The 52,042-nt window shown below is 40.4% G+C and carries 52 protein-coding genes and 1 riboswitch; of the genes, 26 read left to right on the top strand and 26 right to left on the bottom strand.

What is annotated here, in order from left to right:
• Positions 1 to 368 precede the first annotated feature (368 nt).
• A complete protein-coding gene (locus tag WSC_RS24940; protein ID WP_016957512.1) occupies positions 369 to 515 on the bottom strand; it encodes a hypothetical protein in 147 nt (48 codons plus the stop codon).
• Between the two features lie 291 nt (positions 516 to 806).
• The gene (yrfG, locus tag WSC_RS0118835; RefSeq protein ID WP_016957510.1) at positions 807 to 1,475 is read right to left on the bottom strand and encodes a GMP/IMP nucleotidase; all 669 of its coding nucleotides are present in this window, start codon (positions 1,473 to 1,475) and stop codon (positions 807 to 809) included.
• 48 nt (positions 1,476 to 1,523) lie between these two features.
• Between yrfG and nudE the strand changes: the two genes are divergently transcribed.
• Genes nudE through glpG form a run of 5 tightly spaced genes read left to right on the top strand, consistent with a single transcriptional unit; the run spans position 1,524 to position 4,698 of the window.
• The gene (gene nudE, locus WSC_RS0118830) at positions 1,524 to 2,102 is read left to right on the top strand and encodes an ADP compounds hydrolase NudE (RefSeq protein ID WP_016957509.1); all 579 of its coding nucleotides are present in this window, start codon (positions 1,524 to 1,526) and stop codon (positions 2,100 to 2,102) included.
• Complete coding sequence (gene cysQ, locus WSC_RS0118825; protein ID WP_016957508.1) at positions 2,092 to 2,934, top strand: 3'(2'),5'-bisphosphate nucleotidase CysQ; 843 nt, start codon at positions 2,092 to 2,094, stop codon at positions 2,932 to 2,934. The genes nudE and cysQ overlap by 11 nt, the downstream gene beginning before the upstream one ends.
• A 1-nt stretch (position 2,935) precedes the next feature.
• Positions 2,936 to 3,520, top strand: coding sequence for a YceI family protein (locus WSC_RS0118820; protein WP_016957507.1), 585 nt, complete (start codon positions 2,936 to 2,938; stop codon positions 3,518 to 3,520).
• 5 nt (positions 3,521 to 3,525) lie between these two features.
• Positions 3,526 to 3,849 (top strand): thiosulfate sulfurtransferase GlpE, encoded by a 324-nt coding sequence (gene glpE / locus WSC_RS0118815; RefSeq protein ID WP_016957506.1) that lies wholly within the window; start codon positions 3,526 to 3,528, stop codon positions 3,847 to 3,849.
• A gap of 12 nt (positions 3,850 to 3,861) precedes the next feature.
• Positions 3,862 to 4,698 carry a rhomboid family intramembrane serine protease GlpG gene (glpG, locus tag WSC_RS0118810; protein ID WP_157447353.1) on the top strand — a complete coding sequence of 279 codons (837 nt, stop codon included), beginning with the start codon at positions 3,862 to 3,864 and terminating at the stop codon, positions 4,696 to 4,698.
• Here the strand turns inward: glpG and WSC_RS0118805 are convergent.
• Positions 4,695 to 5,045 carry a flagellar basal body-associated protein FliL gene (locus tag WSC_RS0118805; RefSeq protein WP_050996225.1) on the bottom strand — a complete coding sequence of 117 codons (351 nt, stop codon included), beginning with the start codon at positions 5,043 to 5,045 and terminating at the stop codon, positions 4,695 to 4,697. The genes glpG and WSC_RS0118805 overlap by 4 nt on opposite strands.
• 236 nt (positions 5,046 to 5,281) lie before the next feature.
• On the opposite strand from WSC_RS0118805, the gene WSC_RS0118800 reads away from it, so the two are divergent.
• Complete coding sequence (locus tag WSC_RS0118800) at positions 5,282 to 5,815, top strand: chorismate--pyruvate lyase family protein (protein WP_016957503.1); 534 nt, start codon at positions 5,282 to 5,284, stop codon at positions 5,813 to 5,815.
• Positions 5,812 to 6,660 (top strand): 4-hydroxybenzoate octaprenyltransferase, encoded by an 849-nt coding sequence (gene ubiA / locus WSC_RS0118795; protein WP_016957502.1) that lies wholly within the window; start codon positions 5,812 to 5,814, stop codon positions 6,658 to 6,660. The genes WSC_RS0118800 and ubiA overlap by 4 nt, the downstream gene beginning before the upstream one ends.
• A 256-nt stretch (positions 6,661 to 6,916) precedes the next feature.
• Here ubiA and yacG read toward each other — a convergent pair whose 3' ends face one another.
• The 7 genes from yacG to WSC_RS25525 all read right to left on the bottom strand — a co-directional run bounded on the left by yacG (position 6,917) and on the right by WSC_RS25525 (position 13,118).
• Complete coding sequence (gene yacG / locus WSC_RS0118790) at positions 6,917 to 7,141, bottom strand: DNA gyrase inhibitor YacG (RefSeq protein WP_016957501.1); 225 nt, start codon at positions 7,139 to 7,141, stop codon at positions 6,917 to 6,919.
• 35 nt (positions 7,142 to 7,176) lie between these two features.
• Positions 7,177 to 7,923 (bottom strand): cell division protein ZapD, encoded by a 747-nt coding sequence (gene zapD, locus WSC_RS0118785; protein WP_016957500.1) that lies wholly within the window; start codon positions 7,921 to 7,923, stop codon positions 7,177 to 7,179.
• Between the two features lie 88 nt (positions 7,924 to 8,011).
• Complete coding sequence (gene coaE, locus WSC_RS0118780; protein WP_016957499.1) at positions 8,012 to 8,626, bottom strand: dephospho-CoA kinase; 615 nt, start codon at positions 8,624 to 8,626, stop codon at positions 8,012 to 8,014.
• Positions 8,626 to 9,510 (bottom strand): prepilin peptidase, encoded by an 885-nt coding sequence (locus WSC_RS0118775; RefSeq protein ID WP_016957498.1) that lies wholly within the window; start codon positions 9,508 to 9,510, stop codon positions 8,626 to 8,628. Before WSC_RS0118775 ends, coaE begins: the two co-directional genes overlap by 1 nt.
• Positions 9,511 to 9,513: 3 nt before the next feature.
• Positions 9,514 to 10,764, bottom strand: a complete 1,251-nt coding sequence (locus WSC_RS0118770; protein WP_016957497.1) for a type II secretion system F family protein — start codon at positions 10,762 to 10,764, stop codon at positions 9,514 to 9,516.
• A gap of 90 nt (positions 10,765 to 10,854) precedes the next feature.
• Positions 10,855 to 12,546 carry a type IV-A pilus assembly ATPase PilB gene (gene pilB, locus WSC_RS0118765; RefSeq protein WP_016957496.1) on the bottom strand — a complete coding sequence of 564 codons (1,692 nt, stop codon included), beginning with the start codon at positions 12,544 to 12,546 and terminating at the stop codon, positions 10,855 to 10,857.
• Between the two features lie 107 nt (positions 12,547 to 12,653).
• Positions 12,654 to 13,118: a pilin gene (locus tag WSC_RS25525; protein ID WP_016957495.1), complete on the bottom strand. Its 465-nt coding sequence runs from the start codon at positions 13,116 to 13,118 to the stop codon at positions 12,654 to 12,656.
• Positions 13,119 to 13,510: 392 nt separating this feature from the next.
• Positions 13,511 to 13,666, top strand: a riboswitch (molybdenum cofactor riboswitch).
• On the opposite strand from WSC_RS25525, the gene moaA reads away from it, so the two are divergent.
• From moaA to WSC_RS0118710, 9 genes are all read left to right on the top strand, one after another.
• Positions 13,654 to 14,628, top strand: a complete 975-nt coding sequence (moaA, locus tag WSC_RS0118750) for a GTP 3',8-cyclase MoaA (protein ID WP_016957493.1) — start codon at positions 13,654 to 13,656, stop codon at positions 14,626 to 14,628. It overlaps the preceding riboswitch by 13 nt.
• 13 nt (positions 14,629 to 14,641) lie before the next feature.
• Positions 14,642 to 15,265, top strand: a complete 624-nt coding sequence (locus WSC_RS0118745; protein WP_016957492.1) for a molybdenum cofactor guanylyltransferase — start codon at positions 14,642 to 14,644, stop codon at positions 15,263 to 15,265.
• 2 nt (positions 15,266 to 15,267) lie between these two features.
• Positions 15,268 to 15,810 carry a molybdenum cofactor biosynthesis protein B gene (gene moaB, locus WSC_RS0118740; RefSeq protein WP_016957491.1) on the top strand — a complete coding sequence of 181 codons (543 nt, stop codon included), beginning with the start codon at positions 15,268 to 15,270 and terminating at the stop codon, positions 15,808 to 15,810.
• A 12-nt stretch (positions 15,811 to 15,822) separates the two neighbouring features.
• A complete protein-coding gene (gene moaC, locus WSC_RS0118735; protein WP_016957490.1) occupies positions 15,823 to 16,296 on the top strand; it encodes a cyclic pyranopterin monophosphate synthase MoaC in 474 nt (157 codons plus the stop codon).
• 16 nt (positions 16,297 to 16,312) lie between these two features.
• The gene (gene moaD / locus WSC_RS0118730; protein WP_016957489.1) at positions 16,313 to 16,558 is read left to right on the top strand and encodes a molybdopterin synthase sulfur carrier subunit; all 246 of its coding nucleotides are present in this window, start codon (positions 16,313 to 16,315) and stop codon (positions 16,556 to 16,558) included.
• 84 nt (positions 16,559 to 16,642) lie between these two features.
• Positions 16,643 to 17,470 carry a CheR family methyltransferase gene (locus WSC_RS0118725; RefSeq protein ID WP_016957488.1) on the top strand — a complete coding sequence of 276 codons (828 nt, stop codon included), beginning with the start codon at positions 16,643 to 16,645 and terminating at the stop codon, positions 17,468 to 17,470.
• A 2-nt stretch (positions 17,471 to 17,472) separates the two neighbouring features.
• Positions 17,473 to 18,099, top strand: a complete 627-nt coding sequence (cheD, locus tag WSC_RS0118720) for a chemoreceptor glutamine deamidase CheD (RefSeq protein WP_016957487.1) — start codon at positions 17,473 to 17,475, stop codon at positions 18,097 to 18,099.
• Between the two features lie 11 nt (positions 18,100 to 18,110).
• Positions 18,111 to 19,178: a protein-glutamate methylesterase/protein-glutamine glutaminase gene (locus WSC_RS0118715; RefSeq protein WP_016957486.1), complete on the top strand. Its 1,068-nt coding sequence runs from the start codon at positions 18,111 to 18,113 to the stop codon at positions 19,176 to 19,178.
• 58 nt (positions 19,179 to 19,236) lie between these two features.
• Entirely contained in the window at positions 19,237 to 20,130 is an 894-nt protein-coding gene (locus WSC_RS0118710) for a tetratricopeptide repeat protein (protein ID WP_157447352.1), read from the top strand.
• Between the two features lie 63 nt (positions 20,131 to 20,193).
• Here WSC_RS0118710 and WSC_RS0118705 read toward each other — a convergent pair whose 3' ends face one another.
• Together WSC_RS0118705 and WSC_RS0118700 are read right to left on the bottom strand one after the other, a co-directional pair.
• The gene (locus WSC_RS0118705; protein WP_016957484.1) at positions 20,194 to 20,622 is read right to left on the bottom strand and encodes a CopD family protein; all 429 of its coding nucleotides are present in this window, start codon (positions 20,620 to 20,622) and stop codon (positions 20,194 to 20,196) included.
• Positions 20,619 to 22,325: a chloride channel protein gene (locus WSC_RS0118700; RefSeq protein WP_016957483.1), complete on the bottom strand. Its 1,707-nt coding sequence runs from the start codon at positions 22,323 to 22,325 to the stop codon at positions 20,619 to 20,621. Before WSC_RS0118700 ends, WSC_RS0118705 begins: the two co-directional genes overlap by 4 nt.
• Before the next feature lie 91 nt (positions 22,326 to 22,416).
• On the opposite strand from WSC_RS0118700, the gene WSC_RS0118695 reads away from it, so the two are divergent.
• Both WSC_RS0118695 and erpA read left to right on the top strand, forming a co-directional pair.
• Complete coding sequence (locus WSC_RS0118695; protein ID WP_016957482.1) at positions 22,417 to 23,145, top strand: DUF6776 family protein; 729 nt, start codon at positions 22,417 to 22,419, stop codon at positions 23,143 to 23,145.
• 64 nt (positions 23,146 to 23,209) lie between these two features.
• Positions 23,210 to 23,545, top strand: coding sequence for an iron-sulfur cluster insertion protein ErpA (gene erpA, locus WSC_RS0118690; protein ID WP_016957481.1), 336 nt, complete (start codon positions 23,210 to 23,212; stop codon positions 23,543 to 23,545).
• Between the two features lie 33 nt (positions 23,546 to 23,578).
• Here the strand turns inward: erpA and WSC_RS0118685 are convergent, their stop codons facing one another.
• From WSC_RS0118685 to WSC_RS0118665, 4 genes are all read right to left on the bottom strand, one after another.
• The gene (locus WSC_RS0118685; RefSeq protein WP_016957480.1) at positions 23,579 to 24,094 is read right to left on the bottom strand and encodes a TlpA family protein disulfide reductase; all 516 of its coding nucleotides are present in this window, start codon (positions 24,092 to 24,094) and stop codon (positions 23,579 to 23,581) included.
• A 735-nt stretch (positions 24,095 to 24,829) separates the two neighbouring features.
• A complete protein-coding gene (epmA, locus tag WSC_RS0118675) occupies positions 24,830 to 25,819 on the bottom strand; it encodes an elongation factor P--(R)-beta-lysine ligase (RefSeq protein WP_016957478.1) in 990 nt (329 codons plus the stop codon).
• A 75-nt stretch (positions 25,820 to 25,894) separates the two neighbouring features.
• Entirely contained in the window at positions 25,895 to 26,461 is a 567-nt protein-coding gene (gene efp, locus WSC_RS0118670) for an elongation factor P (RefSeq protein WP_016957477.1), read from the bottom strand.
• A gap of 119 nt (positions 26,462 to 26,580) precedes the next feature.
• Positions 26,581 to 26,907: a hypothetical protein gene (locus WSC_RS0118665; protein WP_016957476.1), complete on the bottom strand. Its 327-nt coding sequence runs from the start codon at positions 26,905 to 26,907 to the stop codon at positions 26,581 to 26,583.
• A 226-nt stretch (positions 26,908 to 27,133) separates the two neighbouring features.
• Here WSC_RS0118665 and epmB point away from each other — a divergent pair, with 226 nt between their 5' ends.
• Positions 27,134 to 28,123 (top strand): EF-P beta-lysylation protein EpmB, encoded by a 990-nt coding sequence (epmB, locus tag WSC_RS0118660; protein WP_016957475.1) that lies wholly within the window; start codon positions 27,134 to 27,136, stop codon positions 28,121 to 28,123.
• Positions 28,124 to 28,204: 81 nt separating this feature from the next.
• Here the strand turns inward: epmB and WSC_RS0118655 are convergent, their stop codons facing one another.
• Positions 28,205 to 28,405 carry a hypothetical protein gene (locus tag WSC_RS0118655; protein ID WP_016957474.1) on the bottom strand — a complete coding sequence of 67 codons (201 nt, stop codon included), beginning with the start codon at positions 28,403 to 28,405 and terminating at the stop codon, positions 28,205 to 28,207.
• A gap of 1,138 nt (positions 28,406 to 29,543) precedes the next feature.
• On the opposite strand from WSC_RS0118655, the gene WSC_RS0118650 reads away from it, so the two are divergent.
• The 4 genes from WSC_RS0118650 (at position 29,544) to greB (ending at position 32,551) form a co-directional block, all read left to right on the top strand.
• Positions 29,544 to 30,236 (top strand): tetratricopeptide repeat protein, encoded by a 693-nt coding sequence (locus WSC_RS0118650; RefSeq protein ID WP_016957473.1) that lies wholly within the window; start codon positions 29,544 to 29,546, stop codon positions 30,234 to 30,236.
• Between the two features lie 84 nt (positions 30,237 to 30,320).
• Positions 30,321 to 31,424 carry a sensor histidine kinase gene (locus tag WSC_RS23390; RefSeq protein ID WP_016957472.1) on the top strand — a complete coding sequence of 368 codons (1,104 nt, stop codon included), beginning with the start codon at positions 30,321 to 30,323 and terminating at the stop codon, positions 31,422 to 31,424.
• Complete coding sequence (locus WSC_RS0118640; protein WP_016957471.1) at positions 31,421 to 32,023, top strand: response regulator transcription factor; 603 nt, start codon at positions 31,421 to 31,423, stop codon at positions 32,021 to 32,023. Before WSC_RS23390 ends, WSC_RS0118640 begins: the two co-directional genes overlap by 4 nt.
• Before the next feature lie 54 nt (positions 32,024 to 32,077).
• Positions 32,078 to 32,551, top strand: coding sequence for a transcription elongation factor GreB (greB, locus tag WSC_RS0118635; RefSeq protein WP_016957470.1), 474 nt, complete (start codon positions 32,078 to 32,080; stop codon positions 32,549 to 32,551).
• A gap of 40 nt (positions 32,552 to 32,591) precedes the next feature.
• Here greB and WSC_RS0118630 read toward each other — a convergent pair whose 3' ends face one another.
• The gene (locus WSC_RS0118630; RefSeq protein WP_016957469.1) at positions 32,592 to 33,458 is read right to left on the bottom strand and encodes an isochorismatase; all 867 of its coding nucleotides are present in this window, start codon (positions 33,456 to 33,458) and stop codon (positions 32,592 to 32,594) included.
• A 132-nt stretch (positions 33,459 to 33,590) separates the two neighbouring features.
• Between WSC_RS0118630 and WSC_RS23385 the strand changes: the two genes are divergently transcribed.
• On the top strand, positions 33,591 to 34,841 hold the full coding sequence (locus WSC_RS23385; protein WP_016957468.1) for an MFS transporter: 1,251 nt from the start codon (positions 33,591 to 33,593) through the stop codon (positions 34,839 to 34,841).
• A 930-nt stretch (positions 34,842 to 35,771) separates the two neighbouring features.
• Here the strand turns inward: WSC_RS23385 and dhbA are convergent.
• Genes dhbA through WSC_RS0118605 form a run of 3 tightly spaced genes read right to left on the bottom strand, consistent with a single transcriptional unit; the run spans position 35,772 to position 39,288 of the window.
• Positions 35,772 to 36,539 (bottom strand): 2,3-dihydro-2,3-dihydroxybenzoate dehydrogenase, encoded by a 768-nt coding sequence (dhbA, locus tag WSC_RS0118615; protein WP_016957466.1) that lies wholly within the window; start codon positions 36,537 to 36,539, stop codon positions 35,772 to 35,774.
• A gap of 11 nt (positions 36,540 to 36,550) precedes the next feature.
• Positions 36,551 to 38,146, bottom strand: coding sequence for a (2,3-dihydroxybenzoyl)adenylate synthase (locus tag WSC_RS0118610; RefSeq protein ID WP_016957465.1), 1,596 nt, complete (start codon positions 38,144 to 38,146; stop codon positions 36,551 to 36,553).
• Positions 38,147 to 38,169: 23 nt separating this feature from the next.
• The gene (locus tag WSC_RS0118605; protein WP_016957464.1) at positions 38,170 to 39,288 is read right to left on the bottom strand and encodes an isochorismate synthase; all 1,119 of its coding nucleotides are present in this window, start codon (positions 39,286 to 39,288) and stop codon (positions 38,170 to 38,172) included.
• A 183-nt stretch (positions 39,289 to 39,471) separates the two neighbouring features.
• On the opposite strand from WSC_RS0118605, the gene WSC_RS24430 reads away from it, so the two are divergent.
• Positions 39,472 to 40,287 carry a 4'-phosphopantetheinyl transferase family protein gene (locus WSC_RS24430; protein ID WP_016957463.1) on the top strand — a complete coding sequence of 272 codons (816 nt, stop codon included), beginning with the start codon at positions 39,472 to 39,474 and terminating at the stop codon, positions 40,285 to 40,287.
• A 312-nt stretch (positions 40,288 to 40,599) separates the two neighbouring features.
• Here the strand turns inward: WSC_RS24430 and WSC_RS0118595 are convergent, their stop codons facing one another.
• The 5 genes from WSC_RS0118595 to fes all read right to left on the bottom strand — a co-directional run bounded on the left by WSC_RS0118595 (position 40,600) and on the right by fes (position 51,322).
• Complete coding sequence (locus WSC_RS0118595) at positions 40,600 to 41,319, bottom strand: hypothetical protein (RefSeq protein WP_157447350.1); 720 nt, start codon at positions 41,317 to 41,319, stop codon at positions 40,600 to 40,602.
• A 33-nt stretch (positions 41,320 to 41,352) separates the two neighbouring features.
• On the bottom strand, positions 41,353 to 42,039 hold the full coding sequence (locus tag WSC_RS0118590; protein WP_016957461.1) for a hypothetical protein: 687 nt from the start codon (positions 42,037 to 42,039) through the stop codon (positions 41,353 to 41,355).
• Between the two features lie 501 nt (positions 42,040 to 42,540).
• A complete protein-coding gene (locus tag WSC_RS0118585; protein ID WP_016957460.1) occupies positions 42,541 to 49,842 on the bottom strand; it encodes a non-ribosomal peptide synthetase in 7,302 nt (2,433 codons plus the stop codon).
• On the bottom strand, positions 49,842 to 50,024 hold the full coding sequence (locus WSC_RS0118580) for an MbtH family protein (RefSeq protein ID WP_016957459.1): 183 nt from the start codon (positions 50,022 to 50,024) through the stop codon (positions 49,842 to 49,844). Before WSC_RS0118580 ends, WSC_RS0118585 begins: the two co-directional genes overlap by 1 nt.
• An 11-nt stretch (positions 50,025 to 50,035) precedes the next feature.
• The gene (gene fes, locus WSC_RS0118575) at positions 50,036 to 51,322 is read right to left on the bottom strand and encodes an enterochelin esterase (protein ID WP_016957458.1); all 1,287 of its coding nucleotides are present in this window, start codon (positions 51,320 to 51,322) and stop codon (positions 50,036 to 50,038) included.
• 237 nt (positions 51,323 to 51,559) lie between these two features.
• Between fes and WSC_RS24935 the strand changes: the two genes are divergently transcribed.
• Positions 51,560 to 52,042: TonB-dependent receptor plug domain-containing protein (locus WSC_RS24935; protein ID WP_169315490.1), on the top strand; the 483-nt coding region annotated here is incomplete at its 3' end.

Genomic DNA, 52,042 nt, shown 5'->3' with positions numbered 1-52,042 from the left:
CATCTTGGCTCATTTGAAGCCGTATTTAAAGAGGAGTGGGTCCATTCCATTATCCTTGGTCGCTCGCCGATTGCATCCATGCAATCGGAGGTTGGTTCATTGCCTCCAACTCCCAAACACCTCATCATACATTCGTGTCGCGGTTAGTTTTTTAATCCCTATACTCTTAATACAATGTTTAAAGGCGAAATAATTCTGGTTCTGATGCTTCGGTGGTTAGGGCGTTTGGAAGTTGCAGTCAATTCACCAAACGCTTCAAGCCGTCCGTGGTCGCTCGCCGATTGCATCCATGCAATCGGAGGTTGGTTCATTGCCTCCAACTCCCAAGCACCTCATCATACATTCGTGTCGCGGTAGTTTTTTAATCCCTATGCTCTTAATGCAATGTTTAAAGGCGAAATAATTCTGGTGCTTCGGTGGTTACGGCGTTTGGAAGTTGCAGTCAATTCACCAAACGCTTCAAGCCGTCCGTGGTCGCTCGCCGATTGCATCCATGCAATCGGAGGTTGGTTCATTGCCCCCAACTCCTAAACACCCCATCCTACATTTGTGTCGCGGTTCGTTTTTTAAGTTAGTGCAATATATAAAGGTGCAGCAATTCAGGTGTTTGATAGCACCTACTCGAATGCTGATTTTCTAAAACTTCAAAAGATAGGGATATCTTTTGAGAGCGGCCAGGGATTGGCGAACAGCGTTTTTAGAAAATCATGCTTCGAGTGGGGGCTATACCGCGGTAGGTGCCGCAATATTTCAATTAGTAAGCCAGGTGAGTGCATTGCAACTACAAGGCAATGATTGGACGCTGCTTACAATTCGTCAAGCCTCTTAGTCAATTGTTCAAAGTTCCGCACGCTATCAAAATCACTAAATGAATTTGCAGGCTTTTTACTATCTGGGTTTTCGACCGCTATATTAAAAGCGATACCAAATTTCTTTGCAGCGGTTAACACAGGCAAACTATCGTCAATAAATAAACAGCGGCGTTTATCAAACTTTAAATGACTTTCAGCCGCTTGCCAAAATTCTTGCTGCTCTTTGCAAAAACCATAATCATGGCTGCTCACAATCTCATCAAAATATTGATCGATGCCGGTTTTATCAAATTTAAGCTGCATACCTGCACGGTGCGAATTGGTTAACAAAACCACCCGGCAATGCGATTGCTGTAGACTTTGCAAAAAATCAGTCACACTTGGACGAACTTCAATTAAATGAGTGATCTCCTGTTTAAGCTCAACAATATCCACTTGCAACTGCTGTGCCCACCAATCAAAACAATACCATTGAAGTTTGCCCTGCATTTCTGCATACATTTGATGTAAACGGTTTTCAATGCTGAGTACATCCACATTAAAAATTTGCGCGTAACGTTTAGGTAGGTGTTGTAACCAAAAATAATTGTCAAAATGTAAATCGAGTAGGGTGCCGTCCATATCTAACAACACAGTATCGATATCTTGCCATTGCAGCGTCATAATTAATGTTATACTTTCAAACAAAATTTACATGAGTATATCAAAGCAATGAAAAAAGGACTCGAAGAAAAAATATTGCCGGAAATTTTAGACTCAGAAGTTGTCGCACAAAGTCGGCTGTTTCGCATAGAAACCCTGCAACTAAAATTCAGTAATGGCGAAGAGCGTGAATACGAAAGATTACGTGGAAATCGTAAAGGCAGTGGTGCGGTGATGATGGTACCTATGTTGGATGATGAAACCTTTATTTTAGTGCGTGAATACGCAGCAGGTACACACGACTACCAGCTAGGTTTCCCCAAAGGTTTAATTGACCAAGGTGAAACACCCGAGCAAGCGGCTGACCGCGAGTTACAAGAAGAGATAGGTATGGGCTGTAAAGAAACAGTTTCGCTGAAAAGTTTAACTATGGCACCAGGATATTTCCGTTCTAGCATGCATATTTTGTTAGCAAAATCACTTTATCCGCAAAAACTTGAGGGAGATGAGCCAGAACCCTTGGATATTGTGCCTTGGTCAGTCCATAATATAGATGAACTGCTGGCACGCGAAGACTTTACTGAAGCCCGAAGTGTTGCCGCTCTATTTTTAGCGAGAAAATATTTTAAGACAACCAATGAGACCTGATCCAGCCGAGTTATTGGACGACGTAAAAACAATCGCCTATCAAGCAGGCGAAGCCATTATGGCCATATACAACGAAGGTGATTTTGATCTTTATCAAAAAGACGATGAATCACCAGTCACTTCTGCTGACTACGCAGCCAATGAAGTATTGACTGAAGGTTTGCAAAAGCTCACACCAAGTATCCCTATTTTGTCAGAAGAGTCATGTGAATTTTCTTTTACAGAAAGGAAAACGTGGCAGGCTTATTGGTTATTAGATCCTATGGATGGTACCCAAGAGTTTGTATCGCGCAGTGGTGACTTCGCGGTGAATATTGCTCTGGTTGTTGAAGGTGAACCTGTGCTTGGGGTTATTTATTGGCCGACTCAAGGCACTTGGTATTATGCGATTAAACAACAAGGTGCATTTAAGCAGGTGGGGCAACACATAGAGTCAATCCAGGTAACTAAATATCCACGAAAAGATTTCACCACAGCTGATTTGAGATTAGCAGTATCTCGTGTACAAAAATCCAATACGGTTGGTCAATATTTAGTTGACGCTGAGCAACATCAAAAGGTCGCACTTGGTAGCTGTTCGCTAAAAAGCTGTATGATAGCTGAAGGCGGTGCTGATTTTTATTTGCGTGTTGGACCAACAGGTGAATGGGACACTGGCGCAAGCCACTGTATTTTGCGTGAAGCTGGTGGTAACATTTTAGACAGCGAATTTAATGCGTTAAGCTACAACCAACGTGAAACACTGGCAAACCCAGACTTTATCGTGATTGGTGATCGAAAAGTAGATTGGAAAAAAGTAATTATCCCTCACAAAACCCAAAGGACATTATAAAATGAAATTGCGCGCGCTTTTGGCAACTGCAACGCTTGGTTTAGCCTTTGCAAACTCTGCTTTTGCCGGCTGGAAATTAGATGAACAAGCTTCAAAACTAAATTTTTTATCGACTAAAAAAGCACAAATTGTTGAACAGCATTCTTTCAAAAATATATCTGGTACAGTTGCCGATAGTGGTCAAGTGGTGCTAACGATAGAGCTAGCTTCAGTTGAAACCAATATCCCAATCCGTAACGAGCGGATGCAAAAGTTTTTATTTGAAACAGATAAATTTGCACATGCAACTATTAATGCAAAAGTTGATAGCAGTGTGCTAACGGCTTTAGCTGTCGGTGAGTTAAAAACATTAGAGTTAGCTGCTGAATTAGACCTGCACGGCAATAAACAAAACTTAACCGTACCTGTTGTAGTTATAAAAGGTAATAAAGGACAGCTATTTGTTAATAGTGTTGGCTCTGTTGTGATTAATGCCGCTGATTTTGCATTAATCGAAGGTGTGAATAAGTTACAGGAGTTGGCAGGCTTACCTTCTATAACATATTCAGTACCAGTTAGTTTTAATTTAACTTTTGCAGTTGAGTAAATTTTATGTCTGAGTTTAAACATATCAATTGCCAACAAGTTGCTGAATTGCAGCAGACCGACGATATTAAAATTGTTGATATCCGAGATGAAGCATCGTTTAATGCTGCACATATAGAAGGCGCGTACCATTTAACCAATGGCACATTAAACACCTTTATGGCAGAAGCTGATTTTGACCAGCCGGTTATTGTAGTCTGTTATCATGGCGTTTCTAGCCAAGGGGCTGCTCAGTATATTGCACAACAAGGTTTCGAAGACGTATACAGTATGGACGGTGGTTTCGAGGCTTGGCGTAAAGAGTTGCCATTTGTTCAGTCTGCTGAATAATTGAGATTTTGCTTGATACACCTAGCCACTTTTGCCGATTTACGAACTGCCAAAGCGGTTTCTGATTATTTACAAATCCAACAGATAAAAAATGACATCAGCCCTGATGATAAGGGCTGGTCGTTATTTATTATCGAAGAATCCCAGCTTGAACAAGCACAACAAGAGTTAGAAGCCTTTTTAAATAATCCGTACGATCAAAAATATTTAGATGCTTCATGGATCCGTAACCAAAATGCACGGATATATCCAAAAGCTAATAAACAAAATAAGTTAACTCACCAGATATGGCGAGATACAGGGGTAACGACACGTATCGTTGCCGTTACAGTAGTCATTATTTTTGTCCTGCAGATATTTGGTTTTCATCCATGGATTTATCAATATCTTGGATTTCCAGTTACTTTAGCTAGTCTAGAGTTTCTTGAGCTGTATAGGTTAGTGACCCCAGCTTTGATGCACGGAAGTATTGTTCATTTATTGTTTAATGTCTTTTGGTGGATTTGGCTGGGTGGCAAACTTGAATTAGAGAAAGGTGGAACTTTTATTGTTAACCTGTTTATTGCCTCAGCTTTGGCTGCTCATTTATGTCAATACAGTATTGAAAATGCATCATTTTTAGGTTTGTCAGGTGTTGTGTACGGTTTATTGGGTTATGCGTGGATTGCCAGCAAACTCGGTAAACTTAAGTTATATATTCCAGACGGCGTATTTATCATGATGCTGTTGTGGTTGGTGATTGGTTTTGCTGGTGTGCTGCCGATCCCAATGGCTAATTGGGCACACTTAGGTGGCATGTTAGCTGGTGTTGCGTGGGCTTGGTTTGAAAAGCCCACAAACCCTGTTTAATGATATAGATAATTGGTAAATAGTACGTCTTTTATCAACTCTTGCCCGGTTTCTTTTTGCAATAAACTTTTTACTTTGATTGCACAGAGCTTGCGTACTTCTTCTCTACCGGTTAAAGATTTGATTTTTTCTTCGGGCTCTTGGCCTAAAATTTCAACAATAGCGTCTCTAAGTAGAGGGGAATGGTGCTCCACAACATCCAAGTAGGAGGCATCTATCAACATCAGCTCAACTGTTATCCTGACATAACCTGGTTTCTTTTTGGTCGTGATGTAATTTGTGATGATATCAGGCTCAAAACCAAAATAAGCATATTTGTCTTCTTGAGCAAAAGTTGGTTTGTGCATAAATAACAAAGCCAGTAGTGAAACCCAGCTAAGGTGTTTTAATCGCATGTATCAATTCGCCATTTTTACAAAAATTATCTGTTGACTAGTATAGCTGAAAGCTTGGTAAAAGTGTTTACTTTCCATGTTAGCTTGAAGCTATTCTATACTAGTTTATTTGTTTGACTCTAGTTAAACCTTTTATAACTGGTATCATATTGCCCGCGAATTTAAACTTTATAGGTAAGGGGAACTGAGTGCTTTATAGCTTTCCATTAGGGGACGGTGCTACTTGGCTGCAAAAAGTTAACTGTAATGACTCAGTGTGGTCGTGGTTAACCGATGAGTCGTCACTTACGGCCAAGCTAAAATCATATCAGTCAGACTTTTCTTTAACTGTATTAGGACAAGGATGGCAAAAAAGTCAGCACAATAACGATAACTATTTGGCCAGAGAAGTGTTGCTTAATTGTGCAGGCGCTGCTTGGGTATATGCACATACACGTATTCCAGAAAGCAGTTTGTCTGCGCAAAATCAATTCTTAACCCAACTAGAAAACAAACCTTTGGGTGAAGCCATCTTTCAGTTGCAAGCTTTAAAACGTGCAGCGATAGAATTTGCTGAATATACATCCCAGGATAAATTGTGGCTTTTTGCCAAGGCAAAGCGCAGTAACAAAAATGCGTCAATGCCTAAGGTGTTGTTTGGCCGCCGTTCAACCTTCTTGGTTAATCACTTGCCTATCTATGTTAGCGAAATATTTTTACCGGACAGCCCTTTGTATTTATGAATCAACTAAATGCTTATATACGATTGACCCGTTTAGATAAACCCGTGGGTACCTATTTACTTTTATGGCCAACTTTATGGGCTTTGATTGCTGCCGCACAAGGTATACCTGATTGGTCTCTATTAGTGATTTTTTCTTTGGGTGTGATAGTGATGCGCAGCGCAGGTTGTGTGATTAATGATTATGCAGATCGCAAAGTAGACGGACACGTTAAGCGGACAAACTCCCGGCCCTTAGTTGATGGCTCTTTGAATGAAAAACAGGCGCTTGCTGCTTTTTTTGTTTTATTGCTAGTTGCACTGGTATTGGTACTATTTTTGAATTACCAAACCATACTTTTGTCGTTTGTGGCGGTATTTCTCGCAACTCTGTATCCCTTTATGAAGCGCTACACTCATTTTCCTCAGGTATTTTTAGGTGCCGCTTTTAGTTGGGCAATTCCGATGGCCTTTATGGCCACGCTAGAGACCATTCCAGCCGTTGCATGGTGGTTATTTAGCGCAAATCTGTTGTGGACTGTTGCATATGACACCTTATATGCCATGGTTGATAGAGATGACGATTTAAAGATAGGGGTTAAATCAACCGCTATTTTATTTGGTCGTTTTGATAAATTAATTGTATTTATATTGCAGTTATTGATGCTGGCCTGCTGTTTTCAAGCAGGCATTATGTTGTCACTACAACCCGTTTACTTTATGACTTTAGGCTTAAGTTTAGGATTGTTTATTGCACATCAAGTTAGTATTAAGAGCCGTGAGCGTGATGCGTGTTTTGCCGCGTTTAAACAGAATCATTATGTGGGGTTATTGATTTTGTTTGGATTGGTTGTTTCGTATATTTAACGGCTCCAAGCTTTGTGAAGTTTTGCGGCTGAGATTCCATTTATCTTATCAACTTTATTTTTACTTGCAGATAGAGCTGAAAATTATTGATGCCTCAACTCTGAGGACTGAGCTGAGGTTGCTATAAGCAGACCGTACAAATCTTGGATGATTTGTTTCGAGCCCATAGGGATGTGTTTACGGCGTGTCTGCGTTAGAAATTTTAGCACAGACCGAATATGTAGCACTTAGCCCAAGTGTCTGATAAGTTAATCGATTATCGAAAAAAATCATTATTTTTATGCAGCTGGGCTTCTATTTCAAATTCATCCATTTGTGGATTTAATGCATCAACAGCTTCACCAGCAATTTTGTTGCTTTCGCTTGCCCATTCACCTAAATCAATTAACTTGCAGCGCTCACTGCAAAAAGGTCTAAATTGGTTATCAGAAACCCACTCTACTTGAGTTTGGCAGGTTGGACAGGCTACTTTGCTTGGCATAATTGGCTCTAACTTAATTGTTTATTTGTTAGATTTTAACAGGTCGCCAAAGTAAATTTAAGTGAATGCTGGCAAGCTGACTTATTTTGTTGTCGATCATTTTGCATGAATCGAATGGCAAAGCGATTTTTGTGGCCACTTACCGTTGGGTAATAAGGGCTATCAGTCGGCAATTTTATACGCAGAAGTTCGACATTTTCTACTGTATCTTGGTATAAACCTGCTTCTGCTTGGCAACTGGTGAAATTTGCTTTTTCGCGAACCATACGCAAATCTAATTCGATGACAGTTTGCAAAATATCAAGCTCATTTAACCATGCTTGTTGGTTTTGTTGGACAGTGTCGAGTGACTGATTTAGCCATTGATGCATGTGAGGTAAATCAAAACAGCAACTGCCACCTGGAATTGAAAACCTTTGTTTAATTGATGATAAAAACTTATCATCACGTAAACTTTGCCCCAGTTTGTTGCTTGACATCAAGCGGCTAGACATTTCAACCACAGAACTTAAAAGCTGTTGGAGCGCATCGTTATTTACGCTTGGATGCTGCGCCCAAGCTACCAGTTGTTTCTCATGTTTTTCTAAATCTTTTAATAGATCTGATTTTAGATCGCCACGCTCAATAATGTCTAAAATGGCAAAAAGTGCACTGAAAAAGTCTAGAATGGCCCACTGCTCGTTGTGACCACATTGATGGTCGAGCCGATTCAATAGATGTTCAATACGCAGATAAGTGCGTATTTTTTCATTGAGTGGAAATTCGTAGAGTATTTCAGTCATAGTGACAAATAAGAGCTATCCCTGTTTGCATCAGAAATTATTATATTAACATCAAGTTGAAGATACTTGATTATGTATATTTACTAGCTTAACTTAAAGCTTTCAATTTAGCCAATTCTAAATACTTCAGATGTAATGATAAGCAATCTTGTTGGATCTGTGCAATGGATAACTCTGTGTTTATTAGATCATCCGACAGAGCTAGGCGTTTCGCTCGCGATATTTGTTTATTCATAATGCTTAAAATAAGCTGCGGCGAATTATTATCTCGTTTTACTGCACGGCTCAATTGAGTCTGTGGGAAGCAATCGGTTATTAACACTCTATCCGTCATTTCTTGCAAGTTGTTTTCAAGCAATAACGGTACAATTAACAAACAATAGGGCGATTGTGCTTGTTGGCACTCTTGGTACATTTTTTGTCGAATAATTGGGTGGAGTAAATTATCCAACCATGCTTTGGCTGCGGGTTGCGTGAAAATAACTTGGCGCAGTTTTCCTCTGTTGAGCTTACCTTCGATATCAAGAATATCATCTCCAAACTGCAGACGAATTTGTTCGAGTGCCGGACTGTTAGGCGCAACAACTTCACGGGCGATTATGTCCGCATCAATCAGTGTCACACCTAAATCGGCAAACATATTCGAAACTGTTGTTTTACCAGAGCCAATGCCGCCGGTTAAACCAACAATAAATTGGCTCATTAGCGAACCCAAGTATTCATATAAAACTCGACAATTTGTTCTTGCCAATAAAAACTTATCCAGCCCGCAATTGCTAAATAAGGCCCAAAAGGAATTGCTTGCTGATGTTTTTCTTGCAGACGTAAAATAATAATGCCTGCAACTGCACCAACCACGGAAGACATTAATACAATTAGCAAAAGTGACTGCCAGCCCATCCACGCGCCAAGGGCTGCAAGCAATTTGAAATCACCAAAACCCATGCCTTCTTTGCCGGTTAGTAGTTTAAAGCTTTGAAATATGGTCCACAAAATCATATAACCAGCTACAGCTCCAATTACGGCGTCTTCGAGTGGTACAAAGGTTGCGGATAAGTTGGCAAGTAAACCTAACCACAGCATGCTGAGGGTAAGTTGATCTGGCAACAGCATAGTATCAAAATCAATAAAACACATGCTGATAAGCAAATAACTAAAAAGTAACGCCCACAGAGTTTGCTCGCTAAAACCAAACTGAACTGCTGCGATCATGCCTGCGATTGCCGTTAATATTTCAATAAATGGATAACGTATAGATATTGAGGTTTGGCAGTGACTACATTTACCTTTTTGCACTAGGTAAGATAACACTGGGATGTTTTGCCAAGGTTTGACTGGGCTTTTGCAACTCGGGCAATGTGAATGTGGAAAAACTAAGTTGAATTTATCTGTTGGAATATCAATCGGCAGTTTGACCCCTTCGTCTTCAAACAGCAGTTGGCATTCTCGTTTCCAATCTCTTTCGAGCATAATCGGCAAGCGATAAATTACAACGTTTAAAAAGCTGCCAACGAGTAAACTAAATAAGCCGACAAAAATAACCCAAGCAACAGGAGCGTGTTCAAAATAATTGAATATATCTAACATAAATTAACTAACAATTTTACCTAACTGGAAGATTGGTAAATACATAGCGACAATTAAGCCACCTATGACTACCCCTAAAAATGCCATTATCATAGGTTCAATGAGTGCTGACAACCCGTCTACTGCATCGTCTACTTCTTGTTCATAAACTGATGCGACCTTATTGAGCATATCGTCAATTGCACCTGATTCTTCACCTATTTGAACCATTTGAATAACCATGTCGGGGAATAACTTAGTATTACGCATCGCAATATTCATTTGCATGCCCGCGGATACTTCGCCTTTGATGTTCATAATGGCATTTCTATAAACAGCGTTGCCAGAAGCACCAGCAGCTGAATCTAGTGCTTCTATTAGAGGTACACCTGCCGCAAACGTGGTTGCAAGTGTTCTAGAAAATCGGGCTAATGACGCTTTATTTAAAATCATGCCAAATACCGGCATTTTTAACAGGTATGCGTCCACTCTATCTCTCAACTTTCGACTATTTTTGTAGCTACGCGCAAATAAAAACACACCTATGGCCAGAGCCACGGCCATTTTGGGACCGTGTGCTTGTAATGCCTCCGACATCCCAATGACCATTAGTGTAAAAGCCGGTAGCTCCGCACCAAAACTAGAAAATATCTCTTGGAATTGAGGTACTACAAAAATTAATAGAATTATTGTGACTATGGACGCTATGGTTAACACGGCGATTGGATAAGTCATAGCTTTTTTAATTTTTGACTTTAATGCTTCAGACTTTTCTTTATAGGTCGCTATTCGGTCATAAATACCTTCTAGTGCACCAGATTGCTCGCCAGCCATAACCAGGTCGCAATATAAATCATCAAAATATTTGGGGTGGTCACGTAACACCTCATTTAAGGGCGTGCCTGACTGAATACCTAAACCAACTTCGGATAATAATTGGCGCATGTTGGCATTTTCATTGCCTTTTGAGATTAAATCGACAGATTGGACGAGTGGCACCCCCGCACTCAACATAGTGGCTAATTGGCGGGTGACCACAGCAATATCTTTAGAGGTAATTTTTTTTGCGCCTCCACCAAACAGGGGTTTAGGTTTCTTTTTTAGTTTGGTTGGATTGACCCCTTGTTGTTTTAGCGTTTCTTTTGCTGCTTTGATATTTTCAGCAGGTAGCTCACCATTTACCTTTAAACCACGGCGGTTGACTCCTTGCCAAATAAAGATATCTTGCTCAACAATTTTAGGTTTTTTAGTTGATTTTGTTTTAGCTACAGCCATAAATAGTTCCTACTGCTATCCCTGTTGATGGCCAAAGTTCAGCATCATTCACTGACTTTGGCGAGTATTTATAATATTAGTACAAATAAATTAATAGCTGGTCACTCGGCTGACTTCACCTAAGCTCGTTAATCCGGCTATTGCTTTGCGAATACCTGACTGACGTAAATTAGGTACTTGCTCTTTTTGTGCTTGGGCAGCAATTTCAAGTGAATTACCTTCACGCATAATAATGGAAGCCATATCACCACTAATAGGCATTACTTCATAAATACCAACACGTCCCTTAAAACCTGCTGAACATAACTCACAGCCGACTGGCTCGTATAAAGTGAGCTCTGATAACTGCTCAGTGGTAAAACCAAATTCTACAAGTTCTTTGTCGGTTGGTAATGTTTCAAGCGGCGATTTACAATGTTTGCATAAACGCCGAGCTAAACGCTGCGCTATAATTAGACTGACAGAACTTGCAATATTAAAGCTAGGTACGCCCATATTCAGCAAACGTGTAAGGGTTTCGGCAGCTGAGTTAGTATGTAGGGTAGATAATACTAAATGACCAGTTTGTGCGGCCTTTATTGCTATTTCGGCTGTTTCTAAATCTCGTATTTCACCAACCATGACGATATCTGGATCTTGACGTAAAAAAGAGCGCAGTGCTTCAGCAAACGTCAAGCCTGCTTTGGTGCTAATTTGCACCTGATTAATACCGTCTAAGTTGATTTCAACAGGATCTTCCGCTGTGGATATGTTGCGTTCAGGTGTATTGAGAATATTTAAACCTGTATACAAAGAAACGGTTTTACCACTCCCGGTTGGGCCTGTTACTAGAATCATGCCTTGAGGTTTATTTAGCGCATCTAAATACAGTTGCTTTTGCTCTTTTTCGTAACCTAGTACATCAATCCCGAGCATAGCGCTGCTCGAGTCTAATATACGCATTACGATTTTTTCACCCCATAAAGTAGGAAGGGTTGAAACACGAAAATCAATGGATTTATTCGCAGAGATTTTTAATTTTATCCGCCCATCTTGTGGTTTGCGTTTTTCTGCTATATCCAAACGTGACATTACTTTGAGCCGCGCAGCTAAACGTGTTGATAAATTGGCGGGAGGCGCGGCTACTTCATGTAAAATTCCGTCAATACGAAAGCGAATTCGGTAGCTTTTTTCGTATGGTTCAAAATGTAAGTCGGATGCCCCGCGGCGAATGGCATCTAATAATATTTTGTTGATATAAACAATAATAGGTGCATCATCATTGCTGGCTGTTTCTGCAGTATCTTCGGTTTTATCTTCGCCGACTTCTATGCCTGATAACTCTTGTTCGTCAAAGTCATCTAAATCAAGCTGGCCTTCTTCCGAGGCATAAGCGGTTTCTATTGCTTGATGGAGCTTTGACGCTTCAACACATAAATATTCAACGTTGTAACCTGTACTAAATTGAAAATCTTCTTGAGCACTGACGTTAGAGGGGTTAACCGTAGCTAAAAACAGGGTACGGCCGCGTAAATAAAGCGGCAAAACCTGATGTTTTTCTGATAGTTTCTCTTTTAATAATTCTTCTTTTATGGACGAAACATCAAAATAATTTAAATCAAAATAGGGTGTATGGTAACGCTGCGAGACTTCACAGGCGAGTTCGTTTTCTGTGTACCAACCTTGTTCGCGGATAAACTGCGCTGCTTCAATATAAGTTTTAACGTTTTTTTGTTTAAGTTCTTCTTGTTGATGAAGGTCTAATATGCCTGTTGCGAAGAGTCGAAAGTCTAGTGCTGCCATGCTGAAACTCAATTGGATTTTAGCGCAAGGATAACACTTCACATAGAAGTATAAAAGGTGATAAAAAAGGCGAGCTCAAGCTCGCCTTCTGTAACTTCACGCGCTTATTAAGACGCTGGGGTACAGTTTGTATTAACTGTTAATCCAGAATCAGAATCCGTTGCTGCCCAAGTTGCTTGGCCATTAGCAATAGTTGGAGACAACTGAATTGTAAAGTCAGCTGTAGAACCGCCTGATGCGCCAGCGTCTCTGTCGGCTGATACTATGATTACACCATCTGTCACTCGAGCACACATAATAGTCGAGTTGTTTGATGCCGCTGTAATTGCTGCAGGAATTCGATTTGCGCCAGAGTCGCAAGCTGTTGCTGCACCACCAGTCGCGGTTTGTTGCACTAAACACGCGGTTACTGATTTTTTCAATGCTTCAGCTTGTTGTTTAGCTTCGCTTGAACGTGCTGAATCAAAATAATCATTGTAAGCCGGCACAGCTACTGCCGCCAAAATACCGATAATCGCTACAACGATCATTAATTCAATTAGGGTGAAACCTTTATTACTGCTTCGTTTCATTTCTTTGTCTCCAATAGATGTAGTCCTAGTTTACTGCCGAGTCCATTTGGCCACCTAATTGACCCCGGTCTGGCATTAACTTTACATTAGAATACAAATTCCAATTACACAAGTCCGACTTGAAAAATTCATAACTAAAATTTTACTTAACTATCACTTTGTGAACTCATTCGCTTATTTGCCTAATTAACAGCAGGTTTTTTCTGCAAATCTTGCTTTTCCACTCGTTATTTGTCGGTAAAGCGCGCCTGCTAGAGCATTTGTCTTGCCAACATAAATGAACAAAATAGCTTTTTGGGTAAATTTGAATAAGGATTGTTTGCTGCTTTGTTTGTTGCTTAGTGGCATAATAGCTAAAGCTAAATTATTTTGAGTAGTAATTTAGTTTTAGTTAATTTTTAAAACTCCGAAGCCTAACTAGCTAAGTCATTAGATATGCAAATTAGGCCGCAAATGAGGGTTTGATGTTCAAACTCAACAATTTGCCAGGGTTAGGGTAGAAATATCTTGGCCTCCCGCATTTGGAAAGGTGTTTATGTTACAAGATAAAATGGGGCGAAAATTTCACTATCTTCGCCTGTCGATCACAGATGTGTGCAATTTTAAATGCACCTATTGTTTGCCTGATGGTTATCAGTGCGACACGCCACGCGATTTCCTATCAACCGATGAAATTGCCAATGTCGTCAGTGCTTTTGCCCAACTCGGGACCAGTAAAATTCGCATTACTGGTGGTGAGCCGGCTCTGCGCAAAGATTTACCAAACATTATCAAATTATGCCGACAGCAAGTTGGTATAACGGATGTCGCTTTAACGACCAATGGGTTTAATTTAGAGCATAATATAGATAAATGGGTTGATGCTGGTTTAACGTCACTGAATGTTTCGGTCGATAGCTTAGACCCAAATATGTTTAACGCGATTACTGGCCATAATAAGCTTACAAGCATTTTAGCTGGGTTAGATAAAGCGCAACAACTCGGCTTAAGCAAAATTAAAATTAATGCAGTCTTGATGCGCCAATACAACGGCAATGATGTCCAGACGTATATTGATTGGTTAAAAGACAAACCTTATACCTTAAGGTTTATCGAGTTAATGCAAACCGGTGACAACCTTGAGTTTTTTAAACAAAACCATGTCAGCGGTGCAGACATTAAACAAACCTTATTACAGCAAGGTTGGTCACCCGTTATTCGTGATAAATCTGCAGGCCCTGCTGAGGAATTTTACCACCCAGACTATCAAGGACGAGTAGGCTTAATTATGCCTTATAGCAAAGATTTTTGTGCAACTTGTAATAGGCTGCGTATTAGTGCTTTAGGTAAACTACATCTATGTTTATTTTCTGAAGCCGGTATTGATATTCGCCAGCATTTGCAAAACTCAGAGCAACAAGCCGAATTAATGCAGCTATTACAAAATTACTTAGGTGATAAAGCCCCAAGCCATTATTTGCAGCAAGGCGTCACAGGTGGTACCCAACACCTAGCCATGTTGGGTGGCTAGAGGGTTTACAACAATGTCACTGTATATATTAGTTTTGGCCGGTGGTCGTTCTAGTCGAATGGGCCAAGACAAAGCAAAACTAACGATGAACAAGCAACATACGCTACTTCAGCATATGTTGGAGTTAGTGGCTGAATTAGCTGTAGAGCAGGTGTATATCTCACGCCCTTATCAGCAACAATCAGGTGATTTAGCCTTAACTCAAATGCTTACTGGTTTGAATGCGCAAACAAAAATCATTTACGATCCAATAGAATACCAAGGGCCGCTCGCTGGTATACAAGCATGCGTAAAACAACTTAGTGACTGTAGTCCAAATTCACAATTGCTGGTATTGCCGATAGATATGCCAGCACTCGCTTTGGTTGATTTACAGCAACTGGTCAAAAGCTCGCAACAGAAAAACACTAGTTGTTATTTTGCACATCATTTTTTACCGGTAAGCTTTTATGATCTGGCGCAATTACAACAATTGCTAAATCAGCTGATGTTAAGACCAGCAAAAGAAAAATCGTTTAGAAATTTATTAAATCAATTGCCGGCAATGAGTATTGAAGCAACTGACTCGCAATTAGGTCGTTTAATAAACCTTAACACCCCAGAACAATGGCAAAGCTATTTAGCTAACAGGAATTAATTATGGCAAAAGCATCACGTCCTTTTGAACCTTTAAATATTGCAGTACTAACGATTTCTGACACTCGAGATTTTTCAACCGATACTTCAGGTGAGTATTTACAACAGGCAGTCGAAGAAACAGGCCATAAAGTGATAGGCCGCAAAATTGTTAAAGATGATATTTACCAAATTCGCGCAGTTTTGTCTGAATGGATAGCATCAAATGATGTACAAGCTGTCGTCTGTACTGGTGGAACTGGCTTTACCGGTCGTGATTCTACCCCTGAAGCTGTCAAACCTTTATTTGATAAAGAGGTTGAAGGGTTTGGCGAGCTATTCAGGCAAATTTCTTATCAAGATATTGGTACGTCTACTATTCAATCGCGCGCAGTTGCGGGATTAGCCAATGGTGTTGCAATTTTTTGTTTGCCAGGCTCTACAGGCGCTTGCCGCACTGGTTGGGAGGGCATCATTCGCAGCCAGTTGGATGCCTCACATAAACCTTGCAACTTTGTCGGGCAACTAAAATCCGTTGATATCGCTTCTTGCCCGTCTCGACAATAATTAAGGTGTAACATGGTGTTAACTCATTTAAATGAACGTGGTGAAGCTAACATGGTTGATGTCAGTGAAAAAACACCAACTGTACGGCAAGCTCATGCTCAGGCTGTAATTAAAATGTCTACTGAAGCTTTCGCTTTACTCACACAAGGCAATCATAAGAAAGGGGATGTATTCGCAATTGCGCGAATTGCCGGTATTCAGGCTGCAAAAAAATGCTCTGATTTAATCCCTTTGTGTCACCCGTTAATGTTGTCTAAGGTTCAAGTGGATTTTGAAGTTGACCAAACAAGTAGCAGTGTAAAAGTGCTGACTATGTGCAAGTTAACAGGACAAACTGGTGTTGAAATGGAAGCGTTAACCGCAGCCTCGGTTGCCGCTTTAACCATTTACGACATGTGTAAAGCGGTTGATAAACACATGCAGATAGTCGACACCAAAGTTATTGCTAAGTCTGGTGGCAAATCTGGCGATTGGCAACTTAGCTAATTGGAGAGGCTGAAATATGATAAAAGTGCTGTTTTTTGCTCAGTTACGTGAAACTCTGGGTCAAGAGGAATATCTGCTTGATGCTGAATCGCTAAATGTCGCAGAGCTAAAAAAATTGTTAATCGAACAAAATCCTGCGTGGCAAACTGCTTTGCAGGAGAAACGCCTGTTAGTTGCAGTGAATCAAAATATGGCAAATGAACATAGTCCAATTAATTCAGGTGATGAGGTCGCTTTTTTTCCTCCCGTAACAGGGGGGTAAAATAAACTAGCTTTTGCATTTGTCGTGTTGGAAAAAGGCTTCTATGCTTAGGTTAAGCATTTAAAATTTCAAAGGAAAGAAGCCTTGCATCAACATGAATTTGATATGACAGCTGCAGATTTTAATTATATTAAACAGCAGCTTTATATTCATGCGGGCATAGTGCTTGGTGAGCACAAAAAAGAAATGGTGTACTCGCGATTATCCCGGCGTATTCGCCACCTACAGTTAACCAATTTTAAACAGTATTGTGATTATCTTAAAGCTCATTCAGAGCATGAACTGTCAGCCTTTGTAAACGCATTAACCACAAATTTAACCTCTTTTTTTCGTGAGAATCATCATTTTGAGTTTTTAAAACAGTTAGCACAAACTCAGTGGCAACAGGATAAAAATATGAAACGCAAAATTCGTATTTGGTCCGCCGGTTGCTCTACTGGGGAGGAACCATATTCAATTGCCATGACGTTAACTGAAAGTCTTAATTTAAAGCAATGGGACTGTAAAATACTGGCAACGGACTTAGATTCTAATGTTTTGGCTACCGCAAAAAATGCTCAATATGATCGAAGAAGACTAGAAAGCAGTCAACTACCACTTGGGCTGAAGTATTTTACAGCAGCCGAAGATGCTACTGTTGTTACATTAAAAAACACAGTTCGTCAGCTTGTTCATATTAAGCGCTTAAATTTATTACAGCCGCAGTGGCCAATGAAGGGGTTATTTGACGTTATATTTTGTCGAAATGTGGTGATTTATTTTGATTTAGCGACTAAAAACCAGTTGATTCGCCGTTATGCACAATACTTAAAACCTAATGGTTATCTGTTTATGGGGCACTCAGAAACCATGAGTCGAGATATCACAGAATTTAAATCTTTGGGTCAGACCATTTATCAAAAACAAGGATAGTTATGTTAGAAATAAAACCCGCGATAAATGGATTTAACTCGATCAAAAGATATGTTGATAAAAGCCGCCATATAGTCGTAGCGAAAATATTACCCGGCGAGCTATATGTTACCCGAGAAAATGAACTCATTTCTACCGTGTTAGGTTCGTGTATTTCTGCTTGTATATGGGATGAAAAACTCGGAATTGGTGGCATGAATCACTTTATGTTGCCGGTAAAAGGACAGCATACAATGCCGGATGATTGGAGCAATGAAATGAGCTATTCGTGTCGGTACGGACACTGGGCTATGGAGTTTTTAATCAATGAAATTATAAAGAATGGTGGTATTCGCAGTAATTTGTTAGCTAAAGTGTTTGGAGGTGGCAAAATTGTCGCTCGAATGTCTGATGTGGGGTTGGGTAACATAGATTTTATTCGGCATTATTTACGTAATGAAGAAATCCCTGTGGTATCACATGATGTCGGGGGGCCATGGCCAAGAAAAATTTTATTTCATCCTAATACAGGAGTGGCCAAAGTGAAAAAGCTTCAAGCATTACATAATGATACTATTGAACAGCGTGAAGTTGCGTATTTCAACAATATCACTGAACAAGATGACAGTACAGATATCGAATTGTTTTAAAGGATCGTAAAGTGCATAAATATCGAGTATTGATAGTTGATGATTCTGAGTTAATGCGGCATTTTTTGCAACAGGTACTATCATCACACCCTCAATTGGACGTAGTTGGAACCGCAGAAGATCCCTACCAAGCTCGCGAGCAAGTAAAATTATTAAACCCTGATGTTTTAACATTGGATATAGAAATGCCAAAAATGAACGGTATTTCTTTTTTACGTAATTTAATGCGCTTGCGGCCAATGCCTGTGGTGATGATTTCTACTCTAACTGAAAAAGGTGCGCCAGAAACTTTAACTGCGCTTGAGCTTGGCGCGTTAGATTATATTGCTAAACCAGCAACAACAGATGTTTCTAAATTGACTGATTACGCTGCTGAAGTATGTCAAAAAGTATTAAATGCGGCTAAAAGTAAAGAAGCTATGCTGCGTTTGATCGCAAATGACAAACAAGCAGCTGCGATACCAACAAAAAAAGTGGCTCACCCACACTTATTTAAACCTGGATACATTATCGCAATTGGTGCGTCTACCGGAGGCACTGAGGCGATAAAACGTGTTGTCTGTGACCTACCAGCAAATATGCCTCCCATAGTTATTACCCAACATATACCTGCGATGTTTGCTACATCTTTTGCCAAACGGTTAGATTCTATGTGTGAAATGACTGTGTACGAGGCTCAAGACCAGCAAAAAATTGAAAGTGGTTGTATTTATCTTGCGCCAGGAGATAAGCATATGTCTGTCGAAAAGAAAGCTGGTCATTATTATTGCCGCTTGCACAATACAGAACCCGTTAACCGGCACAAACCTTCGGTTGAAGTGTTATTTAACTCAATTGCCGAGTTGGAAACCACTAAGGCAATAGGTGTTATGTTAACTGGTATGGGTGCAGATGGTGCTCAGGCTTTACTAAACATGAAATTAGCTGGGCAAACAACCATGGCGCAAGATGAAAAAACCAGTGTAGTCTGGGGTATGCCAGGTGCTGCTTATAAAGTTGGAGCAACAGATGATTTATTGCCACTACAACAGATTGCACCTGCGCTAATAAGGTTATTGGCAATAGCAGTCACAAAATAGCCATTGATAATTGTGTGCAGCGCCCCCATGTTAGCTGTAATAAATTAAAAAACATTGAGTGAGTATAAAAGTGGATTCATTTGGTCAAGTAACGGCTAACAATATTGTAGAAATTAACGCAGAAAATTTTCAGCAAGTAATACTGCAAGGCTCTCAGCAAAAGCTAGTGGTTATTGATTTTTATGCCCAGCAAAGTCCAGAAAGTATTTCGTTATCGGAAAAACTAATTAAATTATTTTCACCATATCCTGACGCTATTACCTTAGCTAGAGTTAATTGTGAAGATCAGCAAATGCAAGCTTTGGCTATGCAGTTCGGTGTGCAGGCAATACCTACGGTTATTTTATTTAAAGATGGCCAAGGTATCAGCGGTTTTGCCGGAGACAAAGATGTTGCGGAGTTAGAGCAACTTTTTGCCGAACATTTACCTAAACCAGAAGATGATTTACTGAACCAAGTAAATGAATTGATTAACGCGCAGAATTTTAATGATGCTTTGCCGTTAGCCAAAGAAGCTTTGGCTTTGGATGAGACTAGAGCAGACATTAAAAAAGCGCTGATTCATGTATTGCTTGGTACAGGGCAGAATCAAGAAGCTGAAGATTTACTCAGTAGCATCACTATGATTGACCAGGATGATTATTATCAATCTTTAGTGTCTCAACTTGAACTAAATAAACAGGCTGCAGAAACTCCTGAAATTCAAGGTTTACGCGCCCAACTCGAAAATAATCAAGATGATCATGCTGTACGTATTAGTTTGGCTGTGCAATTACATCAAGCTCAGCAAAATGAACATGCACTTGAATTACTAATGGCTGTGTTGGTGAAAGATTTAAATGCGCATGATGGTGAAATGAAAAAAACGCTAATGGATATTTTAGCGACAATGCCAAAAGGGGATGCAGCAGCGACTAAAGTTAGACGTAAACTGTATAGCCTGTTGTACTAGTTAACCCTGACCAAAAGCTACCAAAACGCTATTTTGGTAGCTTGCTCCCCTAAGTAATATCTATTAGTAAGGTTTAACTACAGCCAAAATAACCGCGGCAAATAAAATTAACACTGGCATTTCGTTGATAAAACGATAAAAACGGCTACTGCGTCGATTCAAATCCTGCTGAAAGGTCTTGAGCAATTTAAAACAATAAATATGGTAGCCATACAACAAGATCACCAGTAGTAGTTTAGTATGTAACCAGCCACTTACTTTAAACCAGTCTAATCCGTAGAGATAAATAAGCCATACGCCGAATATTCCAGTCAAAATGGCAAAGGGGGTAACAAAAAATAATAGGCGTTTTTCCATTATTTTTAATTGGTGATGAACTGCGGGTTCATTTGATTCAGCATGGTAAACTAATAGCCGTGGAAAATAAAAAATGCCAGCAAACCAAGCAACCATAAAAATAATGTGGAAAGCTTTAACCCATAAAATTGTCATTCTGCTACCTGAAAAGAACCTTTAGTTAACCTTAACCTCAGCTGCTCCCATGTCACTACGCCAACTATATTTTCAAATTCTTCTTCAAAAATATACACAGAGCCGCTGCGTTTATGTTGCAAAATTTCATAGGGTTCAGCTAAGGTATAGCGAGATTCAACCCCTTGTAATTCATCAAAGTTAAAGGGCGAAGCTGGCTGATGATCGAGCGAGACGTTGTAACTAACTTGCTTAAATACAAAACCACCATCGACTTCTTCACGTAATATAACCGGTCGTTTACCCGCACGATCGAGTGCGCGGCGCAATACCATATCATCTTTGCGTTTTACTAATATAAAACTGCGTTCCATGGCCGCGAGTACACCGGTTTTTTGTAATATGTCGTAGGTAGGTGGGGTTTGATAGTCGAGTTTTTGCATCTCTAACTGCAAGATAAACAAAGAACGGTTTTTGAAAATCTGGCTAGAAATAACATGTGCAGAAACGATAACCAGCATAGCAGGTACAACAATATCTGGATTGTAGGTTAGTTCTAATGCAGTAACCAACGCCGCGAGAGGGGCATTTAAACAGGCGGCCATAAGTGCAGCTAGGCCTAATACACCATAAATATCGGAATAACCGCTAATGTTGCCGATAAAAATAGACGCCATTAACGCGAGCAAAGTACCTAACATCATGCCTAAACCTAAAATTGGTCCAATGACACCACCAGGTATCCCCAAACCAATAGCGAAGAAGGTAAGTAATGACTTACTGATGAAGACAGTCATTAACAACTGAGCATTACCGGTTTGCTCCTGTGCAATTGTGATTGCTCCTAGCCCAGTGCCAAGGGCTTGTGGCACTAAGTAACCAATAATGGCGGTGATAAAGCCCGCCAGCAACAAACGCGGCAACATGTTAACTGATTTAAACGAGCGAATAATTTCGATAAGTTGGCGGTTAAAGGCAAAAGCAAAACAACCAACTAAAATGCCCATAAACACAAGATATGGGTAGTGATTAATGTCCAGTAGCTCGATATTTAAACCACTTAAATCATGTTCATGGCCAAATACAAACCGGTTAGCGGTAGCGCCAACCATAGAAGCCAGCATAACAGGAACGAATATGTGCGTTTTATATTCACGCAGTACTACTTCCATTACAAAAATAACAGCAGCAAGTGGCGTGTTAAATGATGCGGCTATGGCCGCAGCCATACCGCAAGCAGATAAAGTTCTAACTGAGTTATACGGTAATTTTAACCAAGAACCAAGATAACTTGAGGCGCCAGCACCGAGATGTACCGCAGGCCCTTCTCGCCCAACCGAAAATCCACTCGACATAGCGATAATACCGCCAAAAAACTGATTGATGGTATTGCGGATGGGCATCATGCCGTAAAAAGCTTTTAGCCGATAAATAACAAAGGGAATGCCTAAACGAAAGTGTTTAAATTGGGTGAATACACCCACCAGAGCAATTAAACCAGCGCCGACCAGAGGTAATAAAAAACGTTCAGCGCCGTTGAGTGACTGAAAGTTATCAGGTTCATCTAGGTAAATGAGTTGAATAGTTTCTAAGCACCATTGAAAAGCAACGATACAAATAGATGCACTTAAACCCGCTAATAAACCCAACACACTCAACTGTATTGAAATTTTAGGGTATGCTAATTGTTCTCTAAGATGTTTTAAGTGTTTTTCGAACGCCATTTGTGTTAGAAAAGTGCGCTAATTAGTTGCGATTCCGTGCCGTGTTTTGAGTGTAACACAGACTTCATAATATGTAGACGAGTTTAACCTTTTGAAAAAACAAGTTGTAAAAAATTTCGAGATTATTTGGGCAATAAACAAAAAGTTTTTTGCCTCTTTATTTGGCTTATTTCTGTTAGCTGCTGCAGCAGCTATTGGTGTTGCGATAGCGTACAAAATTTTACAGTCAGATATTAAAGAGCTTGAAGCGCTTAATCAGACCATTGACGAGAAAAACCAAACCTTATTCCAGTTAGAGCAAAAGCTTAATTTTATTCGGGTTGAGTTGGAAGTGAACAATATGAGTTTGCAAAAGTTGCAGGCTGAATTAAAACGCGTACAACAAGATAATACACAGTTGAAAGAAAAACTAACTTTTTATCAGAGCGTTATGGCACCAGAATTGGCCGCTGATGGTGTAATTGTTGATGAGTTGTTGATTGAACCTACACTGATTGAAAATCAATATAGGTATAAAGTGATTTTGGTGCAAACCAGCAAACAAAAGCGTTTTGCCAAAGGTTATATCAGTTTAAGTTTACATGGCATTCAAAATGACAAGAATTTATCTATCGACTTTAAGCAATTAGCAGTGGACGATAATGATACTTCATTTAGTTTCCGCTATTTTCAAATTTTAGAAGGAAATTTTGTTCTGCCAGAACGTTTTACCCCAGAGCGAGTGAATTTAGCTGTGGTATTACCAAGGCGAAGTGGTCAAAGTTACAGCCGCACCGACTTAGATTATGATTGGTCACCACAGGTGGTTCATAGAGAATAATAGTTGAATGGTTTAGTCAGGTATTAGATAATAGCCATATTGCTATATTATGAGGTTGTATTAAATGGATCAGATTCCACTTAATTTCACAGAAACAGCTGCGAAACAAGTAAAGCTGTTGATTGAAGAAGAAGAAAATCCAAACTTAAAGTTTCGGGTTTATATTACTGGTGGCGGCTGTTCTGGTTTTCAATATGGTTTCACTTTCGACGAAAACGTCAATGAAGGTGACATGTTAATTGAAAAAGAAGGGGTTAACTTAGTGGTTGATCCTATGAGCTTGCAGTATTTAATGGGTGGCGAAGTAGACTATACCTCTGGTTTAGAAGGCTCACGCTTTTTTGTTAAAAACCCAAATGCAACCACCACTTGTGGTTGTGGTGCAAGCTTTTCAGTATAAAGTTTTTCAGTTAGGTTAGTGATTTACACTAACCTAACTATGTTCCCTCTTGTCCAATTCCATAGCTTCAATCAATTTTTGTTTAATGCTTTGTTTTTCTGATTGTTTAAAGCCAACAACTCTATAAATCACTTGTCTGTATTTGTTCAGCAGTAACAAAGTTGGCAATCCACTCACACCATAATGGCGTGATAACGCAGCTTGTTGATCAAACCACACTGGTAATTGTTGTAAATTGTGCTCGGTTAAAAAATTATCTGCATTTGTTTTATTTGCATCTTGATTAACTGCAACCCAAGTAAACTGCTGTTGCTCAAAGGTGTTAAATAGCTTTTGGTAATAAGGTAAAGATTCAATACAAGGGCCACACCAGCTCGCCCAAAAATCTAGCACTAAATAATTTTGCGTGATCTCGGCTAAACTATTTTGTGCTGTAGTACTAGTAAACTTTTGCTGATAGATAGCTTGAGTGGTAACTGAAGTCTGGCTTTTATTTATTTTGTTAAATAACAACCAAGCTGAAGTCACACCAGTTGCTAGTGCAACCATGAGTATACCGATTGAGAATATTTTATTATTTAGAATGCGCATAAACAGTTTGTTTTTAAGAGTATGCTTTTATGTTAGTTGTATATGATGGACGTGCCAAGTGTTCCTGAGGTTATATTGGGAGACTGTAGTTGAAGTCACATACACCAAGTTGAAGCCATGCCTTTCGTTGGAAAGTGCTAGGGCAATAACTTAGAGCAAAATCTCTTTTTCATGGATGAAAAAGCGAAGCGTACAAGGATGTATTCACAGCGTTTTTGCGAAAGTTATGGCCTAGTAATTTCCGCATGTAGCAGGGCACTAGCAGCGATTTTGCGGACTGCTCTCACTCTAATTGGTGAACCGCGTTTTTGCAAAATTATGCTTGCAGTGGGCGAACTTGCGCAGTTTATTTCGCGCCGTGAGTTTGTGGCAGAGAAGTTCAAGCTGGTTGGAATGTATTTTTCAAAAACGCTTCAAGGCTGTCCATAGCTCGCTCGCACAAGATATCCCTATCTTGTGAAGTTTTGAAAAACACACTCCCAACCATCTTTTTACATCTTCGGTGCTACATGGATTTTTCGCCGCAATAAATTAGCTGGATAAAGCCGACTGAAACGCTGATTTTGCAAAACTTCAAATGTCATGGATGACATTTGGGAGCGACCATGGAAGGTGAACCGCGTTGTTGCAAAATTATGCTTTCAGTGGGCGAACTTGCGCGGTTTATTTCGCGCCATGAGGTGTTTAAGTTATTTAACACCGAGTCAATGGAAAGGCGATAACTTCTTCGATACTCTTAGCACCTAATGCCAACATAATTAATCTATCCACCCCTAAAGCAACACCTGAACATTGAGGCAACCCTGCATTTAATGCAGCAATTAAACGCATATCAATAGATTTTGCGGCTTTGCCATTATGCACCCGCAAAACATTATCATGTTCAAAACGTTTAAGTTGCTCATCAGCATTAGTCAGCTCATCAAAACCATTGGCTAACTCTATGCCTTTAAAGTACAACTCAAAACGTTCAGCGACTCTAGGATCATCTTTGTTTAACCTTGCTAAGCTCGCTTGCTCTGCCGGAAAGTGATAAACAAAACAAGGCACATCTGCAGCAATATTGGGTTCAATCAACTCAGCGAACATCACTTGCAACAAGCCGGTTTTGTCATCGGCTAAGTCAATAATATCGGCACGTTCAATTTGTTGCAGTTTGTTGGTTAAATCTGCAAAACTACAAGTCAAGACATCAAGTTGTAGGTGAGTTAAAAACAATTGTTGGTAGGTGTAAGCATCACAGCGTGGCACTTTTAATACAGTTTTAACCAAGTCAGCGACTTCATTCATTAACAGGGCGCGATCAAAACCGACTCTATACCACTCAAGCATAGTAAATTCAGGGTTATGTTGGCGGCCAAATTCATCATCTCTAAACGCTTTGGCTAATTGGAATATACAGCCAGAACCTGCTGCTAATAAACGCTTCATTGCAAATTCTGGAGAGGTTTGCAAATACAAATCAACACCAGACGCAAAGCCAGGACCACGATAATGTGCGGTTAAATTTTCTAAGTGTAAATCCGTCACACCATGTTGCGATAAACTGGGGGTTTCAACTTCAAGTACCTTGCGGCTGACGAAAAACTGCCGAATTTGCTGAATGATTTGAGCGCGTTGCTTGAGGGTTTCAATGTTTGCAGTTGGTTGCCAAACGTTTGCTGAATGCGATTGAGTTGTCATTTGTTGTTGGGTTTGGAAGGGAACAGAGATAAATAGCTTGGCTCAAAAGACAATTTGAGCCAAGTAAATGGCCAATTATTTTACGCGAGATACATATTCGCCAGAGCGAGTATCTACTTTAATAATTTCACCAATTTGGATGAATAAAGGTACACGTACCACAGCACCCGTGCTTAAAGTAGCTGGTTTGCCGCCCGTACCTGCAGTATCACCTTTTAAACCAGGATCTGTTTCTGTTACTTCTAACTCAACAAAGTTAGGTGGCGTAACTGCAATTGGATTGCCATCCCACAAAGTGATAATACAAGTGTCTTGTTCAACTAACCATTTTTGATTGTCGCCAATTGCTTTTGTGTCTGCAGCAATTTGCTCAAAGGTTTCGTTGTTCATAAAGTGCCAGAATTCACCATCATTGTATAAATAAGCTAATTCTGAATCCATGATTTCTGCTTTTTCAACAGATTCACCTGATTTAAAAGTTTTTTCTAAAACTTTACCAGAGATCAATTTACGGATTTTTACTCGGTTAAAAGCTTGGCCTTTACCTGGTTTTACAAATTCGTTTTCGATGATAGCGCATGGTTCGCCATCTAACATGATTTTTAAGCCACCGCGAAATTCATTGGTGCTGACAGTTGCCATGATAACCCCTATTAATTTATATCCCCGTCACAAATGGAACTGACTCCGAATATCGGGGGCATATATAGTCTATTCGATAAAAAACCGCCGAATTTTACCCGATTTTTTACCGGGGCGCATTATACTTTTTGTCGAACTATCATGGCTGATAATTCATTTTTAATCACATAGCTGCAAAGGGGGTTGGTGACTTGTTGAATTATGGTACAAACAATCAGCGCCAAAGTTAAACCCTGATAACCCGTCAGTATTTGCATTTCACATTGACTCGCAGCGAGAAACAAAAATAAAGTGGAAGTTAAAACGAACATTACGCCAATTAAAGCGCGCAACAGTCTGGTGTTGTTTTTAGCTTGACGGATTAAGCTGATGCAAAAATTTTCTGAGTATTCAGACAGATGTGGGTAACGATATATTAGCCAGTTTAAAAAAATTTGATTGTCCATGTTTGCACTTATCTCCGTAAAATCAGGGTAGTTATTATTAATCTTGTTACTACAACTGCAGTGAACACATAATGTGCGCGCGTTCACATTTTAGTAACTTAGTCCTTGGTCGAAAATTAGTCAAGCAGATTGTAATCAAATGTAAAAGAAAGTGAGTTGAATCTGTTTAGAGTTTGCGGGCAATCCGTTAAAATGGCTGCCAATTTTATTTAATGAGTTGTGTTCATTGCAGTTTGAATCTTGTTGGCGAAAAGAGTTAGCCCAAACCATTACCGACCCCGAGCAGCTACTAGCTGAACTGGATATTGATAAAGACAGTTTTGTTGCTGGGTTTACTGCGCGAAAGTTATTCCCGTTGCGCGCACCAAGGCCTTTTATTGCCAAAATGAAAAAAGGTGACGTCAATGACCCGCTTTTTTTACAGGTGATGACTCAGCAACAAGAGTTTGAGCAAGTTGCTGGTTTTACCCAAGACCCATTGCAAGAGCAAGAAGTTGCGCTACCTGGTTTGTTGCACAAATACAAAAGCCGAGTATTGATTTTATTGCGTGGCGGCTGTGCAATAAACTGTCGTTATTGTTTTCGTCGTCATTTTCCCTATCAAGACAATGCTCTGAATCAAGATAAAATTACGCAGATTGTCAGTTATATTCAATCTCATCCTGAAATTAACGAAGTGGTATTGAGCGGTGGCGATCCATTAATGGCACAAGATCATCATATAGCTTCGCTGTTGACGCAACTTGAACAAATCGACCATCTAACTCGGCTACGTATTCATACGCGCTTGCCTGTGGTTATTCCACAAAGGTTAACGCCTGAACTAGCTGACATGCTAAAAAATAGCCGTTTAAAAGTTATTGTGGTTTTGCATATTAACCACGCCAATGAAATTGATGCATTGTTGGCTGAGCACTTAGCTAAGTTTAAACATCCCAATATTACCTTGTTGAATCAAGCTGTGTTACTTAAAGGGATAAACGACACTGTTGATACTTTGGTGCAGCTTAGTGAGCGTTTGTTTACTGTGGGTATATTGCCTTACTACATTCATTTATTTGATAAAGTAGCAGGGGCTGCACATTTTTATTTGAGTGACGAGCAAGTCAAACCTCTACAACAAGGTTTATTGGCAGAATTGCCTGGCTTTTTGGTGCCGAAATGGGTGAGAGAAGAGGCGGGGCTTATGAGTAAAAGCCCCGTAGTTCTTATTTAACCCCAAAATAGGGGATAAACGAGGGGTTGCCAGAGCCTTCAAAATAGAATTTCTATTTCTCCGGTCTGGCTCAGCACCAAGTTAAACCTTGATGTTGATGTTTTGACCAATCGCCGGATCTGCGGAGCGAGGAGGGGAAACTTCTGCAGATTGAAGCAAATCCATTGCTGCTTTGCCTTCCGCTTCTTGCTGCGACTTTGCTAATTTAGCGCCGCGCAATTCAGCGTCACCAGCCTGTTGGGCAACCGAAGATTGATTTACGCCCGTTGAACTTACGTCCATACGTACCTCCAAAAACATCGTTGGTTAAGGTTTAATTGAGAGCAGTATTACCCTCACGATCGCTATCGGCAGCAAATTCAATTTCTTTAGCAAAAATTTGAATATTTTTTCGGCATTAATTTTCTACGCAATAAAAAACTTTCAGTGCGCGAACTTGCACTCTTTATTTTAGCGCTGATAGTTATATGCAATATAGGGAAATTACTAGAACATAACTTTCACAAAAGCGCTGCAAGTACGTCCTTGTAAGCTTCGCTTTTTCATCCCTGAAAAAGAGATTTTGCTCTAAGTTATCGCTCTAGCACTTTCCTGAAGCTAGTCGCTGCATGATTTTTTCTCAGCGACAAACTGGCCCGATAGAGCCGATTGAAATGCTGATTTTGCAAAACTTCAAATGTCATGGATGACATTTGGGAGCGACCATGGAAGGTGTACAGCGTTTTTGGAAAATTATGCTTTCAGTGGGCGAACTTGCACCCTGATACCAGCCCCCCTAATTGAGAACCGAAAATTACACGTTTGCTGTTATGTGCTGCTAACTTGGCGGCATGGAAGAGCAAGCAGGTTGGGATATATTTTTCAACAGCGCTAGCTATGTGTAGCATACGGAAATTACTAGACCATAACTTTCACAAAAACGCTGCAAGTACGTCCTTGTAAGCTTCGCTTTTTCATCCCTGAAAAAGAGATTTTGCTCTAAGTTATCGTTCTAGCACTTTCCAGATCATGAGCCGCTATAACTATTCGCTTTCTGTGAAGTTTTGAAAAATACACACCCAACAATCTCCTGACATTGCAATTACTGCATGGATTTTTCGCCGCAATAAATTAGCTCGATTGAGTCCACTGAAATGCTGATTTTCCAAAACTTCAAATGTCATGGATGACGTTTGGGAGCGACCATGGAAGGTGTACAGCGTTTTTGGAAAATTATGCTTTCAGTGGGCGAACTTGCACTGAGTCGGTAGCGCTAGTTTTTTCATTCGATAACAATTCAGCAGCAACGTACAGTAAATGACATTTGTCATATTAACTGGTGACAAACATCTCTAAGAAAAAAATCTTCCATTGGCATACTTAACATGAACTCGAGACAACAAGTCTCAAATTTAACCAAACATTTGTTAAGGATATGAAGATGAAAAAAGTTATATTTGCAGTAGCACTTTCTATGAGCTTAAATGTTTTTGCAGAGCAAAATACCATAGACAGCATTACCCTAGCGGCCAACAATATGCAGATGGAAAATCTAGCCAATTTGGCAGCGCAAAGCAGTGGTTACGACCAAGCGTTTGCACAGTATAAATTAGCTGTTGCTTACATGGTTAAACAAAACTACGACAAGCTACAAGAGCACTTAAGTGTATCTGCAGCTATTTTAGAGCAACAATTAACCATTAATTCAGATGATATTGAAAGCATGGTTTTACTTGTGCAGGTATATAGTTTGCACATTGGATTTGCGCATGACAAAGCTCAAGAACTTGGGCCGAAAATGCAAGAGTTGCTGACTAAAGCTAATCAACTTGCGCCAAACAACCCAAGACTGCAACTGGTACATGGCATAATTAAATATCATACGCCTGTTGTATATGGTGGCAATAAACAAGTGGCAGTGGCTTTGTTTAATCAGGCGATAAACAACTATCCGGACGATGTAAACTCAGGTTATCACTGGGGTTATGACGAAGCCTACATTTGGCGAGGTTTAGCCAAAGTAGAGCAGGGTGACACTCAAGGAGCTTTGGTCGATTTTAATCGAGCAATTGAAATTAACCCAAATAGCAATTGGGCCAAAGGATTAATCGCACAAAACAGTACGTCGCTGTAAACAACAAAATGGCTGTTAGGGTGAAAATGGTGTGTTGGTTGCACCATTTTCATTGATAAACAACAAGAATTAATTGAGCATATTATGAATCAAAGCTATCAAGTTGCACCTTTGTTTACAGGCTATAACAACTTCTATTTATGGATACCACTGCTGTTTACTGGCTTCTATTTTTTTCCACTCAGTATGATCTGGCCACATTTATCCACTTTAGAAATTATTGTTAGTTTTATCGCCTATTTTGCTTTTATTACTGGTTATATTTGGGCGCAAAAATGTACCCAGCAGAGCATTCATTATTACATACTAGGGTTAACTGCTATCAGCGTAGCGGCAACCGCTATTAATCCAGGCACCTGTGCATTGTTCCCATATGTAGCGTTTTTGGTTGGTTATTATTATTCGTATAAACGCGGTATTCCTTGGTTGCTGTTAATACTTGTAGGTATTGGCTTTAGTGCTTGGGCATTTAATTTAATTGAGTTGTATTTTTTATTGCCAAGTTATATCGCAACCATACCTAATTACTTTTTTGGGGTGATGACACGCGCTAAATTACAACAAGAGCACGAAAAAGAGCAAAGCCAATTGCACAATGAACAACTGGCGACAATTGCCGAGCGCGAAAGAATTGCGCGTGATTTACACGATTTATTAGGCCACACTTTGTCGTCAATTGTATTAAAAGCTGAGCTTGCGAGTAAATTGGGTAAAGCTGGCAAAGTCGATTCAGCTTTAGATGAAATTGAACAAGTTGCGCAAATTAGCCGCACTACTTTGTCTGAAGTGCGCGCAGCGGTTTCTGGCTACAAAACTAAAAACATCAATGCTGAGCTAATCAAAATTAAAAGCTTATTAACGGATAAAGGTTTTCGCGTTGATGGCAACATAAGTTTGTCGGGTTTAACTGCCAAGGCCGAATCTGCGCTACTACTCATTATTAAAGAAGCCACCACAAATATTATCAAACATAGCCAAGGCAAAAACGTTTATTTTTCTTGTATACAGCAAGACAATAAATTGAATATTGAAATTATTAACGACGGCCAAACCAATCAAACAAGCTTTGGCAACGGCTTAACCGGTATTCAAGAGCGGGTGGCTGAATTAGGTGGGCAGGTTAATATCAAGCAAGATAAGGGTTTTGCGATTCAATTAGAATTTGACCAAGGAATATTTCAATCATGATCCGAGTATTGTTAGCGGAAGACCAAGCTTTAGTGCGCGGTGCATTAGTCGCATTGCTTAATCTAGAATTTGATATTGAAGTGGTTGCCCAAACGGCAAATGGTCAAGAAGCGGTTGAACTGCTGCAGCAACATCAAGTGGATGTGCTGCTAACAGATATCGAAATGCCACTTATGACAGGATTGGAATTAATCGAACAGGCTAAAAAAATTCAGCCAGATATCAAAACAGTTGTGATCACCACCTTTGCCCGTGCGGGTTATATCAAACGTGCATTAGTGGCAGGTGTGCGCGGTTTTTTGTTAAAAGACTGTCCATCGGAACAATTGGCCGATGCACTTAGACAAATCATGCAAGGCAAAAAGGTGATAGATCCAGAGCTGGCTATTCAAGCCTTAGACGATGTTGATCCACTTTCTGACAAAGAGCGAAAATCCCTACGCTTAGCAGGAGAGGGCAAAAAAACCGCAGAAATAGCTGCAACTTTATTTTTGTCGGAAGGCACAGTGCGCAATTATTTATCCGAAGCTATCGCTAAATTAAACGCAACTAACCGAATAGATGCGGCACGAATTGCTAGACAAAAAGGTTGGTTATAGTAACCTGCGCGTTTGGTTATTTATCCCCTGTGCTAGTTATTATTGGAGGTCAATTTGCGTACTCAACTGATTACCCGTCAAGGTTATGAAAAATTACAAGCTGAGTTAGACCATCTTTGGCGAGTTGAACGACCCGAAACCACTAAAAAAGTAACATGGGCAGCAAGCCTAGGAGACCGTAGCGAGAACGCTGATTATCAATACAATAAGAAGAAGTTACGCGAAATTGACCGCAGAGTTCGCTATTTACGCAAATGTTTAGACAACTTAAAAATAGTCGATTATAGCCCGCAGCAAGAAGGAAAAGTATTTTTTGGCGCTTGGGTTGAAGTTGAAAACGACGACGGCCAAACCCTCAAATTTCGCATTGTAGGTTATGATGAAATATTTGGCCGGAAAGATTACATTTCGATTGATGCACCTATGGCACGTGCGTTATTAAAAAAACAAGTAGACGATGAAGCTGTGGTAAAAACTGAGGCTGGCGTGGTTACTTGGTATATTAATGCTATTGAATATGTAAAGTGAGTGAAGCTAATCTGGCTCGATAGCTTCACTGCATTACACACTATTTATTGAGTAAAGCAAACCAAGCTTGAATGGTTGGATTTAACCCAAGCTGTTGAAAAGTTAAGTTAACACCTAAGGCTTGCCACTTTTCAATAAGTTGCATGACTTGAATTGAATCTAAGCCATAATCCAACAGGTTATCGTCTATTGGTAACTCTTCTGCTGGCATTTCTAGCATATCCGCAATATTTTGCTGTAAACCCGCTAATGTTAGTAGTGGATCAGTCGCATCACTTGCAACATTATTCAAAATACTCTGACTATCACAGACAAAACCACAGCGGCCTGAGACAAATTCAAGCGCTTTAATATGCTCTTGTTGGTTAAAATCAGCCACACAGTCTGCGAGCATAAATGGTTTAATGTCGCGCATAAAAGCATCGTTCGCGCTGATCATACAGCCAATATTTGCGTATATGCCCACTATGGCTAATTGGTCTATACCTTGGCTTTTTAAAATATCTTCAAGCTCAGAGCGGACAAACGCACTGTAGCGCCATTTAGTTAAAACAATATCATCATCTGCTGGTGCAAGCGCGGCCACAATTGCTTGTTGTTCTGGTGATTTATTTATACCAGGCCCCCACATATCATTGAGCAAACCGCGCTCATCTAACGATTGATGCTCGGGTTGGGCTGTGTAAATAATCTTAACCCCTTGTGCTTTTAGCTGTGCACGCAACTGCGCAATTTTGCTGATCACTTGTTCGATTAGTGGATTGTTATCGCCATAAAAACGCACAAAGTATTCTTGCATATCGTGTATCAACAAGGCTGCTTGTTGTGGTTGGAAAGTCCATGAAACTTTATTAGTAAATTCATTTGCTTGTGGTGGTGTGTAACTGGCTATTTTTGGAATGCTCAACTGCGTACTCCTAATTGGGTTTGTGTATGTATTAATATGCTAAACGTATAGCTAGTTAAATACAATAAAAATGACAATGGTTATCATTTGCAATAAAATGCGGTTAATTTTAAAAGTTGAAGTGATATTTATATGCAAATTGACAATCAAGCTACAGCACCATCTGCGCCGACATCGGCTCCGCAATGGGTAGAGCATGCAAACGAGCGAACTATTTTATTGATAATTCTGGCACTGAATAGCGTATTTTTAACTACAGCTATGATGGTTATGCCACTTGGCCCTGATATTAGCGATGCATTACAAATGAACCCTGCTTATGTCGGGTATTTAAATGCTGCGGTTACCTTGGCTGCGGCAGTGTCTGGCATTGTATTCGCGCCGTTTTTAGACAAATTTGATCGCCGTCCTTTATTGGTGATCAGCACTATTGTTAAATCTGTATTTATTGTCGCAGCCGGTCTTAGTCAGTCTTGGTTAGAACTGATTGTTTGGTTGGTGTTGTCTGCAATATTTGCTGGGCCAGCGACCTCTGCATTAATGGCGAGTGTAATTGATATAGTGCCACCTCAAAGGCGAGGGCGCGCTATGGCTTTGGTTGGTTCGGCGTTTTCTATCTCGGCAATTGTTGGTATTCCGGTTATTCTACAGCTGGCGCATATGTTTAGTTGGCAGCAGGTATTTATCATTATTGGTGTATTGCCTATTGTGATGTCTTTGTTGGTGTGGCGAGTGTTGCCAAGTTTAACTGCACATAAAAATCAGTCGAAACCGCCTTTTTCTGCGCTGTTTAAGCGTCCTGAAATTATCGCCGCTTTTGTATTAGTTGCTTGCCATATGCTTGGCCACTTTATGTTGGTGCCAAACATTGCTACGCATCTAGTATTCAATTTAGATTACCCGCGAGATTGGTTGGGGGTTTTATATTTTGCCGGTGGTATTACGAGTTTATTAGCGCTTAAATTTAGTGGCAAATGGATGGATCAGCGTTCGCCTGTAGCCTTAATTGTTGCGCTGTCTGTGGTGATTATTGTGGCCATTGTCTTGCTGTTTGTTGAAACCTCAGTTGTACCTGTTATTTTTGCCTTTATGCTGTTTATGGCCGCAACCTCTGCACGGACAAGTTCGACTATGGCGTATGTTTCGCGCTTTCCTAAACCTTTTGAGCGCGCTGGTTTTATGTCGTTACAGAATACAGTTACGCAATTAGCCGCGGGTGTTGCTAGTGTATTTGCCGCGCAGTGGTTATCTGCAGGTGGTGAGCTTGCTGATACCGCTGTAGTGGTTGATTTATCCGGCATGAGTTCGTTGGCATTATTTGCAATTGTATTTATGTGTTTACATCCTGTGGTGTTTATTTGGTTGGTGCGGAAAGCGGGCTGATTTAAATGTATTTCACGTAGGTGCTAATCGTTTCGTGCAATATAAGGAAATTACTAGACCATAACTTTCACAAAAACGCTGTTCTGGATTAAAGCAAATCTTGAGTAGACTATTCATCCTTGAAGGACAGGCCCTGTCGCCGTCCTTGGCTCCACCTCATCAGACTGCGAAGCGGTGCTTCGGTTCTGATTCGCCCCTGAAAAAGAGATTTTGCTCTAAGTTATTGCTCTAGCACTTTCCTGAAGTGAGTTGCTGCTAAAGTCGAGTGAACTTTGTAAAGTTTTGGAAAACACACTCCCAACCATCTTTTTAAATCATCGGTGCTGCAAGATTTTTTAAGCAATAAAATAGCTCGATTGAGTCTACTGAAATGCTAATTTTCCAAAACTTCAAATGTCATGGATGACATTTGGGAGCGGCCATGGACGGTGTAAAGCGTTTTTGGAAAATTATGCTTTCAGTGGGCGAACTTGCACCTTAAAACCAGCGCTATTCTCCAATTGAGAACTGCAAATTACACGTCTGTTGTATTGTGTTGCTAGTTTGGTGGCATGGAAGGCAAGCTGGTTGGGATGTATTTTTCAAAAGCGCTTCAAGGCTATCCATAGCCCGCTCGCACAAGATGTCCCTATCTTGTGAAGTTTTGAAAAACACACTCCCAACCATCTTTTGGTATTGATAGTGCTGCTCGTTTTGAGCGCAGCAATAAAATAGCTCGATTGAGTCTACTGAAATGCTAATTTTGCAAAACTTCAAATGTCATGGATGACATTTGGGAGCGACCAAGGAAGGTGTACAGCGTTTTTGGAAAATTATGCTTTCAGTGGGCGAGCTTGCACCTTAATACCAGCACGCTTTTCCAATTGAGAGCAATAAATTGCACTTTGAATGAGAGCTAGCTTGCACAAGAATACAAGCACATCTTCACCCTTAGCCATTTAACACAGCGCCACCATCAACCACTATATCCTGCATAGTGATATGCCCAGCTAAATCCGATGCTAAAAACAGCACAGTGTTAGCTATGTCCGACGGTATGGCTATTTTGCCAAGGGGAATACCTAATTTAAATTGGCTCGCACTGCCTTCAATAGCAGCATTGATAAAAGAATCATCTTGATATAAAGCTCTGAGCATAGGCGTGTCAGTACTACCGGGTGAAACCACATTCGCCCTTAATCCAAAGTTGGCTAACTCTAATGCATAAGTAAAAACAAAATGGGTTAGCGCTGCTTTACTTGCACCGTATGCCGCCATATTTAATCTAGGAACATGAGCCGCGTTTGAGCCAATAACCACCACATTGGCAGGCTTGCTTTTAAAGTTAGCCGCTAAACTTTGTAAAAATACAAAAGCGCTGTGGCAGTTAACATTGAAGCTAGTCAGCCAGTCGGGCATTGAAATAGTGTCAGTGCAGCCAATTTTTAACACACCCGCGGCATGAACAAAAATATCCGGTGCGGCAATTTCAGGTTGGCTTTTTTTTATATATTCAATGGTTTCTGCTATGTCTGCAGCATTGGCTAAATCTAGCTCGACGGGGTAAAAGTTGTGCTCTAAGGTTTGTGGTTGAATATCAAATCCAACCACAGTTGCGCCATTTTCAATAAAAGACTGACGAATTTCATAGCCAATCCCTTGTGCAGAGCCGGTTAACCAGACAACTTTATTGGCAAAACTAAAGTTTAATAATGACATATCAACCTCAGTTATAAACAGCGTAAACGCAAAGTGCGTTTATCAATTTTGCCAACTGCGGTTAATGGTAGTTCATCAACAAACTTAATTTGGTCTGGAATTTTATAATCCGCCACACCTTGTACACGCAAATATTTGCGAATGGCGACTGGTGTTAATAAATCACTGCGGCTGACAATAATCGCACAGCTTTTTTCACCGAGTAGGGCATCGTCAATGCTAATTAGCGCGACGTTTTGTACATCCGGATGCGACAATAATTCATTCTCAATTTCTTGTGCATCAATTTTTTCACCGCCGCGATTGATTTGCTCTTTTTCGCGACCAACCACAATTAAATGGCCGGATGCAGTTTGTTTAACTAAATCGCCACTGCAATAAAAACCATCTTGATCAAAAGCTTGTTGGTTTGCAGAGGGTGCATTGTAGTAACCTCTAAAGGTATAAGGGCCGCGGGTGGTTAATAAACCAACTTCACCTGTGCCAACTTCTGCACCATTCACATCCACTATTTTTACTTCATCTAAATCACTCATAGGTTTGCCTTGAGTGTTTAGTCGGGTCCATTCGTCGTCATCTAAGCGGGTGTAATTAACCAAGCCCTCCGCCATACCAAATACTTGTTGCAAAGTTATGCCCAATTCAGGCTCTACTCGTTCTGCAACATTGGGGTTGAGTTTAGCGCCGCCTACTTGAATGTACTGCAAGTTTGCAAGTTTATTTCGTTGACGCTTAGCTGCATCTAACCACAGCAATAATGCTGGTGGTACAAGTGCGGTCCAATTCACTTGGTATTTTTCAATTAATGGAAAACAACTGGTGGGGGACGGATCGCTGGCAATCACTAAAGTGCCGCCCGCCATAAATACCCCTAAAGCACCGGGCGAACTTAAACTAAAATTATGCGCCGCGGGCAAAGTTAATAAATAACGTGTTGCCGATGACCACTGGCATACTTCAATGCTTTGGCGGACACTGTAAAAATAGTCGTTATGGGTACGAGGGATCAGTTTGGGTGTGCCTGTGCTGCCACCTGACAACTGATAAAAGGCTACGGCATCTGGGTTTAAAACAGCCTTTTTTGCTAATGAAAACTCGCTGTCTTGTGTTAAGTATTGCTGCAACTCTTGATCGTTGAAACAAATGGTATCTTGGTAATTCTGTTTAACTTGATCAAGATATTCAGTCGTTTGAAATAGCTTATGAGCATTTGAGTAAATAACCAACTTGGGTTTTAGTTGCTCAAGGTAATTATCTAACTCTTTTTTATTGTGGTTAAACAGCGCATTTACCGGTAGAACACCAATTTTGAGTAGGGCGAAATAAATTGTATAAAACAGCTGGCCATTAGGTAGTTGCACTATTGCTGTGTCTTGCGCTTGTAAACCTTGCTGACTGAAAAAGGCTGCAAGTTTATCTACTTGCTCTGCTAGTTGTAGATAACTAAATTGTTGCGCTGGCACTTGGCTGGCATCAATAATGGCAATCTGCTCAGGGTTAGCAGCGGCTTGATCAAATAAAATGTCGGTGAGTGGCTTGTCTTGCCAATAACCCGCTGCTTTATATTTAGCTGCAAATTCTGCAGGGAAAGCTGTATGTGTAGACACGGTTGACCTCATTAACAAAAACTTTAAGGGTTTAACGCATTTAAAAATGTTTGTAATTTTGCGCCAGTTTCTTGGTACTCGGCGAGTGGTGTCGACGCCGGCACTATGCCTGCACCAGCGTACAAACACAGCTTGTTACCAGACAACTCTGCACAGCGAATAGTGACAGCCCACTGGCCATTTCCTTGTAGATCACACCAACCGACAGAGCCTGTAAACAATCCACGATCAAAGGGTTCCAATTCATTGATAGTTTGATGGGCTAAGGCGGTTGGTGTGCCACAAATCGCAGGCGTGGGATGGACTGCATTGAGCAAGTCGATAATATGAATTTGCTCACTTTCTAGCTGACCTTCAATTCGGCTGGCTAAATGCCACAAATTGGCTGTGGCAACTATGCTTGGTACTTCAGGTACTGCTAACGTATTACAATAGGGGCCAAGTGCTTTGCCTATTTGGTTAGCAACATAACTATGTTCGTGTAAATCTTTTTCTGAGTTTTGTAAATAGCGATAATTTTGTTCGCATTCAATCGGATCTTGGCTGCGTTTAATCGTGCCCGCGAGTGGGTGGCTAATCACGCTATCAGCTTGTTTTTCTAACAATAACTCTGGGCTTGCCCCCAATAAATAACCATGGTTTTCCGTTGGTATTAAAAAGTGATAAACCTTGGGGTTTTGTTCAATCAGTTGGCTGACAATTTGTTGCGGTTCAATATGTGTGTCTAACTCTACTTGTAGGGTGCGAGACAGCACCACTTTTTCTAATGAACCACGAGCGAATTTAGCCAATGCTTGTTCTACTGCATGACAAAACTCTGTTTGGCTGGGTACTTCTTGTTGACTAACAACCTGATAATCTTTTTTATTTTTATTAAAAAGCTCAAGTACTTGTTGCTGGTTTAGCTTTTGGTATTGCAAAGGAATAATTAGATTACATTGCTGCTCAGAATGAAATGGAATTGCACCTATAACTATTGGATTGTCTAAACCGTCATTCGCTGCATTTGCCAAAGCTTGATTTATTTTTGTGACTAAATCGCCTTGCGACAGTGAACCCTTGACCCGCTGGTAAATCCCTTTACACAGCAAAAAGTCATCACCTGCGGAAAACAGGCTTATGTGTGTGTGTTGTGTGTCCATGTGTGTGTCCTCTTGAACTAGCTGCATTGCCAATGAGCTGATACTTGCTGATACTTAATGTATTTGCCCATTGGTAATATGTGTAGTTGTAAAACTGGTAATAAGTATAAATAAAGATCTAAATAAAAACAATTATCATTTAATTATTTGTCAGAGAATATAAGATTTGACTGAACGCGCTCTATGCAGATTTACTGCCTTGTTCAGTGTTATTATGCGCAGCTAGTTGAGCACAGTAGTAAACCACACTTTTATTTTATGTTTAATCAGCAACCTAACTTTATAAAAAATATAGCTAAATTAGACTTATTGTGCAGTCGAAAACCGTCTGAGAAATTGGTCGCTTTGCAAGCTGAGTTTGATGTTGCAGAGTGCAATTTGTTGGTTTGGCAACAGCAAATGGCTGAACATGGCCTTGATATTAGCAAAATGCGCCAAAAGCGTGCTGCTGAGTTTGTTGCTGGGCGTTATTTAGCTTGGCTTGCTTTACAGCAACTCACTGGTCACACTCAGGCAGTTTTACCAATTGGTGAAGATAGGGCGCCTATCTGGCCTAAAGGTGTGGTTGGCAGTATTTCACATTCTAATGGTCATGTGGTGGTTGTGGTTAAGCTTGCCGCTGAGCTGAGTTTGCTTGGTATAGATATAGAGCAAATATTATCAAACGACAAAGCACAGACTTTATACAAAGAGTTTATCAACCCAGATGAATTAACTGTGCTGAACAGCAGTGATGACTTTTCTGCCAACGACTTTGCCCTGTTAGTTAGTGTGGTTTTTTCGGCCAAAGAAGCGATTTATAAAGCTTATCACCCGTTAGTTCAGGAATTTTTCTCGTTTGACGCGGTTGAATTAACTTCAATAGACAAAGGGCGTCTGGAATTTAAATTAACTGAAATGTTTCCGCTATCTGGTCGAAAGGTTTTGGCTGACAAGCCAATTACAGTCAGTTGGATGCAACAACAAGATATGGTTTTTAGTTGGATAATGGAAGAGTAAACAATTATGAAGGTGTTCGGCTGAAAAAGTTATATTGTGGCCTGAGGTTGACGATTGCCAAATGATAACAAGGTTTCGAAATAGGGTTTTGAGCGAAAAGCGAACGGTCGGGTAAACTCGTTTTTGGACAAAAACAATTTAGAGCCGAGGGACGGCTCTGTGCCAGAAGCGAAAGTTGAACTCTAGGATATTTATCGTCGGCTAAAGCAGTTAGCCGACTTAATAAAAATACAGAGAAGGAAGTTTAACGCCGCCTATAAGCGGCTAAAATTAGTGAGGTACGAACTAAGGTAAATAACTGCGGCTACCCGATTAGCCCAGTATTTCATTACTAAACCCTACCTCTCGAAGTAATAGCCTTCCAAGCGAGGTAATTTTGTAGCCCTTGGTTTTTAGCTTCACCCCTCGACTCGACGTATCCATATCAATGTCTTTTTCTAGCAAACCGAGGGATGCAAGGTGCTCCTTATAGCTATTCTGTAGTGTAGATTTATCGAGTTCTGGCTGAGCAGACCCAAGGTGTGCCGCAACTGGATTGAGTATGTGAGCATGCTTCTCTCGAAACTCTGTATCACCGCTCATGACGGGGTTTAAATAAAATCTCAACCAAATAATTTCAATATCATTCAGTTCGCCTAGAATACGAAGTAAATGCTTAGACTCATAGTGCTCTATATCATCTGAAGAGATACTATTGGAAACAAGCGATGATATGTAACCTCGTCGTTCATCAGTTAGCGACCTCGCAGCTTGCCTTAAGCTTTCCTCAACCAAATCTGTAAAGTTCTCATCAGACATATTTTGTTTAACAACATCCCGCTCTATTTTCGACAATCTGCTTTCGAGAGCTTCTGCATATTTTACGATTCTATCTATTCGCTGATTTGGTATTACATTTCCCGCAATTTCTGCAAGTAACGACCCAGCAAAAGGGACCATACCAAGTGCAGACTTTGCAGCAGAAGCGACATAATCAGCACGAGAGTTCTGTAAAACGATTCCTTCTTTATTAGGGTTCTCAGCTTGATCCATATCATTTCTCTCCATCATAATTGCCTTGTATGCCTATATTACACTTAACTCTAGACGCATTTGTTGTTCTAACTCTTTTGATTTAGTAAGAATATGAGCGCCTTGTTCGTCTAACTCTAATTGTCTTAATTTTAGATTTTCTTGATCATTGGCCAGAATTAATAGCGGTAAATCACCTACAAATTTTTTAGCTTGTTCTATTGATTGTTCCACAAGCAATTCTAGTTCATTAAAAATTACTAATAGTGAATCACTTGCTGTTAGTTTGAGAGCTTTAGATTCGGCTTTAATTATTTGGTATTGCTCCATGCTTTGCCCCATAATAACCATGGTTTCAGTACTAAATTCGCCTATTGCAGAACGCCTCTGCGCCTCATCTTCCGCATTGATCATTTTTGCCATATAGGATTGAAATATAGGCTGCATTTTTTCAAATAGTTCAACCTGGTATTTGCGCCCAAATGAATCTAAGCGAATTACATATTGCTCGTATTGTGAGGTTTTCAATTCAAATATTTTTTTACGACGCTCAAGATCTAAATTCAAATCGTGCTGCACAGATTTTAATTTTTTTTCATGTTCTAATTGAATCGCCTTTAATGCTTTATCGTGAGTTTGTTTATTAAAATACGTGAAACCTAACCATAGGATATTTATTAAGCTGAATATCCAAGCAAAGTAATCTGGATTTTTTTGAATTAAATCGAAAATTAATTCCATTTTAACCTACAGGCATAACGAGACTGTAGAAAAACCTATTTTAACAGTTCAGGTTTAGTCACAATCTGCTTAATAATTAATTTGATATTTACTTTTACCTATTTCCAAATATTTATCAACTATTTGATAAATATCAGATATGGCCATTGTATGAATTGAACACCTATTTTCCACGTTATTTGACGCGATTTCGGATCTTATCCTAACTTTAATGCCTTAACAGACCATAATTCGCCAGTTTCTCTATATTGGCAAACACTTGCTCAACTGTCGACATTCTGTTGCTATATATCAGGTGTCCTGAAGTCGCTAATATTCTGAAAGCAAACTTGGTGTCTGCTTTTCGTCTGGGAGTAGATGTTCAACTGAAAGCTAACTAAGGTCGGCTTTTCGCTCAAAGCAGTCCTTTAGAGCAATTACGTTAACTCATTTTGGGGCAAAAGTGAGTTAGAGCCAAACGTCCGCTTGTGACACTAGCAGGCCAGTTGGCCTGCTCACATATTATTTCAACAACTCATTCAGCCTTGGGCCTAGTTCCAATAAAGCTTGTGCAGATAAAATATCATCGTGTGAATAAGCATATTTATACTGCTGCAAGTTTTGGATAAAGGGTTGCCAGTGCTGTTCTATCACATAGTCGGCCGGTACGGTTTTTTCGGCAACAAATAAGTGTGCTGTGCCTTGATAACTCAGTGACTGAGCTTTAGACAACAAACGCACTGCATCCGCGTAGTTTGCCACTATATCGCTAAACATTTGTTGTTGAATGGCTCTTGCTTCTTCATTGGCAAATGCTTGTTCTGTGGCTGCAAAAAACTGACGTTTTTCGCGTTCAACCTCTTGTTGTGCTTCAGCGTCGGTTGGCTTTTTCCATTTTTGTCCTTCTGGTGGATAGGTGTCAAATAACGCCAACAACGCCACTTCTTCTCCTTGTTGTTGCAACATAGCTGCAAGCGACTGCGCCACTGTGCCACCAAAGGAGTAACCACATAAATAATATGGCCCTTGCGGCTGCACCTGTTTCAACAAATCTAGATACTGAGTTAACGCATTTTGCATCTCGTCACTGCTGGCCATAGCACCCATAGGTCGCGGTGACTGCAAACCCACTATGCGCCATTGTTTGTCTAAATGTTGCGATAGCTGAGTGTATTGCCAAGCAAAACCAGAACCTGGGTTGATACAAATTAAGCTTTTTTGCCCTCGTGGGCGAATAGGCAATATTTGTCCAAAGCCCGCTTTGGTTGGATCGTTACGCAGGGCGTCATCCTGCAGTACAGCGGCGAGTTCGTTAATGGCAGGCGAAACCAATATTTGCCCGACTGACACTTGAAAGGTTAGTTTTTCTGACAACTTAGCCGCTAGTTGCATGGCTAATAACGAATGGCCACCCAAGCTGAAAAAGTCGTCGTCTGCGGTTAACTCTGTAGCGTTTATTTGCAGTACATCTGCGTAGCTTTCAGCTATGTCTGTTTCTATACCAGGTGAAGGTTTTCGGCCAGCACTGTTACCGGCAAGTTGAGGATCAGGTAGCGCTTTTCTGTCTAACTTGCCGTTGGCGCTCATAGGTAAACTGCTGACTGCAACTAAGGCAATTGGCAACATATGCGCCGGTAAAAACTCCGCTAAGCTAGTTAACATTTGTTCACTGTTTAAACTATTGGCTATTGTGTCAGTTGCGACATAATAACCGACAAGTTGGCGCGCATCGGCTGTACTATTATTGGCCGCTTTGTTTAACACCCTAGCATGTACAGCTGCTTGTTTTATGCCTGGTAGCTGGCAAATAGCTTGTTCAATTTCACCGTATTCAATGCGTTGACCACGTATTTTTAATTGATCGTCACAGCGGCCAAGATATTCAATCTGACCATCGGCTAAATATCTAACCATGTCGCCAGTTCTATACATAAGTTCAGCTGAGTTATTCGAATCGCTGACAAATGGATTAGCGACAAAACGATCAGCAGTTAACGCGGGTCTGTTTAAATAACCATTCGCCAATTGCACACCAGCTAAATAAAGCTCTCCAATACAATTTATCCCAACTGGGCGCAGCCAATGGTCCAATACGTGTAATTGGGTATTCCAAGTTGGTTTGCCAATAGGCACACTTTGCAAACTGCTTAAGTATGCATTGTGGCTTGCGTTCGCTTGAAAATAACTCACGTCGACTGCCGCTTCAGTCGGGCCATACAGGTTGTGCAAGGGAGCAGTTATTACTTGTTCGTATTGGTTAACTGTTTGCGACTTTAACGCTTCGCCACTACAAAATACTTGTTTGATACTCGGGCAATGCGCGTTGGTTGAATCTTGAGTTTCGCTAAATAAATGTTGGACAAATACATCCAACATTGATGGGACAAAATGCAGTGTAGTGATTTGGTAGTCATCAATTAATTGGCGCAGTTGTTGTGGATCCTTATGGGCAGCTGGTGGTGCCATTACTAAAGTTGAACCTTGCATTAGCGGCCAGAAAAACTCCCAAACCGATACATCAAAGCTAGCTGGAGTTTTTTGCAGTACATTATCACTCAACCCAATTGGATACATGTGTTGCATCCACAAAAGTCGATTGGCAATCGCCCCATGTGAAACCACAACACCTTTTGGTTTGCCGGTTGAACCTGAAGTGTAAATAACATAAGCAGGATCTGCCGAACTCACTTCAGCTTGCTCTATCTCTACTGCTGTATTTTCCGTGCCAAGCGTATCTAAATTTAATTGGCTAATATTTAAATGGCTAAACTGCTCACAGGTTTGATTATTGGTAATTAACAATGCTGCATTAGCATCTTCTAACATTAAGTTCAGTCGGTCTTGTGGATATTCACTGTCGAGTGGCAAATAGGCTGCACCAGAATAAATAACAGCTTGTAATGCCAAACTCAGCTCAACACTACGCGGCAAACACACCGCAATAATTTGCCCAGGTTTAACCGATATCTTGCTGGAGATTGCCTGTTGTAGTTGAGCTACTTTCTGCTGCATTTGCTGATAGCTTAGTTGCTGCTGAATATCAATTAACGCAGTTTGTGCCGCATGCTCGTGTGCGGCGGCAGATAATAAAGTGAGTAAATTATCAGCTTTAGTTGCGTAAGCCGTTTGGTTAACCGCATGAATTAGATGTTTTTCATCGGTTGCACGCAAATCTAGTTGAGCCAATTCGGTGGCTGTTTGTTTTGGTAAATTATTTAACAGTTGAACAAAACGCTCGGCGATAGCAGGGGCGTTGCTGACATTGTTTTGGTATTCAAACAAGATGCGAATTTGTTCGCCCGGCAAGACCAATATGGTTAGTGGGAAATGGGTGAAACCTTTGTTTTCAACATGCTTAATCTTTAAAGCATGGTTGTTTTGTTCGGCCTTTTTATCAAACGGATAGTTTTCAACTACAAATAAAGTGTCGAACTGACAGTTTTTATTCAGAGGTTGAATATCCGTTAAACCTACATAATCAAACTCAAGTAATTCAGCTTGTTCCAACTGCATTTGCTGCGCATTGGCCAATAAGCTTTGATTTGGGTTTAACTTAACTTTGACCGGTAAGGTACTACTGAACAAACCAACCTGATTGTTGATATCAAATTGGCTGGTATAACCTTGGCTGCGACCAGACACAGGGCGGGCAAATAACACTTGTTCACTACTGGTTAACTGGCTTAATAAAGTTGCCCATGCGGTTTGCAATAAGTTACCTAGGGTAACACCTGCCTGTGAGGCCAATTGGTTGAGTTGTACTGTGGTTTGCTCATCTATTTGAAAATCTAATTCATTGATTTGAGCAACTTCGTTATGGCCTGGGTACAACAAACAGGGTTGGCAATCGGCCAAATATGCTTGCCAGTGGTCAAGTGCCAGTGCTTTGTCACTGTGGTGAATGTGCCCCACTAATGCTTGGTAGCTGCTGGCAAAACATTCTGCCTGCACAGGCTGGGCTTGCAGTAAACTTTGGTAGTTTTGTTGCAGCGCTTTTAAACACACAGGCAAAGACCAACCATCAATCACTAAATGATGGGCGCTAACAATCAATACGCTCTGATCGCCATTTAAGATTAAATGCGCATTTAACATAGCTTGTTGTTGGGCTAAATATTTTGCCGGATCAAATTTAGCCGTCGCCATTTGATAAATCAGTTGTTGCTGGCGCGCTTGCGCTTGTTCAGTGGTTAATAAGACAAAATCAGATACCTGCATTGGCCAGTTGGCGCTGTGCTCGTCGGCTAAATTTGGAATAATTTGGCAAGCTTGGCCCTGTTGGTCTAGTGCAAAATAAGCGGCTAATTGCGGGTATTGCTGCAAGGTTAAATTAAGCGCTTGCTGCAATATGTCTGCATCTGGCGCTTGGTTAAAATAAAGCTGAGTTGAAAAAGTATAACCATGTACAGAGTTTAATTGTGACTGGAAATACAAACCTGTTTGTAGTGGTAAACAAGGCAGAACTGCAGCAATGGCATCAGCGGCTAACTTGTGTTTACCCGCTTGATATTGAATGTTCGCTTGGTTTTGCTCTTCGCTTAGTTGTGCACTTTGTTCTGTGCTTAGTTGTGCTGGGGTTGTTACTTGAGGGTCAGCTTCTGCTATTGCCAACATGCATTGCGCCATTTTATTCAGTTGGCGACTGGCAAAAATATCTTTAACTTTTAGTTGCCAGTTTTGTTGTTTTAAACCTTGGCTGAGTTGCATGGCACTAATGCTGTCGCCACCTAAATCAAAAAAGTCGTCTAACATACCAATGCGCTCGCGCGCCAACACGTTTTCTAAGCTTGTTAACAAAGCTTTTTCAGCGGCTGTTTCCGCAGCTATATATTGGTTCTGTTGTAATATTTCAGGTTTAGGCAGGGCTTGTTTATTCAGTTTGCCACTAACGGTTAGCGGAAATTCAGTTAACAAGGTTAGGCTAGCTGGCAACATATAGCTCGGCAAACTTTGTGCTAATTCAGCTTGTAAAGTTTTGACTAACTGGGCTTTGGCCTCCAGCGCTTGAGGCAGTGTTTGATGTAAAGTTGCATAGGCAGCCAATTGGTTTCCAGAAGGGCTGCTAATACAGGTTACCGCGGTTTCTTTAATTTGTTTAAGTGAAGATAATGCAGCTTCCACTTCGCCTAATTCGATGCGGTGACCACGTACTTTTACTTGATTGTCACAGCGGCCGATAAATTCAATTTCACCGTTAAGATTCCAATAAACTAAATCGCCGGTTGCATACATAACTTGGCCTGTTGCAAATGGATTAGCAACAAAACGGCTGCTGGTAACTTCAGGGCGGTTTAAATAGCCTAGTGTCATATTATCGCCTGCCAGATACAGTTCACCTGCGACACCTATTGCGGCCGTTTGTAACTGCTCATCTAATATATAACTTTGGGTATTGAGCATAGGGTAACCTATGCTTGGCACTGGCCTTTGTTGGCAAACCTTGGCATAAGTTGCATATACGGTAAATTCTGTTGGGCCATAAATATTGTAAGCGTTTAAGCCTATTGCAGGATCGGCCGCTAGCTTTTGTAGTTTGTGCCACAATTGCGGCAAAATGGCTTCGCCACAGATGTTCCATAATTTCGGAAAATATTCAGCTTGGGTAAATAAACCAGCGTCAATTAACTGAGTAGCAAGTGATGGTGCTAACGCCATGACATCAATTTGTTCAAGGCTCAAATACTCAATGAGCTGCTGCATATCTTGTTTGGTTTGATCTAACACTATGTCGAGTCTATGCCCAAGTAGCATTAATAAAACAGGATCCCATGAAGTATCAAAACTAAAAGAGCCGGTTAAAGTAACATTGAGGCGGCTTTTGTCAGTGCTTAGGCGACTGTTGGCGTCTGGATATATCTCATCATCCATAGCTGCTGCTAAGTTTAATAAACTAGCATGCGGCACCATAACGCCTTTTGGTTTACCAGTAGAGCCAGAGGTATAAAAAATATACGCACGTTGTTTATGTACAATGGCAGCGGCTGCTTGTTTAAAGTAGCCTGTTACTTGAGCAATTTGTGTCTGATCTGGCTCTGCTAAGTCACAGATAACATTATCTTCAATGAAAAAGTGTGAATAATCATTAGAAAGTGATTGGCTAAATTGCTGCTGACACAGAATAAATGTTGGTTGCGCATCATCACAAATAACTTGTAAGCGCTCGGCAGGGTAGTTTAGATCGAGTGGAACATAGGTTGCGCCCAAACTAAATATCGCCAATATACTCACTAAACTTCTTAAGCCGCGTGGCAATGCAACCGCAATAACACTGTGTTGATTAACCCCTTGTGTTTGTAATTGATTGGCGATTTGTTGTGCGGCTGTGGCTAATTGGGCATAACTGAGCTGCTGTAAATGCGGTGCGAAACAGCGCAGTGCAATACTGTCAGCTTGTTGCTCTAACTGTTTAACTAATAAGTCTAAACAGTTGTTTCCATATTTTTGTTGCAGTGCATGTACCGCGAACTGTTTACCTTGGCTATATTCAGCTATTTGGCCGCGCTCGGCGAGTGTTACAAAGTTGAGCTGTTGAATGTTTTGCTGTGCATCTTGGCAAATTTGTTTAAGCAATAATTGGATACGGTTTAAATGTAAATCGGCAGTTGCAGCTGGATATTTTTGGCTATTTAAACTGACTTCTAATGCAATATTTTGTCTGCTGGCATAAATAGAAAATTCACAATCGTCGATTGGGCCAGTGGCAATTTGCTCACTGCTGATTTGGCAATTGTCGAAGGCTAAGGCTGCATCAAATACTTTGCAATTCAGCATAGCGCCGTACAATTGTGCTTGGCTGCCAGGTAAGCCTAAATCGCGCTGAATTTGTTCTGCGTCGTATTTTTGATGGCGTTTAATTTGTCGCAGTTGGCCTATTAAGTCTTTGGTTAGTTGCACAAAAGAAGCTTGTGGATCTATTGCCAGTTTTAACGGCAATACATTGGCTGTGGTACCTAAACTATTAATCGCCACTGAGCCCAAGCGGCGCATTAAAGGGTAACCAACACAGATAGCGTTTTGTTTACTGACTTTGTGTAAATACACAAATATTGCAGCACTAACAACATCAGCCGCTGAACATTTAAGTTGTTTTGCTAAGCTGTGCAATTGCTCAACTTGCTCTGCTTCAAGTGGTAAATTTTGTCTATGTACTTGTTGGTAAGCTGACCCTTGTTGCGCGTTATTGTCGGTTATTTTGCCCGCATAAATTTGTGGTGCTTGGGGTAAGTCTTGGCAATAATCGGCCCAAAAGTTTTTATCTTGTTGGAATTTATCCGATTTTTTATACGTCTGTTCTTCGGCTATCACCTGAGAAAATGGGGTTAAATCCCAAGTTAACAGAGGTTTTTGTAAGGATAAAGCTTGGTAGTTTAGGCTAATTTGTCTGGTTAAACTGCTAAAACTATAACCGTCTAACATCAAGTGGTGGTAACGCGAATACCAATACACTTGTTGCTCAACTCTAATTAATAAATGTTTACAGCTTATGTTACCTGAGGCCACTGAGTGATCTTGTTCAATATCATGTTTAATCACTTTCTGGGCTTGTTGTGCTGATAAATCTAATATTTGTACCCATTGTTCAATTTCGCTCAGGCTTAATTGTTGAGGCGTTTGGCTAATGTCGCCATCTTGCTGGCTAAACGCATATTGCACTGTGTCTGCTTGCATTAAGGTTTGGCAAATCGCGCGTTTTAATACGGCTAAATTAATCTCGCCGCTTATCTTTACCAGTTGTGCAACTGCAAAACGGTTTTGCTGCTCGGCCAAGAGGTCGGCATACCAAATGCCACTTTGGCTGCCCGTTAGTGGTAACTGCTGTTTCATTAGGCTTGGTCCTGTTCAATAAAGTTAATACATTGACTGCGAGACCCAGGACCATAAATTGCCTGCCAACCTGCCGGTATATGTTTAAATTCAGGCCATAAGCTGATTTGTCCTAAATTATTTTTTAAAACCAAAAATGAATAGTCTGAATTGTCGAATGGATTTTGATATTGATCTTGCATGAAAAAATCTCTTAGTTGGACTGAGTTTGGCGCCAGTCGCTAGATTGGAAAAGTGTGTGTAAGCCAGCAAAAATTTGTTGATACCAACAAAACTTGTCGTGACCGCCGGGATAAATTGTTTGCATAAACTGAATGTGCTGTTTGGCTGCATGTGCAACAAAAGGCAAATGGTGCGCAGCTATGCTGTGCTCTTGGCTGCCGTATTGCAGCAACCAATGTAAATGTTGAAAACTAGGGTTAGGTGTTTGCCGTTGCAGTGCTAAAAATTGGCTTAATAAACCTTGTTGTTGATTATGAGTTTGGCGAAAGTTTTTAAGCGGCCACCATAACGAAGCTGATTGACTAACCACAAAACGAAAACGCTGCGGCCAGTTTAAACTGGCATATAAACTAGCAAGTCCAGCTAAACTTTGCCCAACTAAAACAATAGGCTGAGCTGAAAAATCGCTTAATAACTCTTGGCTGATAGCCTGCCAAAAACGCGGATTGCACGTCAGTTCTTGTGTGCGTGTTTGACCACTGATATTCGGGATAAATAAATAATCAGCTGCTGGTAAATAAGCTTGTTCTGTTGCAGCTTGTAAGTTGTCCGCTAGTGGAATTTGTTTAGTCCATACCTCTCCATCTAACAAAATAATTAAGGGTTTTATCTTGTTGTGCTGAGTTGTTTTAGCCGATGTAACTTGTGTTGACAATAAACTGATTTGGCGGCTATTGGCTAAAATGTCACTGTGCCACAGTCTATGTTTTAGCTTTGCTTTTTTATTTGTTGTTGGCTGTAAAAAACTGGCAAGTTGCTGGTTGTTTAACGAAATTATCGACTGCTTAACTGCATATTCACCGCAGGTAAACTGCTTGTTATTGAGCTTATCTACTTGCCGATAGGGCAATAAACTGAGCCAGCGTTGGCGGCTGTTGTTGTTATCCGTTAAGGTTAAGACATCAGCTATTTTTTTACACACTGGAATATAAAAATAACTGCCTTGCCAATTACGCGGCAGCTTTAATTTTATTGACTTAGTCCAAATGCCAGTACGCGCACCAAACTTATCAACAACAGGCTGTAACTGGCAGAGTTGCGCTGCGTGGTGATCTGTTACGCCGAGTATTTCTAATACGACTGTTGTTATTTCTTTCTCTTTACTTTTCTCTTCCTTTTGGCTGTTTTGTTGCCAATAAAAAGTTATTTCAAAGTCTTGGTGAATACCACTTTCAGTTACTTGTTTACCTGTGTTTAATTTTTTAATCACAGGAGAGTTAAGCTCTGCTGATAAATTATTTAGTGCGCTGTTTTGCATGTCCGTCAGTTTTAATTGTGTGTTGAATTTACCTTTTTAATATAAGTTAATAAAAATGCAATTGTAAATAGTTCTCATTTAGAATATTATTGCCGCCGATATAATTTAAAGCAAAAATAAGCTGAACTAGCAAACAGCCAGTTCAGTTCGTCTTTAGTGGATTCATCTGGAAGTGAGCTTGCGCCATTACGAAGTATTTGAATCTCTGAGGAAATATTTCAAGAGGAAGATAAATAAATGAAGAACACGTTCGTGTTATCTAGCGTTTGCGCTGCATTATTAACTAGCATGTCAGTAAAAGCTGAAGAAGAAAAAGTCGAAACTATTGTTGTAACAGCAACTGGTTTTGAGCAACTTATGAAAACTGCCCCCGCATCTATCAGCGTGGTATCAGCAGACGAAATTATCCAAGCGCCAATTCGTGACTTAGGCGATATTTTAAAAGGTTTGGCCGGTATTACAGTTGACAACTGGGCGGGTGGTCGTAACGGTATTAAGATGCGTGGTTTAGATGAAACTTACGTATTGTTTTTGGTAGACGGCAAACGTGTTTCATCAAGCAATGGTTTGTGGCGTGGTGGTAACTTCGATACCACTTCAATTCCACTAGAATCAATCAGTCATGTGGAAGTAGTACGTGGCCCTATGTCTGCACTTTATGGTTCAGATGCAGTAGGTGGTGTAATTAATATTATTACCCGCAACCCAACTGATGAATGG

It is taken from the genome of Catenovulum agarivorans YM01, assembly GCF_000281085.1.
Lineage (GTDB): Bacteria > Pseudomonadota > Gammaproteobacteria > Enterobacterales > Alteromonadaceae > Catenovulum > Catenovulum agarivorans.
The sequence above is the reverse complement of the archived record's forward strand: the minus strand, read 5'-3'. Positions and strand labels throughout refer to the sequence as shown.

Coding starts and splice junctions, on each gene's coding strand:
- WSC_RS24940 (WP_016957512.1), bottom strand. CDS start 515: ATGAACCAACCTCCGATTGCATGGATGCAATCGGCGAGCGACCACGGA.
- yrfG (WP_016957510.1), bottom strand. CDS start 1,475: ATGACGCTGCAATGGCAAGATATCGATACTGTGTTGTTAGATATGGAC.
- nudE (WP_016957509.1), top strand. CDS start 1,524: ATGAAAAAAGGACTCGAAGAAAAAATATTGCCGGAAATTTTAGACTCA.
- cysQ (WP_016957508.1), top strand. CDS start 2,092: ATGAGACCTGATCCAGCCGAGTTATTGGACGACGTAAAAACAATCGCC.
- WSC_RS0118820 (WP_016957507.1), top strand. CDS start 2,936: ATGAAATTGCGCGCGCTTTTGGCAACTGCAACGCTTGGTTTAGCCTTT.
- glpE (WP_016957506.1), top strand. CDS start 3,526: ATGTCTGAGTTTAAACATATCAATTGCCAACAAGTTGCTGAATTGCAG.
- WSC_RS0118805 (WP_050996225.1), bottom strand. CDS start 5,045: ATGCACAAACCAACTTTTGCTCAAGAAGACAAATATGCTTATTTTGGT.
- ubiA (WP_016957502.1), top strand. CDS start 5,812: ATGAATCAACTAAATGCTTATATACGATTGACCCGTTTAGATAAACCC.
- yacG (WP_016957501.1), bottom strand. CDS start 7,141: ATGCCAAGCAAAGTAGCCTGTCCAACCTGCCAAACTCAAGTAGAGTGG.
- zapD (WP_016957500.1), bottom strand. CDS start 7,923: ATGACTGAAATACTCTACGAATTTCCACTCAATGAAAAAATACGCACT.
- coaE (WP_016957499.1), bottom strand. CDS start 8,626: ATGAGCCAATTTATTGTTGGTTTAACCGGCGGCATTGGCTCTGGTAAA.
- WSC_RS0118775 (WP_016957498.1), bottom strand. CDS start 9,510: ATGTTAGATATATTCAATTATTTTGAACACGCTCCTGTTGCTTGGGTT.
- WSC_RS0118770 (WP_016957497.1), bottom strand. CDS start 10,764: ATGGCTGTAGCTAAAACAAAATCAACTAAAAAACCTAAAATTGTTGAG.
- pilB (WP_016957496.1), bottom strand. CDS start 12,546: ATGGCAGCACTAGACTTTCGACTCTTCGCAACAGGCATATTAGACCTT.
- WSC_RS25525 (WP_016957495.1), bottom strand. CDS start 13,118: ATGAAACGAAGCAGTAATAAAGGTTTCACCCTAATTGAATTAATGATC.
- moaA (WP_016957493.1), top strand. CDS start 13,654: ATGTTACAAGATAAAATGGGGCGAAAATTTCACTATCTTCGCCTGTCG.
- WSC_RS0118745 (WP_016957492.1), top strand. CDS start 14,642: ATGTCACTGTATATATTAGTTTTGGCCGGTGGTCGTTCTAGTCGAATG.
- moaB (WP_016957491.1), top strand. CDS start 15,268: ATGGCAAAAGCATCACGTCCTTTTGAACCTTTAAATATTGCAGTACTA.
- moaC (WP_016957490.1), top strand. CDS start 15,823: ATGGTGTTAACTCATTTAAATGAACGTGGTGAAGCTAACATGGTTGAT.
- moaD (WP_016957489.1), top strand. CDS start 16,313: ATGATAAAAGTGCTGTTTTTTGCTCAGTTACGTGAAACTCTGGGTCAA.
- cheD (WP_016957487.1), top strand. CDS start 17,473: ATGTTAGAAATAAAACCCGCGATAAATGGATTTAACTCGATCAAAAGA.
- WSC_RS0118705 (WP_016957484.1), bottom strand. CDS start 20,622: ATGACAATTTTATGGGTTAAAGCTTTCCACATTATTTTTATGGTTGCT.
- WSC_RS0118700 (WP_016957483.1), bottom strand. CDS start 22,325: ATGGCGTTCGAAAAACACTTAAAACATCTTAGAGAACAATTAGCATAC.
- erpA (WP_016957481.1), top strand. CDS start 23,210: ATGGATCAGATTCCACTTAATTTCACAGAAACAGCTGCGAAACAAGTA.
- WSC_RS0118685 (WP_016957480.1), bottom strand. CDS start 24,094: ATGGTTGCACTAGCAACTGGTGTGACTTCAGCTTGGTTGTTATTTAAC.
- epmA (WP_016957478.1), bottom strand. CDS start 25,819: ATGACAACTCAATCGCATTCAGCAAACGTTTGGCAACCAACTGCAAAC.
- efp (WP_016957477.1), bottom strand. CDS start 26,461: ATGGCAACTGTCAGCACCAATGAATTTCGCGGTGGCTTAAAAATCATG.
- WSC_RS0118665 (WP_016957476.1), bottom strand. CDS start 26,907: ATGGACAATCAAATTTTTTTAAACTGGCTAATATATCGTTACCCACAT.
- WSC_RS0118655 (WP_016957474.1), bottom strand. CDS start 28,405: ATGGACGTAAGTTCAACGGGCGTAAATCAATCTTCGGTTGCCCAACAG.
- WSC_RS0118650 (WP_016957473.1), top strand. CDS start 29,544: ATGAAAAAAGTTATATTTGCAGTAGCACTTTCTATGAGCTTAAATGTT.
- WSC_RS23390 (WP_016957472.1), top strand. CDS start 30,321: ATGAATCAAAGCTATCAAGTTGCACCTTTGTTTACAGGCTATAACAAC.
- WSC_RS0118640 (WP_016957471.1), top strand. CDS start 31,421: ATGATCCGAGTATTGTTAGCGGAAGACCAAGCTTTAGTGCGCGGTGCA.
- WSC_RS23385 (WP_016957468.1), top strand. CDS start 33,591: ATGCAAATTGACAATCAAGCTACAGCACCATCTGCGCCGACATCGGCT.
- dhbA (WP_016957466.1), bottom strand. CDS start 36,539: ATGTCATTATTAAACTTTAGTTTTGCCAATAAAGTTGTCTGGTTAACC.
- WSC_RS0118605 (WP_016957464.1), bottom strand. CDS start 39,288: ATGGACACACAACACACACACATAAGCCTGTTTTCCGCAGGTGATGAC.
- WSC_RS24430 (WP_016957463.1), top strand. CDS start 39,472: ATGCAGATTTACTGCCTTGTTCAGTGTTATTATGCGCAGCTAGTTGAG.
- WSC_RS0118595 (WP_157447350.1), bottom strand. CDS start 41,319: ATGGATCAAGCTGAGAACCCTAATAAAGAAGGAATCGTTTTACAGAAC.
- WSC_RS0118590 (WP_016957461.1), bottom strand. CDS start 42,039: ATGGAATTAATTTTCGATTTAATTCAAAAAAATCCAGATTACTTTGCT.
- WSC_RS0118585 (WP_016957460.1), bottom strand. CDS start 49,842: ATGAAACAGCAGTTACCACTAACGGGCAGCCAAAGTGGCATTTGGTAT.
- WSC_RS0118580 (WP_016957459.1), bottom strand. CDS start 50,024: ATGCAAGATCAATATCAAAATCCATTCGACAATTCAGACTATTCATTT.
- fes (WP_016957458.1), bottom strand. CDS start 51,322: ATGCAAAACAGCGCACTAAATAATTTATCAGCAGAGCTTAACTCTCCT.